54 protein-coding genes, 1 tRNA gene and 1 pseudogene (1 of these 56 only partly in view) are annotated in these 57,671 nt (G+C 33.6%); 22 read left to right on the top strand and 34 right to left on the bottom strand.

Annotation, left to right across the window (positions count from 1 at the left end; genetic code table 11):
- Positions 1-370 (bottom strand): IS3 family transposase gene (locus ACP7AT_RS04560; RefSeq protein ID WP_426063163.1). Its coding sequence is split into 2 segments (ribosomal slippage): positions 1-40 and positions 40-370, totalling 1,260 coding nucleotides; it reaches 889 nt to the left of the window's first position; the frame shifts between segments, so codons are not numbered across the junction.
- A 423-nt stretch (positions 371-793) separates the two neighbouring features.
- Positions 794-867: transfer RNA gene (locus ACP7AT_RS04555), tRNA-Arg, on the bottom strand.
- A 94-nt stretch (positions 868-961) separates the two neighbouring features.
- On the opposite strand from ACP7AT_RS04555, the pseudogene ACP7AT_RS04550 reads away from it, so the two are divergent.
- A pseudogene (locus ACP7AT_RS04550) lies at positions 962-1,471 on the top strand (adenine phosphoribosyltransferase).
- Here ACP7AT_RS04550 and ACP7AT_RS04545 read toward each other — a convergent pair.
- From ACP7AT_RS04545 to ACP7AT_RS04530, 4 genes are all read right to left on the bottom strand, one after another.
- Positions 1,461-1,607: an SsrA-binding protein gene (locus tag ACP7AT_RS04545; RefSeq protein WP_426063162.1), complete on the bottom strand. Its 147-nt coding sequence runs from the start codon at positions 1,605-1,607 to the stop codon at positions 1,461-1,463. The pseudogene ACP7AT_RS04550 and the gene ACP7AT_RS04545 overlap by 11 nt on opposite strands.
- 78 nt (positions 1,608-1,685) lie before the next feature.
- Complete coding sequence (locus ACP7AT_RS04540) at positions 1,686-3,473, bottom strand: M56 family metallopeptidase (protein ID WP_426063161.1); 1,788 nt, start codon at positions 3,471-3,473, stop codon at positions 1,686-1,688.
- Positions 3,474-3,496: 23 nt separating this feature from the next.
- Positions 3,497-3,865 (bottom strand): BlaI/MecI/CopY family transcriptional regulator, encoded by a 369-nt coding sequence (locus ACP7AT_RS04535; protein WP_426063160.1) that lies wholly within the window; start codon positions 3,863-3,865, stop codon positions 3,497-3,499.
- 331 nt (positions 3,866-4,196) lie between these two features.
- The gene (locus ACP7AT_RS04530; RefSeq protein ID WP_426063159.1) at positions 4,197-5,414 is read right to left on the bottom strand and encodes an MDR family MFS transporter; all 1,218 of its coding nucleotides are present in this window, start codon (positions 5,412-5,414) and stop codon (positions 4,197-4,199) included.
- 96 nt (positions 5,415-5,510) lie between these two features.
- Here ACP7AT_RS04530 and ACP7AT_RS04525 point away from each other — a divergent pair, with 96 nt between their 5' ends.
- From ACP7AT_RS04525 to ACP7AT_RS04505, 5 genes are all read left to right on the top strand, one after another.
- On the top strand, positions 5,511-6,113 hold the full coding sequence (locus ACP7AT_RS04525; RefSeq protein WP_426063158.1) for a DUF1684 domain-containing protein: 603 nt from the start codon (positions 5,511-5,513) through the stop codon (positions 6,111-6,113).
- Positions 6,113-6,766, top strand: a complete 654-nt coding sequence (locus ACP7AT_RS04520) for a TatD family hydrolase (RefSeq protein WP_426063157.1) — start codon at positions 6,113-6,115, stop codon at positions 6,764-6,766. Before ACP7AT_RS04525 ends, ACP7AT_RS04520 begins: the two co-directional genes overlap by 1 nt.
- Before the next feature lie 54 nt (positions 6,767-6,820).
- On the top strand, positions 6,821-7,534 hold the full coding sequence (locus ACP7AT_RS04515; RefSeq protein WP_426063156.1) for a tRNA threonylcarbamoyladenosine dehydratase: 714 nt from the start codon (positions 6,821-6,823) through the stop codon (positions 7,532-7,534).
- A gap of 61 nt (positions 7,535-7,595) precedes the next feature.
- Entirely contained in the window at positions 7,596-8,270 is a 675-nt protein-coding gene (locus ACP7AT_RS04510) for an HAD family hydrolase (protein ID WP_426063155.1), read from the top strand.
- A gap of 50 nt (positions 8,271-8,320) precedes the next feature.
- On the top strand, positions 8,321-9,166 hold the full coding sequence (locus tag ACP7AT_RS04505; RefSeq protein ID WP_426063154.1) for a DUF2911 domain-containing protein: 846 nt from the start codon (positions 8,321-8,323) through the stop codon (positions 9,164-9,166).
- Positions 9,167-9,521: 355 nt separating this feature from the next.
- Here ACP7AT_RS04505 and ACP7AT_RS04500 read toward each other — a convergent pair whose 3' ends face one another.
- The 12 genes from ACP7AT_RS04500 to ACP7AT_RS04445 all read right to left on the bottom strand — a co-directional run bounded on the left by ACP7AT_RS04500 (position 9,522) and on the right by ACP7AT_RS04445 (position 22,664).
- Positions 9,522-11,246: a sodium:solute symporter gene (locus ACP7AT_RS04500; protein WP_426063153.1), complete on the bottom strand. Its 1,725-nt coding sequence runs from the start codon at positions 11,244-11,246 to the stop codon at positions 9,522-9,524.
- A gap of 122 nt (positions 11,247-11,368) precedes the next feature.
- Positions 11,369-13,900 carry a PIG-L family deacetylase gene (locus ACP7AT_RS04495; RefSeq protein WP_426063152.1) on the bottom strand — a complete coding sequence of 844 codons (2,532 nt, stop codon included), beginning with the start codon at positions 13,898-13,900 and terminating at the stop codon, positions 11,369-11,371.
- Positions 13,901-14,058: 158 nt separating this feature from the next.
- Positions 14,059-14,622, bottom strand: a complete 564-nt coding sequence (locus ACP7AT_RS04490) for a hypothetical protein (RefSeq protein WP_426063151.1) — start codon at positions 14,620-14,622, stop codon at positions 14,059-14,061.
- 183 nt (positions 14,623-14,805) lie between these two features.
- Positions 14,806-15,312, bottom strand: coding sequence for a hypothetical protein (locus ACP7AT_RS04485; protein WP_426063150.1), 507 nt, complete (start codon positions 15,310-15,312; stop codon positions 14,806-14,808).
- Between the two features lie 174 nt (positions 15,313-15,486).
- Complete coding sequence (locus ACP7AT_RS04480) at positions 15,487-15,804, bottom strand: hypothetical protein (RefSeq protein WP_091206277.1); 318 nt, start codon at positions 15,802-15,804, stop codon at positions 15,487-15,489.
- Positions 15,805-15,993: 189 nt separating this feature from the next.
- Entirely contained in the window at positions 15,994-17,814 is a 1,821-nt protein-coding gene (locus tag ACP7AT_RS04475) for a hypothetical protein (RefSeq protein WP_426063149.1), read from the bottom strand.
- 114 nt (positions 17,815-17,928) lie between these two features.
- On the bottom strand, positions 17,929-19,128 hold the full coding sequence (locus ACP7AT_RS04470; protein ID WP_426063147.1) for an AI-2E family transporter: 1,200 nt from the start codon (positions 19,126-19,128) through the stop codon (positions 17,929-17,931).
- Between the two features lie 165 nt (positions 19,129-19,293).
- Complete coding sequence (locus ACP7AT_RS04465) at positions 19,294-19,830, bottom strand: mechanosensitive ion channel domain-containing protein (RefSeq protein WP_426063146.1); 537 nt, start codon at positions 19,828-19,830, stop codon at positions 19,294-19,296.
- Between the two features lie 7 nt (positions 19,831-19,837).
- Entirely contained in the window at positions 19,838-20,422 is a 585-nt protein-coding gene (locus ACP7AT_RS04460) for a Maf-like protein (RefSeq protein WP_426063145.1), read from the bottom strand.
- A complete protein-coding gene (locus ACP7AT_RS04455; protein WP_426063356.1) occupies positions 20,415-21,284 on the bottom strand; it encodes a geranylgeranylglycerol-phosphate geranylgeranyltransferase in 870 nt (289 codons plus the stop codon). The genes ACP7AT_RS04460 and ACP7AT_RS04455 overlap by 8 nt, the downstream gene beginning before the upstream one ends.
- 95 nt (positions 21,285-21,379) lie before the next feature.
- Positions 21,380-21,907 (bottom strand): KdsC family phosphatase, encoded by a 528-nt coding sequence (locus tag ACP7AT_RS04450; protein ID WP_091206293.1) that lies wholly within the window; start codon positions 21,905-21,907, stop codon positions 21,380-21,382.
- On the bottom strand, positions 21,891-22,664 hold the full coding sequence (locus ACP7AT_RS04445) for a Rossmann-like and DUF2520 domain-containing protein (protein WP_426063143.1): 774 nt from the start codon (positions 22,662-22,664) through the stop codon (positions 21,891-21,893). Before ACP7AT_RS04445 ends, ACP7AT_RS04450 begins: the two co-directional genes overlap by 17 nt.
- 199 nt (positions 22,665-22,863) lie before the next feature.
- On the opposite strand from ACP7AT_RS04445, the gene ccsA reads away from it, so the two are divergent.
- Positions 22,864-26,070 (top strand): cytochrome c biogenesis protein CcsA, encoded by a 3,207-nt coding sequence (gene ccsA, locus ACP7AT_RS04440; RefSeq protein WP_426063141.1) that lies wholly within the window; start codon positions 22,864-22,866, stop codon positions 26,068-26,070.
- A gap of 77 nt (positions 26,071-26,147) precedes the next feature.
- On the opposite strand, the gene ACP7AT_RS04435 is transcribed toward ccsA, so the two are convergent.
- Together ACP7AT_RS04435 and ACP7AT_RS04430 are read right to left on the bottom strand one after the other, a co-directional pair.
- Positions 26,148-26,933, bottom strand: a complete 786-nt coding sequence (locus ACP7AT_RS04435; protein ID WP_426063140.1) for an anti-sigma factor — start codon at positions 26,931-26,933, stop codon at positions 26,148-26,150.
- Positions 26,933-27,463 (bottom strand): RNA polymerase sigma factor, encoded by a 531-nt coding sequence (locus tag ACP7AT_RS04430; RefSeq protein ID WP_426063139.1) that lies wholly within the window; start codon positions 27,461-27,463, stop codon positions 26,933-26,935. The genes ACP7AT_RS04435 and ACP7AT_RS04430 overlap by 1 nt, the downstream gene beginning before the upstream one ends.
- 228 nt (positions 27,464-27,691) lie before the next feature.
- Between ACP7AT_RS04430 and ACP7AT_RS04425 the strand changes: the two genes are divergently transcribed.
- The 5 genes from ACP7AT_RS04425 (at position 27,692) to ACP7AT_RS04405 (ending at position 33,324) form a co-directional block, all read left to right on the top strand.
- Positions 27,692-28,345 (top strand): DUF4331 family protein, encoded by a 654-nt coding sequence (locus ACP7AT_RS04425; RefSeq protein WP_426063138.1) that lies wholly within the window; start codon positions 27,692-27,694, stop codon positions 28,343-28,345.
- Between the two features lie 66 nt (positions 28,346-28,411).
- The gene (locus tag ACP7AT_RS04420; RefSeq protein ID WP_426063137.1) at positions 28,412-28,966 is read left to right on the top strand and encodes a DUF4331 family protein; all 555 of its coding nucleotides are present in this window, start codon (positions 28,412-28,414) and stop codon (positions 28,964-28,966) included.
- Between the two features lie 117 nt (positions 28,967-29,083).
- A complete protein-coding gene (locus tag ACP7AT_RS04415; RefSeq protein ID WP_426063136.1) occupies positions 29,084-30,379 on the top strand; it encodes a tetratricopeptide repeat protein in 1,296 nt (431 codons plus the stop codon).
- A 3-nt stretch (positions 30,380-30,382) separates the two neighbouring features.
- The gene (locus ACP7AT_RS04410) at positions 30,383-32,596 is read left to right on the top strand and encodes a TonB-dependent receptor (RefSeq protein ID WP_426063135.1); all 2,214 of its coding nucleotides are present in this window, start codon (positions 30,383-30,385) and stop codon (positions 32,594-32,596) included.
- A 140-nt stretch (positions 32,597-32,736) separates the two neighbouring features.
- A complete protein-coding gene (locus tag ACP7AT_RS04405; RefSeq protein WP_426063134.1) occupies positions 32,737-33,324 on the top strand; it encodes a glutathione peroxidase in 588 nt (195 codons plus the stop codon).
- A gap of 189 nt (positions 33,325-33,513) precedes the next feature.
- Here ACP7AT_RS04405 and ACP7AT_RS04400 read toward each other — a convergent pair whose 3' ends face one another.
- Entirely contained in the window at positions 33,514-34,464 is a 951-nt protein-coding gene (locus ACP7AT_RS04400) for a tRNA dihydrouridine synthase (RefSeq protein ID WP_426063133.1), read from the bottom strand.
- A 107-nt stretch (positions 34,465-34,571) separates the two neighbouring features.
- Positions 34,572-35,069, bottom strand: coding sequence for a GNAT family N-acetyltransferase (locus tag ACP7AT_RS04395; RefSeq protein ID WP_426063132.1), 498 nt, complete (start codon positions 35,067-35,069; stop codon positions 34,572-34,574).
- A 94-nt stretch (positions 35,070-35,163) separates the two neighbouring features.
- Here ACP7AT_RS04395 and menD point away from each other — a divergent pair, with 94 nt between their 5' ends.
- The gene (menD, locus tag ACP7AT_RS04390) at positions 35,164-36,825 is read left to right on the top strand and encodes a 2-succinyl-5-enolpyruvyl-6-hydroxy-3-cyclohexene-1-carboxylic-acid synthase (RefSeq protein WP_426063131.1); all 1,662 of its coding nucleotides are present in this window, start codon (positions 35,164-35,166) and stop codon (positions 36,823-36,825) included.
- 179 nt (positions 36,826-37,004) lie between these two features.
- On the opposite strand, the gene ACP7AT_RS04385 is transcribed toward menD, so the two are convergent.
- Positions 37,005-38,357: a M28 family metallopeptidase gene (locus ACP7AT_RS04385; protein ID WP_426063130.1), complete on the bottom strand. Its 1,353-nt coding sequence runs from the start codon at positions 38,355-38,357 to the stop codon at positions 37,005-37,007.
- Between the two features lie 333 nt (positions 38,358-38,690).
- Between ACP7AT_RS04385 and ACP7AT_RS04380 the strand changes: the two genes are divergently transcribed.
- The 9 genes from ACP7AT_RS04380 to ACP7AT_RS04340 all read left to right on the top strand — a co-directional run bounded on the left by ACP7AT_RS04380 (position 38,691) and on the right by ACP7AT_RS04340 (position 48,120).
- Positions 38,691-39,545 (top strand): CvfB family protein, encoded by an 855-nt coding sequence (locus ACP7AT_RS04380; RefSeq protein WP_426063129.1) that lies wholly within the window; start codon positions 38,691-38,693, stop codon positions 39,543-39,545.
- A gap of 727 nt (positions 39,546-40,272) precedes the next feature.
- Positions 40,273-41,103 (top strand): 1,4-dihydroxy-2-naphthoyl-CoA synthase, encoded by an 831-nt coding sequence (locus ACP7AT_RS04375; RefSeq protein WP_091170323.1) that lies wholly within the window; start codon positions 40,273-40,275, stop codon positions 41,101-41,103.
- A gap of 137 nt (positions 41,104-41,240) precedes the next feature.
- Positions 41,241-41,762, top strand: coding sequence for a PH domain-containing protein (locus ACP7AT_RS04370; RefSeq protein ID WP_426063128.1), 522 nt, complete (start codon positions 41,241-41,243; stop codon positions 41,760-41,762).
- On the top strand, positions 41,762-43,276 hold the full coding sequence (locus tag ACP7AT_RS04365; protein WP_426063127.1) for a PH domain-containing protein: 1,515 nt from the start codon (positions 41,762-41,764) through the stop codon (positions 43,274-43,276). Before ACP7AT_RS04370 ends, ACP7AT_RS04365 begins: the two co-directional genes overlap by 1 nt.
- An 85-nt stretch (positions 43,277-43,361) precedes the next feature.
- Complete coding sequence (gene menA, locus ACP7AT_RS04360; RefSeq protein WP_426063126.1) at positions 43,362-44,324, top strand: 1,4-dihydroxy-2-naphthoate octaprenyltransferase; 963 nt, start codon at positions 43,362-43,364, stop codon at positions 44,322-44,324.
- Between the two features lie 45 nt (positions 44,325-44,369).
- The gene (locus tag ACP7AT_RS04355; RefSeq protein WP_426063125.1) at positions 44,370-45,047 is read left to right on the top strand and encodes a metal-dependent hydrolase; all 678 of its coding nucleotides are present in this window, start codon (positions 44,370-44,372) and stop codon (positions 45,045-45,047) included.
- A gap of 171 nt (positions 45,048-45,218) precedes the next feature.
- Entirely contained in the window at positions 45,219-46,427 is a 1,209-nt protein-coding gene (locus tag ACP7AT_RS04350) for a tetratricopeptide repeat protein (protein WP_426063124.1), read from the top strand.
- 45 nt (positions 46,428-46,472) lie between these two features.
- Complete coding sequence (locus ACP7AT_RS04345) at positions 46,473-47,003, top strand: hypothetical protein (protein WP_426063123.1); 531 nt, start codon at positions 46,473-46,475, stop codon at positions 47,001-47,003.
- 70 nt (positions 47,004-47,073) lie between these two features.
- Complete coding sequence (locus tag ACP7AT_RS04340; protein WP_426063122.1) at positions 47,074-48,120, top strand: o-succinylbenzoate synthase; 1,047 nt, start codon at positions 47,074-47,076, stop codon at positions 48,118-48,120.
- A 1-nt stretch (position 48,121) separates the two neighbouring features.
- Here the strand turns inward: ACP7AT_RS04340 and ACP7AT_RS04335 are convergent, their stop codons facing one another.
- The 11 genes from ACP7AT_RS04335 to ACP7AT_RS04285 form a co-directional block, all read right to left on the bottom strand.
- A complete protein-coding gene (locus ACP7AT_RS04335; protein ID WP_426063121.1) occupies positions 48,122-49,210 on the bottom strand; it encodes an AI-2E family transporter in 1,089 nt (362 codons plus the stop codon).
- Positions 49,211-49,322: 112 nt separating this feature from the next.
- Positions 49,323-49,769 (bottom strand): DinB family protein, encoded by a 447-nt coding sequence (locus ACP7AT_RS04330; protein WP_426063120.1) that lies wholly within the window; start codon positions 49,767-49,769, stop codon positions 49,323-49,325.
- A complete protein-coding gene (locus ACP7AT_RS04325) occupies positions 49,759-50,238 on the bottom strand; it encodes a nuclear transport factor 2 family protein (protein WP_426063119.1) in 480 nt (159 codons plus the stop codon). The genes ACP7AT_RS04330 and ACP7AT_RS04325 overlap by 11 nt, the downstream gene beginning before the upstream one ends.
- Before the next feature lie 244 nt (positions 50,239-50,482).
- Entirely contained in the window at positions 50,483-52,516 is a 2,034-nt protein-coding gene (locus ACP7AT_RS04320) for an OmpA family protein (RefSeq protein WP_426063118.1), read from the bottom strand.
- Between the two features lie 78 nt (positions 52,517-52,594).
- Positions 52,595-54,373: an Ig-like domain-containing protein gene (locus ACP7AT_RS04315; protein WP_426063117.1), complete on the bottom strand. Its 1,779-nt coding sequence runs from the start codon at positions 54,371-54,373 to the stop codon at positions 52,595-52,597.
- A gap of 925 nt (positions 54,374-55,298) precedes the next feature.
- Complete coding sequence (locus ACP7AT_RS04310) at positions 55,299-55,655, bottom strand: hypothetical protein (RefSeq protein WP_426063116.1); 357 nt, start codon at positions 55,653-55,655, stop codon at positions 55,299-55,301.
- Between the two features lies 1 nt (position 55,656).
- Positions 55,657-56,004, bottom strand: coding sequence for a hypothetical protein (locus tag ACP7AT_RS04305; RefSeq protein ID WP_426063115.1), 348 nt, complete (start codon positions 56,002-56,004; stop codon positions 55,657-55,659).
- A 52-nt stretch (positions 56,005-56,056) separates the two neighbouring features.
- Complete coding sequence (locus tag ACP7AT_RS04300; RefSeq protein ID WP_426063114.1) at positions 56,057-56,389, bottom strand: YtxH domain-containing protein; 333 nt, start codon at positions 56,387-56,389, stop codon at positions 56,057-56,059.
- Positions 56,390-56,430: 41 nt separating this feature from the next.
- Entirely contained in the window at positions 56,431-56,583 is a 153-nt protein-coding gene (locus tag ACP7AT_RS04295; RefSeq protein WP_113633709.1) for a lmo0937 family membrane protein, read from the bottom strand.
- 54 nt (positions 56,584-56,637) lie between these two features.
- Positions 56,638-56,790 carry a lmo0937 family membrane protein gene (locus ACP7AT_RS04290; protein WP_121365230.1) on the bottom strand — a complete coding sequence of 51 codons (153 nt, stop codon included), beginning with the start codon at positions 56,788-56,790 and terminating at the stop codon, positions 56,638-56,640.
- Between the two features lie 131 nt (positions 56,791-56,921).
- On the bottom strand, positions 56,922-57,551 hold the full coding sequence (locus ACP7AT_RS04285; RefSeq protein WP_426063113.1) for a porin family protein: 630 nt from the start codon (positions 57,549-57,551) through the stop codon (positions 56,922-56,924).
- Between the last annotated feature and the right edge of the window lie 120 nt (positions 57,552-57,671).

The following is a 57,671-nucleotide window of genomic DNA, read 5'->3' as shown; positions in this document are numbered from 1 at the left end:
GATTTTGTTTTTTTGATTGTTTGGGTAAATACTTTTTTTGGATATCTGTTTTCAATAACTCGTCGGCAATGTCTATAGCAACATTTAAGACATATACTTTTTCTTTTTCTTTAGAAAGTAGAGATTCTAGCTCTTTTATTTGTTGTTCTGGAGTATTCTTTTGTGACATAGATGGTAATTCTTTCCAATCTAAGATACTATGTTTTCGCATCCAAACCAAAACAGTGCTTCTACCTTGGATTCCATACTTTTTTTGAGCTTGTTTATAGGTTAACTCGCCTTTTTCTACTTCGGCAACTACTTGTAATTTAAAAGCTAGGCTGTAATCTCGTTGACTACGTTTTTGTCTTTGCGGGGATTGTGATTCCATAAATTAAGTTGTTTGAGTGACAACCTATTTCAGGACGGGACATGGATATAAAATAAGCCGTTTCTGCTGCAGTAACGGTTTTTTTGTGTTTTGTAGTTAAGTTTTGAAAAAGATTTTAAACACAGATTTTAATAAACTCAACAAATAGATTGGTTTTCCACTGTTTAGTAAGTTTTGAACGGGTTGAAATACGATTTATCGATCGTGATTGCTCTTAAAGCTAAATAAGTTGTGTAAAGTCCATTTTCTATGAGCCTTCTTCGTAATATATAGCTTAACGACAATTTAGAAGTTGGGATTGGAGATCAATGATTTGAAAAGGTATTGTTTTTTAATGTTTTTGTACCTTATCTAAAAATTATCGGATTTAGTACACTTTTCGATACAATGCATAAAAAAACCCCAACATCTGTTGGGGTTTTGTGACCTTGACTGGATTCAAACCAGTAACCTCTTGAGCCGTAATCAAGTGCGCTATTCAGTTGCGCCACAAGGCCGTTTCGCAAACCGTTTTATTATCTTGCTTGCGGGTGCAAATATAGGTATAAATGTGTAATTCGCAAGTGTAAAATTGTAAAAAAACAAAAAAAGATGGCGTTGCAAAATTATATCCGTGATATTCAGGGTTTTCCCAAAGAAGGAATTTTTTCTAAGACATTATTACATTGTTAATTGATCCCGAAACAAGGAATAAATGCCTTGAATATTTCGTTCATCCTTAAAAAATAAAAAAATGGACACTGTAATAGAAGTAAAGAGTCGCAGATTTTTCTTTGGGATGTTGATTGCACAGGAATTAAATGCTGGTTTTATTCCGGTTCGAAAGCCTAACAAGTTACCTTATGAAATCATTTCGGCAACGGACGATTTGGTATATGGAATGGATACTTTAGAAATTCATATCGATGCGATTCAAAAAGGAGATAGAATCTTACTTCACGATCACGCATTAGCGACTAGGGAAAGGAGAAAGCAGTTTGCGTATTAGTGGAACGATTGGTTAGCGAAATCGTGCAATGCAATTTCCTTAGGGAGTTAACTTTCCTAAATGGAAGATCAAAAATGAAAGGCAATGAAATTTTTGCTGCAATTACTTCTTAGATAATGCACGGGCGGTAACGTAATATCTAAAACCAATGATTGCCATTTGCCATTTCGTGGCTTTCGCCAAATCTAACCGCTGTTTGGTGAAACTAGGTAAAATGACTTTGTTGATTTGTGCTAGGATTTTATACATACGGTTTTGTTTTAGACAAAGATATAAAAAAAGACGGTCTTGATAAGGACCGTCTTTTTTGGCTATTTAGGGGAGTTATTATTTTTTTCTTTCGCGTTCCAAGTTAGAATAATATTGTTCCATTTGTTGTTCGTACACTTTCATTTTTTTTTCAAAAACTTCCATTTCTTTATTGAATGGTTCCATTTTCTTATCAAATTCTGCCATTTGCTTATCGAAAGCTTCCATTTGAGGCTCTAGTTTTTTCATTTTAGCCTCGAAGTCTTCCATTTTTTTATCGAATTCTTTCCAAGCTTTTTTATCACCTGTCATGGGGTCTCCTTTTGGTGCCTTCGGCGCTTTGGGAAAAAGGGGTGCTTTCGGGGATTTAAATTTAAAAGTTGGAACAATAGGCGGAGTTGGTGGCTCTGGGAACATTTCTTTCCCGTCTAAATAGCTTTTAGTAATTATACGGATTGAATTCTTAGTTGAAGAAGCATCTTTTTGTACATTGACGGAGCTTATGTGATTCGGATTCATGCTTTCTGCCTCTAGCGGGCTTACTTTTTTTCCGTCAATAAAATATTCTGCATTTCCAGGAACACCATTTTTTTCTGTCGTTGTCTTTGTAACCGTGTAAGTACTTTTTGGTTTTTGAAGAATATTTAAACTATTTGGATCCACATTTTCTAATCCCAAATCCGTCATTTGTCTTTCAGAATTAAATATACTTGTACTTTCTGCGGTTTTACCTTTCGTTACAATTCTTACTATAGATTTGTTATTATTCTTAGAGATATTCATTGTGATTATGTCATCTGGGTTGGTTGTGTCTAATTCTTCTTTGCTCACTTTTTTTCCATCAATATAAATTTCTGTATTTTGATCAATACCTTCATTTTTGTAATTATTGACTACCAGAGATTTTATTTTTTTAATACTGTCTTTTTCTTGTTGTACTTCTAAAGCAGTAGTAACCGGATGTTTTGATTCCACTTTGATGGTTTCTTCTTTTACTTTTTCCTGAGCAATTACCTCAATTTGAAATAAAGATACAAAAGCCACTAAAACAGGAAGAATAAGTGTGTATTTCCAGGAATTCGATTTTTTTGATTGATTTTTGTTTAACATAACGATTCGTTTTTTGATTAATGATTGATAAAAATGATTAGTAATGGCAACACAATTTTCGTGTGTTGTTATTTTTAAGAGCGTAAACTGATACGCTTTTTTGTCGGATATCTTTTTTGTGGCTTCGTCGTCAGCAATGTATTCTAAGTTTTGTACAATTGCTTTTTTATAAAACCAAATAAATGGATTAAACCAAAAGACAATACAAAACAATCTTGAAATTAATACATCAACAGTATGATTTTGTTCACTATGCACTTTTTCGTGTTCCAAAATATTTTCTAATTCGGTGGTGCTGTATAAAGAAGAGTTATAAACAATAGTATTAAAAAAAGAGAAAGGAGCTAGGTTGTCTTGTATGTCTATAAATTTAAAATAAGCTTGACGTTTTACGGTTTTTCCTTTTAATACTTTTTGTAAACTGTAAAAATCAAAACCGAATTTAGTTAATAGATACAAAGTGCCAATACAGTAAATTACCGCTAATCCCAAATAAATATACTCTTCAGTATGATCTTCATCAGCAATTGTGTTTATGGGTAATGATGACCAATCATAATTTACAGGAGTTGGTTCTACCCATATTATTTTTGTTAAAACCACTAACGGCAAAAGAACGGCAGTAAACAAACCCAATAACAGAAACCAGCGATTGCTCGTAAAAAAGGTTTCTTTTCGCAACATAAAATAATAAGCCAAATAGAACAGTGTGATTAATCCACTGGATTTGAGAAGATAAAGATAGAATGATTCCATAATTATTGTTGTTACTGTAAAGTTTATATTTTCCCTTTTTGACTTTCAATCATTGCTAAAATCTCTCGTAATTCAGCTGCAGAAATTTTCTCTTCTTTGGCAAAATGCGATACCATATTTTTATAAGAACTGTTGAAATAATTATCGATGGCCGTATTCATAAAACGTTTTCTGTAGTCTTCTAAACTCACGATAGGGTAGTACTGATGCGTGTTTCCAAAAGCATTGTGCGACACAAAACCTTTTTCTTCCAGATTGCGAACAATAGTAGAAAGTGTGTTATAGTGGGGCTGATCTTCGGTGATTTCGGCCATGACTTCTTTTACAAATGCTTTTTTGAGCTTCCATAAAATATGCATTATTTCCTCTTCTTTATTTGTCAGTTTTTGCATGATTTTTTATTTGAATCAAAGGTACAACTATATTTATAGTTTACAAACTGTTTTTATAGTTATTTAACTAATTTTTTAGTTTTTAACTTATTTAGAATTTTAAATTAAAGATTCATGTTGCTAGTTATATACTTTTAAGAGAGTTAATTTGGAAAGATAGAAGCACTTCATTTCAGATATGTTGTTTTGAAAAAAAGGTCGCGTGAGGGATAGTAGCTAGCTACCAAAGTAGCGCGAATAGCCCGACCGCACTGATAAAAGGGGCAGTTTGAGCAACTAGTTAGTTTGCCCCTTTTAGGAATGCGGTCACGCCCAAAGAGTGATAATGGAATTAATTTTGTTCTTTTTGAACAAGTTTTTGCAACCAAATGCAACCTGCTACAGCAAGTATGCCTAAAGTACCCATGACAAACCAGTTTGCCTGATACCCAAATGCAGCAATGATTTGCAGACCAGTTTTAGAACTCGCAATATGTGCCAAACTGAAACTCATCGTAAATAAGGCCATGTAGCGGCCTTCATGCCCTTTTGGTGCTCGGCTTAACGCAAAAGAATTGGAAAAAGGGAAGATGAACATTTCGCCAAAAGTGATAAAAATAATGCTGAAAATCAGTATTCCAGCCCACATATTGATCATTAAAACATAGAAACTTAGGGACATCAGCAACGAACCCCAAAGTATAATTTTGAGCTTATTGATATCTTTTCTTTGGCTAAAACTGACTATTGGCATTTCCATAAAGAAAATCAACAGTCCATTTAAGGATAATAAAAGTCCGCTTTGAAACTCCGTCAGCCCAAATTTTTCATTGTGATATAAGGGTAAAGTCGTAAAAAGTTGAAAGAAAAGCATCGCTGTTATAAAACAGATAAAGAGAAAAATCCAGAATATTTTGTCTTTGAAAACCGAAGCAGGTATTTCGGTTTCGTTATTTGCTGTGTTTAAATCGGCAGGTTTTTTACGTTCTTTTACCAAGAAGGTGAAAATCAAAATAGATACAATGCAAGAGCTTCCATCTACCCAAAATAATCCGCTGTAGCCTAAATTCATGATAATCAAACCTCCTAAAGCTGGTCCCGCGGTAAATCCTAAATTTACTGCTAATCGAACTAAAGTCAGTGCTCTGGTACGATTTTCAGGTTTAGCGTACGTCGCGAGTGAGACAAACATTGCGGGACGAAACATATCAGCGACGGTCATAATAACAAACATTCCTATGCATAATCCGTAAAAAGTTCGGATGTATTGTACAAAAAACAACAGAATTCCACTGGTGAACAAACTGAAAACCATTATTTTATAAAAACCTATTTTATCAGATAATTTGCCTCCGAGCCAAGAACCCAGCATAGAACCAAAACCAAAAGCAACCATAATCCATCCTACTTGTGCGTAGGAAAAATTCAAATCTTCTTTCAAATATTTGGACAAAAACGGCAAAACCATTGTACCGGCACGATTGATAAAAGTGATGAGTGTAAGAATCCAAATCTCTCTGGTAAAGCCTTTGAAATTATTTATGTAACGTTGAAAAGCAGTTTGGATCATATACTAAGTTATAATTTTGCAAAGGTAGAAAACTTTGTACCGATGCGTCTTTGTGTCCTAGTAACTTTTAAACTATTTTTGCATAAAAATAGAAACATGCGGATACTATTTACTTTACTTCTTTTATTGCAATTGAATTTTGGCTTCGGCCAAGAAAAATTTGATGTTTCGGCTGTAGCCAAATTCCAAAAGGAATTGAACGCAGAATATGCTGATGCAAAGACAAGTCCATTGATTGCGGAAGATTTAGCGGTTTTTAACACGCTGGATTTTTATCCTGCAAACGAAACTTTTTTTGTGGTGGCAAAATTGGTAAGAACCCAAAAAGAGAAACCTTTTGAGATGGAAACTTCAACGGACAGAAAACCTTTGTATGTAAAATATGGCGAACTTTACTTTACAATTAACGGTCTTGATTTTGAACTGAATGTGTACAAAAACATTGAACTTTCAAAAAAGAAAGAATATAAAAATTATTTATTTCTGCCATTTTCTGATTTGACTTCGGGTGCCGATAGTTACATTGGCGGAAAGTACATTGATTTAAGAATTCCGAAAGGAGATACGATTGTGATTGATTTTAACACCTCTTACAATCCGTATTGTGCCTATAATTACAAGTATTCTTGTCCAAAGGTTCCTCTGGAAAATGATTTAGATGTTGAGATAAAAGCTGGAGTCAAAAAGTTTCACGACTAATGGCATTCTTTAATCTGCATACGCACAAATGGACTAATCAACTCAATGTGTTGGAAATAGTGAATCAATATCCGCAGGAATTTGATGCAACAATTCCGCATTATTCCATCGGAATTCATCCGTGGTTTATCGTTGAGGAACGAATAGAGGCTGATTTGGCTGTAATTGAAAGTAAAATACAAGAGAAAAATTGCCTCGCTGTTGGCGAATGCGGATTGGACAAGCGCATCGAAATTTCGATGGAATTGCAACAAGTGGTTTTCGAAAAGCAATTGCTTTTGGCACAAAAACATCAAAAAGCAGTAGTGATACATTGCGTCGCGGCTTTTCAGGAATTAATTGCAATTAAGAAAAAATTGAATATTTCAGTTCCAATGCTGATTCATGGATTTTCAAAAAATGCACAACTTGCCAAACAATTAGTGGACAATGGATTTTATATTTCGTTTGGGAAATATTTATTGCTAAATAAGGAATTAGAAGCTGTTTTTAAAAGCGTTCCCAATAATCGATTTTTTCTGGAGACTGATATGGTGGAGGAAGGAATTGAAGCAGTTTATGAATTGGCAGCAAAATACAAAGAAATTTCCGTCAAAGAAATACAGGAAATGGTGAATAATAATTTTTTGGAAGTATTCAAGATTAGATTTTAAATATAAAAGCGTTAAAGTTTTAGAACTTTAAACATTAAACAATAAATTAAAAAAATGGCAGAGTGGACAGAAAGAGCCGAACTTTTATTTAAAAAAGAAGGTTTAGATAATTTGAAAAACGCAAATATATTGGTTGTAGGATTGGGTGGTGTTGGTTCTTTTGCGGCTGAATTTTTGGCAAGAGCAGGAGTGGGAAATATGACTATTGTTGATGGTGACGTAGTTGACATTACTAATGTAAACCGACAATTACCTGCTTTACATTCTACTGTGGGACAACCCAAAATTACTGTTGTTGGGGATCGATTAATGGACATTAATCCAGAGTTGAAATTGATTCGCGTGCAAGAATTTCTTTCGCCGGAGCGCGCTTTCGAAATTGTTTCAGAGGAGTTTGATTATGTTTTGGATTGCATCGACAGTGTCACTCCTAAGTTAAATTTAATTATTGGCGCCAAGCGAAAAAGAGTAAAAATCATCAGCAGTATGGGCGCGGGCGGTAAAATGGAAGCTTCTAAAGTGAAAGTAACGGATATTACCAATACAGTGAATTGTTTTTTTGCTAAAACCATCCGGAGACGATTGAAAGAATTTAAAATTGATAAATTGAAAGTGGTTTTTTCTTCTGAAATTCAAGATGAGACAAGTTTAAAAATGACAGACGGATCCAATTTTAAAAAGTCATTTTACGGAACAAACAGTTACATGCCGGGATTATTTGGTTTGTACGCTGCAGAAACCGTGATTCGTTATTTGCTAAAGAAATAGTATTCATTTTTAGCCTTCGTATTAAAGATTAAAACTCATAACTCACAATTTATAATTTCAAATGATACAAACCGTAATTTTTGACATGGATGGCGTAATTGTCGACACTGAACCCGTTCATCGTTATGCTTATTTCAAACAATTTAATGAATTAAATATTACTGTTACGGAGGAAATGTACACCTCATTTACTGGTTTTTCGACTCGAAATACGTTTCAGAAATTGAAAGAGATTTTTGTAATTGAACACGAAGTTGAAGATTTGATTCAAAGAAAACGTACTATTTTTAATGATGCTTTTGACAGTAAAGCTGATTTGGAATTACTGGAAGGTGTTGAAAGTTTTATTAAAGAACTGCATCAAAACGGAATGCAGTTGATTCTGGCTTCTTCAGCATCCAAAGTTACTATTGAGCGAGTTTTTAACCGGTTTAAATTGCATGAGTATTTTACGCATGTTGTAAGCGGAGAAGATTTTCCAAATTCGAAACCAGATCCTGCTATTTTTGAACATGCCGCTAGTTTGTCAATTGCCCCAAAAGAGAGCTGTATTGTCATTGAAGACAGTACGAATGGAATAAGAGCGGCGAAAGCTGCAGGGATTTTTTGTGTGGGTTACAACAGTATTCATTCTGAAGCTCAAGATTTATCAGAAGCTGATGTTGTAATTAATCATTTTAATGAATTGGGTTTTGATATCCTTAAGGATATTCAGTCTAAATTAAGAAATAATTAACAATAGAAAGCCACTGAATTTGTAAATTTGGAAACATAAAAATTTGAAACATGAAAAAAATAATCATTGTATTTGCCATTATTATAGCAAATTTCACTATCGAGGCACAAGTTAAAACACCTCAATCGAGTCCGAAATCTACCATCATGCAAGCAGTAGGTTTGACAGATGTAGAAATTAATTATTCAAGACCAAGTGCAAGAGGAAGAGCCGTATTTGGTAATTTAATTCCTTTTGGAAAAGTGTGGAGAACAGGAGCGAATGAAAACACAACCGTATCTTTCAGCGACGATGTAATTATTGATGGAAAAACTTTGAAAAAAGGAAAATATTCGTTGTACACAATTCCAAAAATAGAAAGCTGGGAAATAATTTTTTATAAAACTACTGATAACTGGGGTAATCCAGAAGAGTGGAAAGAGGAAAATGTAGCACTTAGAGCGACTGTTAAGCCAGAAACTTTAAATAAAAGTGTGGAAACATTTACTATGGGAATTAGTGGTTTGGATAACAATTTTGCCTTTTTAGAAATATATTGGGAGAACTCGTATGCAGCGTTAAAATTTGAAGTGCCTACACAACAAAAAGCAACAGCTAATATCGAGAAAGCATTAGCTGGACCAGTTGCTGCAGATTATTTTTCTGCCGCTCAATTTTTATTTCAATCGAACGGGGATAATGCAAAAGCTTTGGTTTATGTTAACAAAGCATTGGATATGAGTAAAGATAAACCATTTTGGTTTAACAGATTAAAGTCATTGATTCAAGCCAAACTTGGAGATAAAAAAGGAGCAATCGAAACTGCTAAATTATCTCTTGCCGCGGCAGAAATTGCTAAAAACCAAGATTACGTAAAAATGAATAAAGACAGTATCGCAGAGTGGAGTAAGAACTAATTATATAAACTCTTTTACAAAAAAAACCCGTTTCAAATAGATGAAACGGGATTTTTTTTGTTTGAAAAATCAGGCATTATCATTTTAAATGTAGCGCCTAATACCATTTTATTTTTGTAATAACCTTGATAAACAACCTTGCAGTTTGTCATTTTGAGGAAATGGAAATCTCCTTACGTTATTCAGATTGTGTGATTCCGTCTTCATCGGAATGACAATATTACTAATAAATATTCCAGTATTTTTGAAAATAAAAGGATACTATCAATATGATTTGCAAATTTTAAGTTAATAGATTTACGAAACTAAAACACAATCATTTAGTTCAGAAATTAAAGAGCTACAGTACTTTTATTTAAGCAGTGATCCCTTTCTGTTTTCTGAAAATCGTCCATTGTAATAGCAACGAAATTACTATCGTTAACATTGCTCCGATGAAATTAAGCCATAAATAACCCAATTTTTCCTCACCGCTTGGAAAGATGTAAATCGCGTAATAGTAAATGATAAAAATAGTAAGTTGACTGACAACAGCACTGTAAAATATAGCTTTAGATTGAACTTTGTGTACGTAAAAACCAACCAGAAAAATTCCCAATACGGTTCCGTAAAATATAGATCCAATGATGTTTACCAATTGGATTAAATTTTCAAACAGCGTCCCGATGCAGGCAAAAAGTATCGCAATAATTCCCCATAATAAGGTAAAGAATTTGGTAGCGTAAAGGTAATGCCTTTCTGATTTTTCCTCTTTGACATTTCGTTTATAAATATCAATTGCAGTAGTGGATGCTAATGCATTCAGTCCGGAAGCGGTTGATGACATTGCTGCTGAAATGATAACAGCCAGCAATAATCCTATAAGTCCTTTGGGTAAATAGTTAAGAATAAAGTGAAAAAACACATAATCTTTGTCATTCGTTTCACTATTGCTATCAGCTTTTATAATTATTTCTTTAGCTCGATCTCTTAAATCTTTTTCTTTATTGGACAAAGCCACTAATTCTTTTCGAAGGATTGGATTATCATAATCTTGATTGAGTTGATCGATGTACAAAAGATTAATCACTTTTTTATCCTCCGATAAATCGTCTAGTTTTTTCTCCAAAGCATTGTATTCGCCTTTGAAAGCCGATTTTTCAATCATTGCTTTGTTGTTTGGATTAAAATTTAACGGTACAGGATTGAATTGAAAAAAAACAAAAACCATTACTCCAGTAAGTAAAATAAAGAACTGCATCGGTACTTTTAAGAGTCCGTTCATAATCAGGCCCATTTGACTTTCCCGAACAGATCTTCCGGATAAATAACGTCCTACCTGAGATTGATCCGTTCCAAAATAAGCCAGCGCAAGGAAAAAACCGCCTGTAATTCCGCTCCAAAAAGTATATTTTTCTTCCGGGTCAAAAGAGAAATTGACAATGTTCATTTTATCATTCGCGCCGGCAATATGCAAAGCACTGGTAAATGTCATATCATTTGGTAAATAATGCAATATCAGAAAGAATGTGATGAACATTCCGGACATAATTACAAACATTTGCTGTTTTTGAGTTACATTCACCGCTTTTGTGCCGCCCGAAAAAGTATAAATGATTACCAATACACCAATTATAATATTCATGTAAGTAAGATTCCAACCCAATAGTGCCGATAAAATAATCGCTGGCGCATAAATCGTCAATCCAGTTCCTAAACCTCTTTGGAACAGAAAAAGAATTGCTGCAAGAGAACGGGTTTTTAAATCAAATCTTTTTTCAAGGTATTCGTAAGCCGTGTAAACTTTGTATTTGTGATACAGAGGAATAAAGGTGACACAAATTACCACCATGGCAATAGGCAATCCAAAGTAGAATTGTACAAATCCCATTCCGTCATGATATGCTTGTCCCGGAGTGGAAAGAAACGTAATTGCACTAGCTTGGGTCGCCATCACGGAAAGTCCCACAACATGCCACGGTGTTTCATTATTTCCCAGAATAAAGTCTTCTACATTTTTACTTCCTTTGGTTTTCCAAGCACCGTAAATTACTATGAACAGTAAAGTAACTACGAGTATAATCCAATCAAATAATTGCATAATTTAAGAGTATAATTTCATGATGAGACAAAAGATCAAGATGTAAATAGCATTAGCCACAAGCACCCATGTGTAGTTCTTTTTCCAGGTTTTTATTTTTTTTGTTTCCATTTTTGGTAGCGTTAGTGCTTTATATTTTTCGCAGGAATAGTTTTGGATGATTTCAACGAGATGATATTTGAAATTAATTTATAGGCACCGGCAACGCCTTCAGGTAATTCTCTAAAAAAGCTTAAACCTGTATAAATGTAATGGCCTTTTCCGTATTGAGCTATCAGTAAAGCACCATTTTTTGGTGTTTCTCCTTTATCATTTGAAGATAGAATAGGAGTGAAGGCTTTGTCGTATTCATTTGGATAATACAAACCTTGCTCTTGTTTCCATTCTTGAAAATCTTTAGCGGTAATCTTATTTGGGAAATTCAAAACCGGATGGTTTGCTGCCAAAAATCGGACTTCGGCATCTTCCTCCGTTACTCTGTCGCGGGACAGTTTCAACGGATAAGGTGCAATATTATCGGTTACAAGATCACCGGCAGTATTGTATTGAACAAGCATTGTTTTTCCACCTTTTACAAAATCAAAAAGAATGTTTTGCTTATTTGCCAATGCCGCAACGGTGTTGTAAGCACGAACACCAGTTATGACGACATCAAAATTTTCTAATTTTTCAGGTGTTATTTCTTCGGGTTTTAGCAGGGTAACAGTGTAGCCTAGTTGAGTCAGGCTATCTGGAATTTCATCTCCGGCACCCATAATGTATGCGATTTTTTCACCATTTGTTTTTAAATCCGTTTTAATGCATTTGGCTTCAGCCGATTTTAAAACTTGCTGTTTAGTGATGTGATCGTAATTAATGATGATTTGCTCTTTGTCAAATCGTTTATTATCAATAATTGCAACACTTTTTGCTGTTGCCTCTTCGGATTTGTTTGGTGCAATTACTTCAAAATAGACAATTTGCTCGGTTCCCTTTTTTTGGATATTGAATGGAATTGATTTTGGAGAAACATTCCAGTTTTCAGGCAGTTCCAGTTGGAGATTTCCTTTTACTTCATCTTTCCCTGCTTTAATTTTTACGCCTACGTATTTAATCTTGGTGTCTTTAAAAATCAGTACTTTGTCAATTATTGAAGTGGTAACTTCAGGTACAATATCCAGATAATTATACACCTCGCCTTTTACATCATCATTGTATTTATAAACAACAGTTCGTTCAATCGGGATTTCAATTCCGTTGATTTGAACGTTAAATATTACTTTAGTTTCCCTAATAATATCTGGAATTCCTATATTTTGTTGCTGATTTACGGCATACATTCCCTCGGTTCCTTTTGCTGTCAGCCAATACGGTTGTGTGTAATTAATTGATTCGGGTAATTTAACATCCAGGTTTATATTGTTTAGAATATTATTTTTTAAATCCCGATTTTGAGGCGTATTAATTTGATTTGGCAGAGCGGTCACACTCATTAATTGAATAGGAACGGAGCTTCTATTAATGGCTTCGAGCTTCAGTTTAATCGTGCTTCCGGGAGTCGCTTCCTGATTTTGAGCTACGGCTTCAAGATACAAACCCGAACAGGCTGCTATAATTTCTTTTACGGATGAAGATTTTAATGGTGCCCAATGATTTTCATCTAAAGCTTTCATCATAGTGTAGGCTTTCGCCAAATTGGGAATACTTGCCGCAGGATTATTATGATCGAATTCAGCTTTGATGATTGTCAACAATTCTCCGATTGCTTTTCCTCCTTTTACGCGGTTCCAAGAGGTATCGATTCCTTCAAATAATGATTTTTTGTCTGTTAAAGCACTTCCATTTATAAACTCTAAATATTCTGTTTCTTCGCCACGTGCACCAGTGCTGCCAAAACCTTGCGATTGATGACGGCTTCTACTTAATGCTGCTATTTCTTGATTTGATTTCCCTAAACCGGCATAATATACGCCAGTTTCTATTGCAATTAGGTTCTTTTTATCAGCGGCATTAAATTTTTCGAGAGTACCATAAAACCACCAAGAGGTATTGAAAAACTGACGCTTGGTTTGCCAAGGTTTTACAAATTGCAATTGTTCCGGAAAAATGGCTGGATTATTGGCCAGTTCAAAACTTTCTACACTCAACATTGCCGATGAAGTGTGATGACCGTGTGTAGTCCCTGGAGATCGATGATCAAACCGGTTGACAATTACGTCGGGCTGAAATTTCCTTATGGCCCAAACAACGTCAGCCAATACTTTCTCTTTATCCCAAATTTCTAAGGTTTCTGTTGGATTTTTAGAAAACCCAAAATCATTGGCACGGGAAAAAAATTGTTCTCCACCATCAATTTTTCGGGCTTCAATAAGTTCTTGTGTTCGTACTACCCCCAATAATTCCCGTAGTTGCGTTCCTATTAAGTTTTGGCCGCCATCACCACGTGTCAACGATAAATATCCTGTTCTTGCTTTTTGTTCATTGGATAAATAAGAAATTAGTCGGGTATTTTCATCATCTGGGTGCGCTGCGATGTACAGTACTGATCCAAGAAAATTAAGCTTTTCAATTTGATGATAAATTTCAACGGAATTTAATTTTTGTGGTCGTTGCGCAGTTGTAATTTGAAAACAAACCAGAATTGTTACAATGATTAGGCTGAGTTTTTTTTGCATTCTTTTAAATTTAATTTGCAATAGCTTCAAATGTAGGAATTAAATATTTTTTTCTGAAATTTTTTTAGTTTTCTTTAAAGAATAATAGTTCGATTGAACAAAAAAGAGAGAAAACTAATTGTAGTTTTCTCTCTTTTTTTTTGATGGTATTTTAAGGCTTAATCTCTATCTTCTCCATGTCCATGTTTATTCCCACGTCCATGTCTATAATTTTTATTTTCTTTATGATCATCATTTTCTCTATGATTATCATTTTCTCGATGACTGCTGTAACGTATGCGGTTGTCGTATTGTTTACGGTTATCATATTGTCTGTTATTCACATACACTCTGCGGTCATTGTTATATCCTATATTTCTTTGTTCTCTAGGATGGTATCCTCTATAATATTTGGTTTTATGGTTTCTAAAGTTGTTGTAAGGTCTAGAACCATGGTAATCATTTAATACTACTTTGTATCCATTATATAAATCATAGTTTCTGTATTGACTAGGCAACTGTCTGGAACGAATCCACCTTCCACCACCAAAATAAATAAATTGTGTGGCTCTAATATCATAGTAGGATTCAACATCAGGTAAGTAATAGTAGTCTACGTTCGAATATCCTACTGGACCCCAAGATGGAGCGGTTCCTATATTTACATTTACTGAAACTTGCGCTTGTATTGTACTGGAGGCAAAAAGGATAATTCCTACGGCAATTAATTTTAGTGTTCTCATCTTTTTTTAAATTTTTTTGTAATTGTTTATTGGAACTCTTTTTATTTTCTGTTTATCGTTTTCCAACAACTGTGCCAACGTGAAATAATTAACTTTTTTTTAAGATTTCATTAGTATATTATTTTCCCCAAAAAAAAAGAACCTCGCTTGGAGGTTCTTTTTTTTTGACAGGATATTCCGGTATTAATGCTTGTCGTTACCATGTCCTTTATTTCCTTTTCCATGACCATTATTTCCTTTTCCTTTGTTGTAATCATCATTTGCGTTGTTTCCATGGTTATATGAAGCTTTACGAACCACAACTTTTTTGGTGCCTATTGTTTTTTGTGGACTACCTTTATACCCTTTGAAATATTTAACTTTATGATTCTTAAAGTTACTATATGGTTTTGAACCATGATAATCATTCAATACTACTTTATAGCCATTGTATAAATCATAGTTTCTGTATTGGGTAGGTAAATTTCTGGAACGTATCCATCGTCCATCACCTAAATAAATAAATTGCCTGGCTTTTATATCATAATAAGACTGAACATCTGGCAAATAATAATAATCTACTGCGGAGTATCCTGCAGGACCCCATGATGGAGGACTTCCTAAATTTACATTTACTGAAACTTGTGCCTGCATCATATTGGTTGATGCCAAAAGGATTATAGCTACGGCGATTAATTTTAATGTCTTCATCTTTTTTAATTTTAATTAATAATCTTTTTATAAGTACTATTTAAGTCACGATTTTCTTTATCAAAGCCAAGAACTGTGCCAAGCTTAAATAATAGGGTTTGTATTGAATGTAGATTGTATAAAAAAAGGAAACGATTGACCGTTTCCTGATTTTTATTTTTAATTTTTATTGGCTTATAACAAAAGAATCAATAAAAGAATAACGATAATAATAGCTCCAACAGATAAATAAACACCATTTCCTGTAGATTTTAATTCTGCTTTGATAGCACGAACTTCTTTACGTAATTCTTTTTTCTCTGTTGAAGTCAATTCAGACTTGTCCATTGCTTTTATTTCGTTTAGACGATTAAGCAATACTTTAACTTCAGCAGGAACTTCTTTTGGGGTACTTGAAACCGAAGTTGGAGTTTTTTCAGCAGCCAACATTTGCGTAGGAACAATACTCAATGACAATACCATCATCATTAAATAAAAGGTAACTTTTTTCATTTCTTTTGGTTTTAATTAAAAATTTATATTTGATAAAAGTAAAAAATAATACGCTACAAAAACTTACACTATTAACGTAATTAATTATATAATTTACGTAAACTTCATTGAGGTGTAATTTGTATTTTTTTTAAAATTAGCATTTTTAAGATTTTGATTGCTTGTAATTGTACTGCTGATTTAGTTTTTTTACTTGTAAATTACAGTTCTTGGTTTTGCTAATTCAAAATCCTGAAAGCCAAAATCTGTTGTCTCAAATGCATTCGATTTGAAAATGTGTTCGCCATTTCCGGGAATGGTAGGATAATAGGAAAGGGAAACTTGGAAAGAACTAAAGACTAAATAATCATTGTTTATGATGAACCCAATCCCAATTTTAGAATACGCTTTGCTTTCCGTCAAGCTTTTTTTTGAATTCCCAAGTAAAGCAATTGAATAATTAAAAAAAGGATTCAAACGAAATCCCCAAAAATCCCATGGAGCGTAGGCTTGGGTTTGCAAAGTCATTAAAGCTTTTTTGGTCCCATATTCTGCCATAGTGAAACCATCGAGACCATAATTCTCATTAATTGAAAGTTGATCTCCAATTGCATCCATGCGGTTTGATCCAATAACTAATTGTGGTTTAACAAACTGTCGTAATTTCCATTTTCCAAGAGTTAACAGATTGGTGAAATAATTAGCCTGAAAAGAAAAAGCCGTCTGTTTGGTAGTGGCTTTTTCAAAAAAAGTTCCCACTTCCAAATTAACACTTAAAAAACCATATTTGTAAAAATTCCCGAAGGAGGCGCGACCACCCAAATAATATCGTCCAGAACTGTTTTTATATTGGTAACCGGTTGTAATTCCGTAATTTCTTCCAATGGGAACATCCTCAATAATTCCGTTTTTGAAAATAAAGCGGTCTCTTATAAATTTACGTGACGAAATACCAATTCCAACTAAAGCGAGTTTTTCATTCGAATAAAAATCATCGCGATCATATTCAAAAACGGGACTTTCTTGGTATTTAATATGCAAAAACCTTCCTGTTGCAACAAGATTTGTCGTTCTTTCACTTTCAGTATTACCCTTGAAAATTCTAAAAGCGCGTCCAAGCCAAAAATCGTGTGTATTGAATTTGAAATTCTGATAGGCAAAAACTAAATTGGTGTCGGGTAAGGTGTCTTTTCTGAATTGCTGATCGACATAAACTCCACCAGCCCATTTTGTCAAAGGAGAATAAAAAGGGCGATCAACAGCGATGCTTTTTCCATAATAACCGTCTAAATCAATTTGGTAAGTGACTTTGGTATTTATAAAGGTATTTTTTATATTAGGAATAGTGTAAGCAACTGCGTAGGCACTTTTTCCGTCACTGAATCTATTTCTTATTTTATTTTCAAATTGATGTCCTAAACCTAAAAAATTACGGTCGTTCAATCCAAAACTAATTCTTGAACTTGAAAGCGATCCTCGTGGAACCAAACTCCAAGAATCTAAAACTCGGATAGCAATATCTACAGAATCAGGGCTATTTGTAATTAATTTAGGTACAATATCAACCCGATTTATAAATCTTTGCGCTCGTATCAAACGCTCCGATTCTTTCACTAATAAAGAATTAAACGGTTTATTTTTTTTGATTAGCAATAAATTTCTTATTGTAAGTGGATTGGTTTTAATATGGATTTTATTCCCATTTCTTTCCGCCCAATTTTTAGGCTTTTTTAAAGTGTCAATTTCAGAATACCCAAAAGGATCGAGTGTAAGAATAGTAATGTTTCTTATAATTTTGCCTTCAAAACCGCTGTAATTTTTTTGGACTTCTTTTGTTATTTCGTATTTTATCAATGACGATTTAAAAAATAATTTATGTATCAATCGGGTAAACTTATTCTTTTTGGAATAGTTTTTAATAGTAGAATAAACTTTGGTTGAATCTTTTCCAGGCTCTATTTCTTGCCCATAAGAAATATGAGAACAACAAATGAACACAAGAAACAATACCAGTTTTATTTTTTTATACATTGTCAAAGAATCTACTGTAAAAGAGTAAGAAAATCTCAAGAAAACGTCTTAATGATTGCGTAAAGATTTAAAGATATTCAGCATTATAAAGTGATTTGGTTAATGGTTACACATTTATCTATCAGTTTGATTGGAGGCATTTTCAGTAGTCGTTTCGGTAAAAACCGGAACAACAACATCAGCTTTGATTATCATCTTTTCCGATGGTGCTTCAGAATCAAACAACGGTAATTTAATTTTACGCCAAGTGTAGGTTTTAGGTAAATGATCGCCCATTAAATAACCCCAAGGCTCCAATGATTCTACTCGGTCAAAAATCACTTTGAGAACAGCAAGTATCGGAAGTGCTAAAAACATTCCTGAAATTCCGGCAATTGCTCCGCCAATAATGATTCCTACAATTGATATAAATGCATTTATTTCAACTTTAGAACTTACAATCAAAGGAACAATCAAATTATTATCAATTAGCTGAACGACGATCGTAATTACAATTACACCCACAATTATTGATAAATCAGGTGAACCGGTTAATGAAGCTACGATACTTAAAACACCGGCAAAAAGAATTCCTATGTAAGGAATTAGATTTAGAATTCCTGTAATGATTCCCAATAAAATGGCGTATTTCATACCAATAAGCATAAATCCGAGCGTTGTCATTACTGAAATTAAAATCATTTCTATAATCAAACCTACAATGTAACTGTTGATTGCTACTCTTACATTTGTTAAAATGCTTTTTAACTGTTCGTGATTTTCTTTTTTGACTAGTTTAGATAAAAACAGTAAAAAATGAGTTCTGTACAAAAGAATTAAAAAAGTATAAATTGGAATTAAAGTTAAATTTATTAAAGTATCCGTAAATGACATTAGGGTAGTTCCAATAATTTCTTTCCCTTTTTCCATCGAATCTTGAGTAGCAGTATCCATGTACTGCTTTTGTTCTCTTGAACTTAAATGAAAATTATCTCTCACAAAAAACTGAATATTCCTAAGATGAATATTTATATTTCTTTCTATTTTATCAAAATCATCTGCAAAATCACTGATTTGAAAGGATAGAAACACAAAAAGACCGATGAAAATTAAAACAAAGAATATCACGGCAATCATTACTGCCAGCACATGCGGGAAACGAAGTTTTGATTTGAAAAACTGAACAATAGGAAACAACAAAATGGCAAATAAAAACGACATCATTACAGGAATCAATATGTCTTGACCAATGTAAAAAATAAAGATAATAGCAATTAAACCCAACAAAGTCAAGGATAATTTAGCATAAAATGGAAATTTTAAGATGTCATTCATTTCTTTTTTGTTTTGTATTTTAAACTAATTATTATTCAACTGACAAATATGCGGTAATAAAAAAATTAAAGTTTTACATATTTTTTAGCAATAGTTATATAATTGTCACGTCCCAATTGATAGATTTATTATTGAAAATAACATTAGCATTCATAAAGTTATAAATTAATCTACGAATTCCTTATTTTCAAAATGATTTTTTAGAACGGATATTCCCTTCTGCAATAGCAAATTATTTGGATAAATAATTTTTTCGCCTTCAATCGTTTTCAGGAAAACATGAAAGGCACCAATATCTTCAATTTCGGCTTCAATTGGAAAATCTTTATCGTGAATTTTTATAACGTCACCAATTTTAAAAGGAAAAGAAAAAAACAAAATAATACCAGAAGTAATATTACTCAAAATAGACCATTGAGCAAACATGGCAACTCCGACAACGGTTGTAATTGAAGAAAGAGCAATAAAAATATCTTTAGTCTGTACTCCCCAAATTATTATTAAAGAAACAATTACCAGTATATGGATAAATAAATGAATGTATTTGATAACTAAATTGGTTCTGTGTTCCAGCGTTTGGTTTGATTTTGCGTAGCGACGCACCAGTTTTGTTGAAATTATTCGCAAAATAATCAGCAAAATCCCTAAAACTCCGGTGGCAATTAATTCCCTTGTGTATTCGTGCATTAATGAGATTTCCATAAATTAACTAAGCTAAATTATTCAAATATTCGTACACTTTATCCGTTGGCATTCCCATCACATTAGCATAAGAACCTTCAATTTTTGAAACACCTATGAAACCAATCCATTCCTGAATGCCATACGAACCCGCTTTATCATACGGTTTGTAATTTTCTAAATAATAACGAATGGATTCCTCACTTAATTCATTGAAAGTGACTTTTGTTATTTCGTGTAAAATTTCGATTTTTTCATTGGTTTTAAAGCAAACGGAAGTGATGACTTCATGAGTAGCATTCGATAATGATTTCAAGATTTCGAAAGCATCTTGTTCGTCTTTTGGTTTACCCAAAGCTTTGTCATTGTGCCAGACAATGGTGTCGCTGGTAATCAGAATTTCATTTGGATTTAATTCTCCTTCATAAGCGCTGGCTTTTAGTTCAGCCAAATAATTAGTGATTTCATGAGCTTTTAATTCCGGAGGATAAATTTCTTCGATTTCTTTCAATCGAATTTCAAAATCTAAGTCTAAATCTTTAAAAAATTGTTGGCGTCTCGGTGAACCCGAAGCCAGAATTAAAATGTATTTTTTTAATTTATTTCTAAGCATTATATTTCATATTTAAACTGATAACAACAATGGACAGGATTCCAAAAAGCAGAATCCATTTTAAAAGTATACTCAAAATGTGCAACTCTTTTTTCGATGTAGCCGACCACATTTTTACAGTAAAAAAAATCAGCGGACCTACAACAAAAAGCAACAGATATACTGTAACGAATAGTAAATCGAACAAGTATTTATTAATGTAAAATAAAATAAAAAAAAGTGGAATAAAACTCAATCCAAAAACTATTTTTCCAGTTCTGGATTTTCCTATTGCAATGGGTAAGGTGTTCATTCCTTGGTTGTAATCACCATCTGTATCTTCAATATCTTTCACAATTTCCCGAAGCAGATTAATCATAAAAGCAAAAATAGCGTAATCTACTAATATAGAAAAAAACAATCCCATTTGCTGCTGATTGTCTATTCCTGTCGCAGGATATAAATCAAAAATACCAATGATAATTACACTAAAAGAAAGCAACAATGCAACAATAATATTACCAATGAGCATGATTTGTTTCAGACTTGTGGCATACAAATAAAGTGTCGCTGCAATCAGAATAAAAATAGATGCAAAACCCGGTTTGGCTATAACATTTGATAAATAGAAAGCAATCGCCACGCCGGTTGCAGTAAGTCCAATGTATAAATTATAGGCTTGCGTTTCCGAAATGCTTTTGCCTATAACAACGGTATTGGGTTTGTTGATTGCATCCGTGTTTTGATCAAAAATATTATTAATGATATATCCACCACCAGCAATCAAAACGGTTGATAAAACTAATAAGCCATATTGCCAATCCGCTAATGCCAGAGGAATATTTTGAGTTTTAAAAAATCCATACCTAAAAATAAGCTGCATAAAAGCGAGCAATAGCAGGTTTTGGTATCGGATGAGTTTTAGAAATGGAACCACAGATTTTATTTGAAATTTATTATTTAAGATTTAAAATACTACTAATCGTGTTTCCCGTCAAAATAAGCCATCCATTTTCCTTGTGCTTTCATAACTTGCTCTATTACGTCTCTCACAGCGCCTTTTCCACCATTTTTATGTGAAATATAGCTACAAATGGCTTTGATTTCTGGACTTGAGTCTTGAGGACAAGTTGGTAATCCCACTAATTTCATTACATGATAATCAGGAATATCATCGCCCATGTACAAAACATGTTCTGGATTTATTTGGTAAACATCCGTATATTCATCAAAGGTTTCCACTTTATCGGGTGTGCCCAAATAAATATCTGTGATACCAAGATTTCGAAGTCTGACCCGAACACCTTCATTACTTCCGCCCGAAATAATACACACCTTATAACCGCTTTCAACAGCAGCTTTCATCGCATAACCATCGCGAATGTTCATCGTACGCAAAATTTCTCCTTCATTGGTTACAAAAACAGAGCTATCGGTTAATACGCCGTCGACATCAAAAATAAAAGTAGTGATATCGTTCATTATTTCTTTATAACTTTTTGCCATTCTCTAATATTGATTGTGTTAGTGTTTTATAAATATTCAAATGATTCGCCTGTGATAAAAAAGCTTCATGTGCTTCAATAGTTGCAGTGTCATTGCGTTTTGCAGGACCAGTTTGCGCTTCTTCCGGAGAAAGTATCATTATTTTATTTGCGGTTTCAGCGATTAAAGGCTTCAAAATTTCGAAAGGAACCTGATGTTCCTTACAAATTTCCTGACCTATTTGGTACAAATGATTCGTGAAATTATTGACGAAAACCGCCGACACATGCAAGGCTTTTCGTTGTTCTGAATTTATTGCGAAAACTTTTTCAGAAATTGATTTGGCTACTTTATCCAATAATTGATAATCAAAAGCATTTTCACTTTCTAAACAAATTGGGATTATTTTGAAATCTACAGGTTTGTTTTTGGTAAAGGTTTGCAAAGGATAAAAAACCCCTTTACGATTGTTTTCATTCAAAACATTCAACGAAACACTCCCTGAAGTATGCACCACCAAACGATTTTTAAACGGAAGTTGTGAAGAAAGCGCTGCAATCACATCATCCGATACACAAATAATATATAAATCAGCCTCCGCCAAAGTATCTAAATCATTTGTAATCTGTTTCAAATCGATCAGGTAGGAAACACTTTCTGTTTGTCTGGAATAAACTTGAACCAGCTCAATTTCCGACCCCTGAATTTTAGCATTTTGAAAAGCGGCAATCAAATGTTGCGCTACGTTACCGGAACCAATAATTACTACTTTGACCATGGGACAAAATTAGCAAAAAAATATTAAGAGTTTTGTTCGAAATTTACGCGGGTGAAAAATTGAATTTAGCCCTAAAAAGAGCCTTTTCAGGGTTTGTAAATCATTCTTAATTTTGGTTTAAATTAACAAATGTCAGAATATAAAAGTCAACATTTTTAAGTACTTTTGTGACACTTTTACAAAACATAATCCCATAAAAATGGATAAAAAAATATTCTCTTTTTTGTTTTCTACACGATTAATGGCCTTTTTATTTATTTCTTATGCCGTTGCCATGGCTACCGGAACTTTTATCGAAAGTAAATACAACACCGATACCGCAAAAATTTTAATTTACAATGCCTGGTGGTTTGAAGCCATTCACGTATTTTTCGTTATCAATTTCATTGGAAATATCAAGCGTTATCAACTCTTAAAGAAAGAAAAATGGGCTACATTATTGCTTCACTTATCTTTTATCTTTATTATTGCGGGTGCTTTTGTAACGCGTTACATCAGTTATGAAGGGATGATGCCCATCCGAGAAGGCGCTTCGGAAAATCAGATATTTTCAGATAAAACCTTTCTGACTGTTTTTGTAGACGGTGAATTTAAAGGTGAAATGAAACGCAGGGTTTTTGAAAAACAAGTATTGCTTTCTCCGGCAACAAATAATGATTTTAGCATTTCAGGAAAGTTTGCCGATACTCCATTTGAAGTAGAATATGAAAATTTTATCATGGGAGCTAAAGAATACATCAAACCAGATCGTACAGGTACTTTGTTTTTGAAAATTGTAGAAGCTGGAGATGGCGGGCGTCACGAGCATTTCTTGAAAGATGGCGAAGTACAAAACATTCACAACGTATTATTTTCCTTAAATAAATTTACAGATGGTGCGATAAACATCAATACTACCGGAACTGCTTATACAATCCAAACACCTTTTGAAGGTAATTTTATGAGAATGGCGGATAAATTAGAGGGTAAAGTAACTAAGGATAATGCGCAACCATTAATGATGCGTTCATTATATAGCATTGGCGAAATGCGATTTGTATTTCCAGATCCCGCGGTAAAAGGAATTGTTGATTATGAATCGGATAATGATTTTAAAGCTAAAAGCCAAGAGGATGCAATTACTGTAAAAGTTATGGCCGAAGGGAAACAACAAACGGTGACCGTTTTAGGTTCCAAAGGTAAAGTTGGAGAAGCTAAAACAGTTAAAATTGGAAAAATTGATTATACTTTTTTTTATGGAAGTAAAGCGTATGTATTGCCTTTTAAGATAAAGTTGAATGATTTTATCGCACAGAAATATCCGGGAACGGAGAAAAGTTATTCTTCGTTTGAAAGTAAGGTAACTGTTGAGGACAAAGAACCTTTTGATGCCAGAATTTATATGAATAATGTTTTGGATCATGATGGATATCGCTTTTTTCAATCCGGTTTCGATCCTGACGAAAAGGGAACCATATTATCCGTAAACCACGATTTCTGGGGAACTGCAATTACGTACAGCGGTTATTTCATGCTTTATTTTGCAATGATGGCGATTATGTTTACTAAATATTCCCGTTTTGCGGATATTAAACGCAAACTGGAAGTGGTTAAAACCAAGAAAGCTAAATTATTAACTATTTTAATATTGCTGTTCAGTTTCAATAGCTTTGCACAAGAACAGGAACACAATCACGCGGATCACGAAGGACATGCGCATACGGAAGCCGAAGCTGCACCAGCAACTCATGCGAATCACACCAAAAAAGTACTCAGTCAGGATGAACTGAATGCTTTGATCACTAAATATAAAGTTCCTGAAGCGAATGCTGCTAAATTTGGTAGACTGGTAATTCAAGATGGTGGCGGTAGAATGAAACCGATTAATACGTTTTCATCAGAATTATTGCGAAAAGTAAGTCATGATGATTCTTATAACGGAATGAATTCTGACCAAGTGTTTTTGTCCATGACACAATACGCGAGTTATTGGATTGAAATCCCAATTATTTATATCAAAAGCGGGAATGATAGTATTCGAAAAATTATTGGAGTCGACAAGAAAGCAGAATTTGCTCCTTTTGTGGCTTTCTTTGATGCTAAAGGAAATTACAAGCTTTCTAAATATTTAGAAGAAGCATTTAAAGCTGCAAATCCTAATCAGTTTGAAAAAGATTTTATCGAAACAGATAAAAAAGTAAATCTGATGGAATCTGCGTTAAGTGGTAGAATATTGAAGATTTTCCCAATTCCGGATGATAAAAATAACAAATGGGTTTCTTATTTAGAACTCAATGAAGCAGGTTTTAAAGGAATGGAAGCGACCTATACTAAAAATGTACTGCCTTTGTATTTTGGGTCTTTGGCAAACGCTTCAGACTCTAATGATTACAAAACAGCCGATGAGTTGCTGGAAAGTATCAATGGTTTCCAAAAACGATTTGGTAGCAAAGTAAGACCAAGTGATGAAAAAATCACTTCAGAGGTGTTGTATAACAAATATGATGTTTTCAAGAAATTACCGTACTGGTATATTTTTGCGTCTATTTTGATGTTGTTTTTTACGATTTTACAAATCTTTAAAGAAAGAAAAGCCCTGAACTATTTAGTTAATTTTATGCATATTGTCGTGATTGCGTTATTTGCATTGCACACTTTTGGATTAATTGCAAGATGGTATATTTCGGGCCATGCGCCTTGGAGCAACGCATATGAGTCTATCATTTATGTAGCTTGGGCAACGATGTTTTTTGGTTTGGCTTTCGACAGAAAATCAAAACTTACTATAGCTTCATCAGCATTCGTAACCGCCATGATTTTGGCTGCAGCCTACATGAACTGGATTGACCCGGAAATTGCAAATTTACAACCGGTACTGAATTCGTATTGGTTAATGATTCACGTGGCGGTTATTGTGGCAAGTTATGGACCGTTTGCGCTAGGAATGATTTTAGGAGCAGTTTCATTATTATTGATTTTGTTTACCAATGAAAAAAACAAAGCCAAAATGGATTTGAATATTCAGGAAATCACTTATATTAATGAATTAGCGTTAACAGTTGGTTTAATTATGTTAACTATTGGAAACTTTCTTGGAGGACAATGGGCTAATGAAAGTTGGGGACGTTATTGGGGATGGGATCCAAAAGAAACTTGGGCCTTAATCAGTATTATGGTCTATGCTTTTGTAATTCATGCTCGATTTGTTCCTTCTTTACGAGGAAAATGGATTTTTAATTTGATGAGCATGTTTGCTTTTATATCCATTTTGTTTACGTACTATGGTGTAAATTTTCACTTAGTTGGATTACATTCTTACGCAAGTGGCGAAGCACATTCTTTGAATTGGATATGGTATTCATTAGGGGTAATAACTTTATTTGGAGCTATTTCCTATCCAAAATATAAGAAGTATTATAAGAAATAATATTTTTTTGATTGCTATAAAAAAAGGTTCAACTTTGTGGTTGAACCTTTTTTGTTTTAATTAGAAAAATAGGTTATTTATACTTTCCCCAGTGTATATAATTGTTCCATCGTAGGAGTTAAACTTCCACCTTTAGGTTCAAGTGTAATTCCAAAAGCTTCAGCTTCATTAGCATTATTTACCGCAAATAATTTTTGTTCATTTGCATCAAAATCTTCTAATAATCCAATACTGGTAGGAGTCAACGGGCTTAATTTTAATGCCCAAACCTGATAAACCATTCCCTCAGGTGGTTCTGGTAAACCAGCAGCGTCAATATAAACTACTTTAGTATCTTGATTCCAGTACACTTTCGCTGAAGATTCAGGAGCAACTGCCTGTCCTCCAAGAGCTACAACTGTGTTTTTTGTGTCTCTTACAACCGCTAAACTCGTTTCATTAGCCGTATTTTTTAATTTTAAGAAATTAAATTCTTTCTCTAATTTAGCTTTCTCAATTTCAGTAGTAGCTACTTGTGTCGAGGTTTGGTTCAGTTGGTCGTATTGGTAGCCAATACCAACTAATAACAACACAGCCGCTGCCCATCCAATATATTGAGACCTGTTTTTGTTAGGTTCTAATTGTATGATTTCAGCATGTTTGAGTTCTAGTTTAGCTTTAATTTTTTCATAATTCGCAACAGAATGAAACGGTGAAAAGCTTGACGATAAAGCAATAATGGCTTTTTCAATAGCGATAATTTCCGCATGTATTTCCGGACTGTTTTTTGCCATGGTACTCACTTCTGCGTTTTCGGTTTCATTAAGTAAACCGTAAACATAGAGTTCCAGGATTCCTGATTCTATATATTCTTTTGTTTCCATTATACTTTCAAATAATTTCGTAAGTCATTAATACAATTCCTATTTTGTGTTTTTACTGTTCCCAAAGGAATTGCCAATTCATCCGAAGCTTCCTGTTGGGTATAACCTTTAAAAAACAGTAAATCAATTATTTGAATACATTTTGGTTTCAGCCTTTTTACAAAATCCTGCAAACCTATAGTATCCACTTTGTCAACCAGTTTAGAACTGTCTTCAAAATGATTTACGAAATTATCAGTAGAAAGGTTTTTTTGACTGTTATTAAAATTTTTAGAACGCAGTTTGTCGATAGAAGTATTTCGGGCAATATTCAGAATCCAAGTGTAGAATCGTCCCTTGCTTTCATGATAGGAATCAATGTTTTTCCAGATTTTGACAAATACATCCTGAAGTACATCTTCGGCTTCTTCTCTGTTTTTTACAAGAACATTTATAACCGAAAATAAACTTTTAGAATACATATCATATAGATGTGTAAAAGCTCTCTCGTCTTTCTTATAAATTAATACTAATAATTCTTCTTGACTCATATCTTATTATTTAACGAATACAAACTTATACATTCTTATTTACAAATGACATATTTAATGATTACCAACATTAAAATAAATTTTAGGTTAAAAAAAATACTTTTTTTTTAACTTGTAAGGCATTGTTTATCAATATTTTGATAAAAACATTCATTTTTTTTTATGTTTTATAAAACCAAATCGAATACTTACCCGTAAATGATCGTATAAACTTTTAATTTTATCAAAATGAAAAAAACAAAAATGATTTTAGGTCTATCGCTAGTGGCGGTTTCAGGCTTAATTTTAGTAGCTGCGGATCACATTGATGCTCCATTAACTGCATCAGGGAGTGCAATTGATATTACTGATGTCTATGCTTTTCAAGGTCAAAACACTAGTAATTTAGTATTTGCTGTCAACACACAAGGGTTGTTAAGTCCCGGTGCAACTGCTGCGGCAAAATTCGATGAAAATGTAATGATTGAAATCAATATTGACAATAATGGTGACAACATTGAAGATCTGGTAATTCAAGCCATCAAAAGAGATGACAAAATGTACTTCTTTGGACCAGTTGCTCCAGGTACGACAGGAACTACAAGTACCATCAAAACGGCTGCAGCTTCTGGAAGTGTAGCAATAACATCTTACGGTACTACAGCATTAACTGCTGAAAAAAATGGAATGAAATTTTTTGCTGGACCAAGAGACGATCCATTTTTCTTTGATTTAGGTCAATTTAAGGCAATTCTTGCAGGGACTGCAACAGGATTTAAAAGTTCAGGTGTTGATACTTTCGCAGGAACTAATGTTATGTCATTAATCGTAGAAGTTCCAAAAGCAATGTTAGGGACATCAAGCAAATTAAATGTTTGGGCTGAAACTAAGAAAAAACAATAACATTTTAAATTTAAATTATGAAATCGCATAGTAGCGATTTCTCAAAAAAACTTAAATACAAACATCATGTATAAAACAAATAAATTCAAAATTATAGCAATCGCATTAGTAGCAGCGGTTGTTTCCGTAAATTGTGATAATGACGATTCAAACAGTAATCCTGAGGCGAATCTTAATTTCTCAGGAACATTTGTACAGCAAGATCAAATGGCTAGACCAGCAATTAATACTGTATTCATTGCTTCAGGACAGCCTAAAGATGATTTTAATGCTGCAATTCCTTCAGCAATGGGAGCTAAATATCAATCTATTTTCCAATCTAGATTATTAGCTTTAAATTCAGGCTTTACCACTAATGCTTTAGGACAAACTGCAGCTCAGTTAACGGGTCTTTTGTCTACAGACGTATTAAACGTATCAAAAACTGCTAAAACAACGTTTTTTGATGGAACAAATGTTTTAACAGGAAGAGCATTGGCAGATGATGTAATTGACGTTGAATTGTTATTGATTTTTGGAGGTTCTACTGGCGCATCTAATCCTAATCTAACAAAAGACAACGTAAATGCAAATGACAAAGCATTTGGAACAACTTTTCCTTACTTAGCTACTGCTTGGTAGTATTATTTTAAAAAAAAACAGAGCGTTTACATGGTAATCTTCGCTCTGTTTTTTTTTTTAAACAAACAAACAAACAAACAAACAAACAAACAAACAAACAAACAAAAGACTTAGAGTATGAAAACTTTAAAAATAATCCCATTTTTGGTTTTCACAATCCTATTTATATTCGGTTGCGAGACTAAATCAAAACAAATTACGCATACAGAAGATTATAATAAATATTTGACAATAAAAGATAATAAATCATTGAGTTTTGCACGAAATGAAATTGATTTTTGGCAAAAAAAATTCGATGCTGCTCCCAACCAAATCAGTTATTTAAGTCAATTATCATCTAATTATAGTACTCTTTTTGAATATACAGGGAATATCAGTCACTTGTATAAATCAGAAGAATTATTAACAAAATCGAATGAAGCATATGATTACTCAAGAGTTTCCACCATTCGATCTTTGGCAAGAAATTACATTTCCCAACATCGTTTTAAAGAAGCGCTTGTACTTGCTAATAAATCTTTAGCTATAGGCGAAGGAAGAAAAGAAACCCAAAAATTACTTTTTGACGTTCAAATGGAGTTAGGAAACTATCCTGAAGCTATCAAAAACTTGAATGCTATTCGAGACATGACTGATTTTGATTATTTAATTCGTCTGGCAAAGTGGAATGATCATAAAGGCGACTTGGATACTGCTATAACTTTTATGGAAAAAGCCAGAGATATTGCTGAAAAATATGATAATAAGACCTTAAAAATATGGTCTTATTCTAATTTAGGTGATTTTTATGGTCATGCGGGAAGAATTGAGGATTCGTACAATAGCTTTTTACAGACGTTAGCGATCGATCCTAATTATTCTTACGCTTTAAAAGGAATTGCCTGGATTGTTTTTTCAAAAGAAAGAAATACAAAGGAAGCTAACCGAATTATTGATGCAATTGCAGCAACTCACAATACGCCGGATTTTTACTTATTAAAATCTCAAATTGCTCAATTTGATGGAAATAAAATCGCGGAAATAAAAAACAAAAACGCTTATTTCTCGATGATGGACAATAATAATTATGGAGCAATGTATAACAAGTACAATGTTTTGATATACGCTGATGACAAACAAATGGCTAAAAAAGCATTAGAAATTGCAAAAATTGAGGTCAATCATAGACCTACAGCTGATTCTTATGATTTGTTGGCATGGTCGTATTTAAATTTAGGTCAGCATAAAAAAGCATTACAAATTGCACAAAAACATGTGGTTGGAAAATCATTTGAACCAAAGGTGCAATACCATTTAGCTATGATTTACAAGTCTAATAATTTAACGCTCAAAACCAAACCTATTAAAGAAGAATTGCTTTCCAGTTTGTATGAGTTAGGTCCTAATTTTGATCAAAAAGTGAATCAGTTATAGCAAATGAAAAATATTGTTTTAATGATGATTTTCCTTTCTGGTTTGTCTTCTTATTGCCAAATCCAAAAAGGAAAAGTGCTGGATAGTGATGGGAATCCTGTAGAAAACGCTTATTTGGTGAATACAAATTCTGAAGGTCATGCCCATACAAATGAATTTGGATTGTTTAGCTTAGACAAAACGGTTTTGGGTGATGTTATAAAAATAACGGCATTAGGTTATAAAAAGTCAAATTTCACCATTGTTTCTTCGGAAGACATAATTATTTTGGAAGATGATATTTTTAGATTGAATGAAATTGTAATCCAACCGAAACTTTCGGCGATGAATGTCATTTCAAAAATTGATTTGCAAACGACTCCAGTAAATTCTTCTCAGGAAATTTTGCGAAAAGTACCGGGATTATTCATTGGGCAGCATGCCGGTGGTGGCAAAGCAGAGCAAATATTTCTTAGAGGATTTGATATCGATCATGGTACTGATATTGCCATTTCGGTAGACGGGATGCCAGTAAATATGGTTTCTCATGCACACGGTCAGGGCTATGCTGATTTACATTTTGTAATTCCGGAAACAGTAGAAAAAATAGATTTTGGAAAAGGAACGTATTATGCTAACAAAGGGGATTTTGCTACAGCAGGGTACGTTGCCTTCCAAACGAAAGATAAAATAGGAAAGAGTAGTGTAGGATTAGAAGTAGGACAATTCAATACAACTAGAATCGTTGGATTGTTTAACCTTTTTGGCAACCAAAAAACGCAAAGTGCCTACATTGCAACCGAATATATACTAACAGATGGACCATTTGATTCACCCCAGAATTTTAACCGCATTAATTTATTGGGGAAATATTCTGCTATTTTAAATGATAACAGTAAGTTTTCCATCTCGGCTTCTCGCTTTTCCAGCAAATGGGATGCTTCTGGACAAATACCACAAAGGTTGATAGATAATGGAACGATTTCTAGATTTGGTGCTGTTGATGACACTGAAGGTGGAATTACCTCAAGAACGAATTTCAATGTGAGTTTGAGCAAACCCATAGATGAAAATACATTTTTGAAAGCGAATGCTTTTTATTCGAATTATCAATTTGAACTGTATTCTAATTTTACGTTCTTTCTGGAAGATCCTGTTAATGGAGACCAAATTAAGCAGAAAGAAAACCGAAATATTTATGGAATGAATACGGAGTTGAATAAAAAAATGAAATTAAATGATGTGGATGTTTTGTTACAATTTGGCGGAGGTTTTCGTGCTGATGCCACAAAAGATACAGAGCTTTCGCATACTTTAAACAGAAGAACGGTTTTAGAAAATTTAAAGTTAGGGGATATTGATGAATCTAATTTATTTTTGTATTTAAATTCAGAATTTAATTTTGGAAAATTAATGATTAATCCGGCATTACGATTGGATTATTTTAAATTCAATTATCAAGACAAGTTGACTGCGAATTACAAAACTCAATCTGAATCTAAATTTAAATTTTCTCCAAAACTGAATTTCATTTATTCGCAAAACAACAATTTACAGTTTTTTATAAAATCTGGTGTGGGATTTCATTCGAATGACACCCGAGTTGTCGTTGAAAGCAGTGGAAAACAAATTTTACCAACGGCTATAGGAACTGATGTTGGTACTATTTGGAAACCATTTCCAAAGTTGATTCTTAATGCCACACTATGGCATTTGTATTTAGAGCAGGAATTTGTTTTCGTAGGTGATGCAGGAATAGTTGAACCAAGTGGACAATCAAGACGTATGGGAGCAGAGCTAGGATTGCGTTACCAACTGAATGATTGGTTGTATTTTGATACGGATGCCAATTATACGTATGCCAGAAGTATTGATGAATCGAAAGGTCAGGATTACATTCCGTTAGCACCTGATTTTACCACAACAGGAGGTTTAAGCTTTCAAAAAATAAATGGCTTTTCTGGAGGAATTCGGTCTCGTTATTTAAAAAGCCGTCCAGCAAATGAGGATAATTCTATTGTTGCCAAAGGCTATTTTGTTTCGGATGTAAATGTTAATTATCAATATAAGAATCTGAATTTTGGGGTAGCTGTTGAGAATATTTTTAATACGGAATGGAACGAAACACAATTTGCAACTGAATCAAGACTTCAGGATGAAACAAAAAGTGTTGAAGAAATTCACTTAACACCGGGAACACCTTTTTTTATAAAAGGAAAAATTACGTACACGATCTAAATATAACATAAAGATTTGTTGTTTATTTGTTTGGAAGCCTGGCATTTTCTTAATGTCAGGTTTCTTTTTTTAACGTGTGTTTATCAAAAAAAAAATTTAATGAGACAAAAAAATGTCTATTTTTATAAAAAATTAGAAATATGAAAAATATATTATTGCTAGCCAGCTGTGCTTTATTATTGTTCAGTTGTAAAAATCAAGCACAACCTCAAAAATCTGAAACAAATATGAGCACACCATTAGTAGCTAAAGAAACCATTTATCAATTTAAAGTAGAAGATTTATCAGGAAACAGTTTTGACTTTGCTTCTTTGAAAGGTAAAAAAATTATGATTGTGAATACTGCTTCTAAATGTGGATTGACTCCACAGTACAAAGATCTTGAAGCAGTTTATAAAGAATACAAAGACAAAGGATTAGTAATTGTTGGTTTTCCTGCAAATAATTTTGCTTCACAAGAGCCAGGAACGAATGAAGAAATTGCCACTTTCTGCCAAATGAATTACGGCGTGACTTTCCCTATGATGGACAAAGTTTCTGTAAAAGGGGATGATATGGCAGCAATTTATCAGTTTTTAACGCAAAAAGCTAAAAATGGATTACAAGATTCAAGTGTGGAATGGAATTTTCAAAAATACCTAATCAACAAAAAAGGAGAATTAGAAAAAGTGATTTCTCCAAAAACATTAGTAACAGATCCAGAAGTATTGAATTGGATCAAAGCATAAATAATACAGTTAATTCGATAATTTTTCGAAAGTAAATACATTAAAGGAGATTTTCAGTGAAATGAGAATCTCATTTTTTTTGTGATTTGAATAACTATATAATATATTCAAAAATTTTAACCATCAAGAATTTAAGTTACATTAAGAATCAGAGCTTAATTTTTCTTAATTTCTTAATGGTTTTTTTCTTTAAAACTTTTCATTTTTGAAAATTTCCGCAACAGCTGCTTCGTAATTCCGAATGCTTTGCGCTTTTTTTATTTTTTTCAAAACTTTATGTGGATTCGAAAACGTAGCCGAAAAGTATTCCCATAAATGATACATTTTTAGTAAAATATGCGTTGAACCAGAAAGCGATTCACTATAAATAGCATACAAAGTATCGTGAAACGTACAGAATAATTCCATTTTGTTCGCAGGATATTCTGAAGTATTGTTTTTTATCATGCTTGGTAAAAAAGGATCCGAAATTAATCCTCTGCCAATCATCCAGTGGTCAATGCTTGGGAATCGTTCTTGCATTTCATGAAATTTAGTCACAGATGTAATATCACCATTATAGTATAGTTTGTGCTTGCTGTTATCAACACAATGTTGAAACGCATCCAAATTTACACCACCTTTGTACAATTGTTTTCCAATGCGCGCATGAATCGCAATATTTTTAATAGGATAAGTATCTAAAATAGGCAAAACATCCAGAATTTCTTCGCTGTTGTCGTAGCCCAAACGCATCTTCATAGACACGATAATATCTGATTCGGAGTGCGCTCTGTGAAGTATGTTGTTGATTTTTTCAGGATTAGCGATAAGACCAGAACCCATTCCAGATTTGGTCACCATTGGATATGGACATCCTAAATTCCAGTTTAATTCTTTATAACCCAATTCCTGAACATACTTGGCCACAAATAAAAATTCATCGGCATCATTTGTTATCACTTGCGGAATGACCTCTAAGTCAAGATTGTTTTCAGGAAGCAGGTCTCGTTCATACGATGGTTTGATCATCATCTTTCCGTTCAATCGAATATAAGGCGAGTAAAATGTATCAATTCCTCCAAAAAGCTTGTTTTGGGCATTTCTAAAACGAAAATCAGTAAATCCCTGTAAAGGCGATGAAAGTAAGGTGTAGTCCATGAAATTTTTAGTTGTGCAAATATACTATAAAGTCTCAAGCCTTAAAGTCATAAATTTTTTAAAGTCAAACATAGTAAAAAACGAACAAAATTTTAGTACAAATTGATTTACTCTAAAATCAACTGCATAAAAACGGAACTCAGCCAGCGATCAAATTTATAACCGGATTCTTTAATAACGCCAACGGTTTCAAAACCATATTTTTTATGAAAAGCAATACTGCCAATATTTTCGGAGTCAATAACGCCAATCATAGTGTGGTATTTTTGTTTTTTTGCCAATTGGATAAGTTCTGCCAATAATAATTTTCCAACCCCTTTTCCTAAAAACTCTTCGGCTACATAAACAGAATGTTCGACCGTAAAACGATAACCTATTTTATGACGAAAAGTTCCATAAGTAGCATATCCAATAACGCCATTTTCAGTTTCTGCTACAATTACAGGTAGATCATGGGCCAGTTTGTCTTCAAACCACAATTTATGGGTTTCAAAATCGCGTGGCTCATAATCATAAATTGAAGTACTGTTTAATATTTGGTGATTGATGATTTCCAATATTGTATCTAAATCAGTAAAAACAGCCGGTCTTATTTTGATTTCCATAAAGAATTTATTTTTCCTCAAATTTAAGAAAACTATTTAAGAATAGAGAAAAACCTTTGCATCTTTGTATCTTTGTTTCTTTGAAACTAAAACAATGATTTACCCCAAAATACCTTTAGCACAAAGCATTATTGAAATTTGTTTGGCCAAAGGAATCACCACAATAATTATTTCTCCGGGTTCTCGAAATGCACCGCTAACCATAGGTTTTGTAAATAATCCCGCTTTTCAATGTTACAGTATTGCCGATGAACGTGCAGCTGGTTTTTTTGCACTTGGAATTGCACAACAAACCAAACAACCAGTTGCTTTGGTTTGTACTTCCGGTTCCGCTTTATTGAATTATTATCCGGCTTTTGCAGAAGCATTCTACAGTCAGATTCCTTTAATAGTGATTTCAGCGGATCGACCGCAAAGCAAAATCGATATTGGTGATGGCCAAACCATTCGGCAGGAAAATGTGTTCGAAAACCATTCATTATTCAACGCTAATTTGCATGAGGATGTTTCGACCGAAAATGATTTAATAATCAATGAGGCGATTAATACGGCTATCACTGATAAAGGTCCTGTTCACATCAATGCGCCATTTGAAGAGCCTTTGTATGAGACCATCTCGGAGCTTTCGGTTACTGTAAATATTGTCGCTGCCGCAAATGTGACGCAGCTAATTTCCATCGAAGACGTTTCGGAATTTGCAACGATTTGGAACAATTCTACTAAAAAAATGATTTTGGTTGGCGTGAATGAACCAAATGCCATCAATTTAAATATAATTGACACTTTTGCAAAAGACGAATCGGTTGTAGTTTTGACTGAAACAACTTCGAACTTGCATCATCCTACTTTTATCAACAATATAGATACGATAATTACACCTTTTACGAATGCCGATTTTGAAAATTTTCGTCCGGAAATTTTAGTCACTTTTGGAGGAATGGTCGTATCTAAACGAATTAAAGCATTTTTAAGAAAATACAAACCCAAACATCATTGGCATATTGATTCTTTAAGAGCATATGACACTTTTGGTGCTTTGACCAAACATTTTAAAGTAGATATAAATGCGTTTTTTGATACTTTCTTGCCACTTACAAAGGTAATAGAAAGCGATTATTTTCAAAAATTCGACGTAGTAAAAGTGTTGCGAAAGCTGAAAAGCGATATTTATTTAAACAAAATTCCTTTTTCGGATTTTAAAGTTTTTGAAAAAGTGATGCAGTATTTGCCAAAAAACAGTCAATTACAAATCAGTAATAGTTCGGCAATTCGGTATGCGCAATTAATAGCTGTTGATCCTTCAATTGAAGTGTATTGCAATCGCGGGACCAGCGGAATCGATGGAAGTACTTCAACCGCTATTGGTGCGGCTGTAGCCAATGATAAACAAACCGTTTTCATAACTGGAGACATTGGATTTTTGTATGATAGCAATGCGTTATGGAACAATTATATTCCAAAAAACTTCAAAATTATTCTAATCAATAACGGTGGCGGCGGAATTTTTAGAATTTTACCCGGACATGAAGAAACACCTGTTTTCAATACATTTTTCGAAACTTCCCATTGCTTAACCGCAGAACATTTGGCTAAAATGTATGGATTTGAATATAGCATTGCCAGTAATGAAAGTAGTTTAGCAACAAGTTTAACTGCTTTGTATGCTCAAAATGAAAAACCAAGTATTTTGGAAATTTTCACACCAACCTTGAAAAACGACAGCATTTTACTGCAATATTTTAAAGAATTGATTTAATTATTTTCGAATCATTCACATTTATCATTTATGCTTAATTTATAAATGGTATCCATAAAAAAAGCGTTTGCAAAGGCAAACGCTTTTCTGTTTATTGTTATATTGAACCATCAAGTAAGATTCATTAGCAAAACCATGACTATAAAAATTACTTTAATGGTTAAAAACCTTTTAGTATTTTAACGAATTGGCAAAGGGAAAACTGGCAAACTGGAATGTCCTAAAGCATCAACGGCTTGAACAGCGAAGAAAAAGTTATCTTTAGAATACGGAATTTCAGCTTTTGTATCTTTTACAAAAATTGTTTTTTCCCAATGTTGTGATGAAGTTTCTCTGATCACAATGTTGTATCCATAAACTGATTTCCCTTCAGGAGCGGTCCAAACTAAAGTAGAAAAATTAGTCAAATCCTTTACTTCAATTCCTACGTTTGTTGGTGCTTTTGGAGACCAAGCCAAATTGCTGAAAGTAGCCAAGTTAGAACACGTTACTTTCTTCATGTATTCAAAGTCCATAAATTCAGCAAGATCGCCGTACTGGATGTTGTTTTCTTTTCGAACGTTTTGATGTTGGTGATCGTAGTTTTCATTCATTTCACAAAAACGAATGGCGGTAAATCCATTTTGACTAAAAGGAGTATGATCGCCACCACGCAAAAAACGATCGTTGCGATACACTAAATTGATATCCAGTTGCTCCACATATTGATTGGTAACCGTTTTGATGTATCGAGCTAATTGTCTCGATGGACTGTCATTATCACGATTGGTCGATTTACGCATTTTTGATTCGGCTTCCGTTTCTAAGAACGGAATTGTTTCACTGAAAACACGAACTTTAGTATTGTCTCTGAGTAAAGTACCACTGGATAAACTGTTTCCAATCATATCATTATTAATCATGGCTATTACATTCCATTTTCCTTCTTTGGCAACATCAGCTAAATGCTTGGCTCCGTACAATCCTTGCTCTTCACCAACTACTGCCACAAAAATCAGTGTAAAAGGGAATTCTCTCTGACTCATTATTCGGGCAAGTTCCATCATTGCGGCTACTCCAGAAGCATCGTCATTAGCGCCAGGCGCATCTGATTTAGAATCCATAACATCGGAAGCACGAGAATCTAAATGGCCGCTTATTATTAAGACACGATCATCTGTAGGATCCGTTCCTTTTAAGGTTGCCATTACATTACCCAACTGGCTGTCGGTGGCGATGCGTCTACCATCAGCTTTTATGGTGAAAAAATCAATTACAGAAGTCAGTCTTCCGCCTGATGTTAAAGCATATTTATCAAATTCTGATTTGACCCAGCGTTGCGCCGCGCCAATGCCGCGCGTGTTACTTTTGGTGTCACTTAAGGTATGTCGGGTTCCAAAAGACACGAGTTTGCGAACTGTAGCTTCCATATTTTCCGATTTTACCTCGGCTACCATTTTTTTTATTTCGGGATCATCAACTGTTGTTTGTGCGTGATTGGTATGAGAAATGAATAGTAGTAGGAATAAACAAAGAATTGAGGTTGGTTTCATTAATAGGATTTTTTTAGTTTTTTCAAAGTTAGTAAAAAAGAAAGTATAAGTGAAATTGAGTTTTAGGAATTGTTAATTCTTAGTACTTTCAAAATTTTATTATTAATCATTCTGAATAACAAAAAGTCCTTATCTAGCCCCGATGGAAGCAAGTATCCCACGCTTTTGGGCGTGGATACTGCGGACAGCGGGACAACTCGTGATGAAACAACGGAAAATTATGCTCCTAAAAAAGAAAATATCCATTGAATTTGAGCTTTATGTTTTTGTGGACCGTTTCTTAATTTACTATTTTCAAACTTCGTACATTTGCGCTTTAGAAATTGAAAGAAAATGATTGAAATAGGAAAATACAATACGCTTACCATTTTACGCGACACCAAAGTGGGTTTGTTTCTGGGAAATCCAGAAGAAGATCCTGAAGGAATTCATGATATTCTGCTGCCTAACAAATACGTACCCAACGAATTTGAAATAGGCGAGGAGTTAATTGTTTTTGTATATTTAGACCACGAGGAAAGACCCGTTTCCACGACATTAGAGCCGTATATATTATTGAATGAATTTGCGCTTTTACGTGTGAATTATACCAATCAGATTGGTGCTTTTATGGATTGGGGAATGGAAAAAGATATTTTGGTTCCGTTTAAAGAGCAGGCGCGTCCTATGGAAAAAGGGAAACGCTACTTGGTGTACCTTTATATGGACGAAAAAACCAATCGTTTAGTCGCTTCCAGTAAATTAAATCAATTTTTAAAAAATGACCACCTAACGGTTGAAAAGGGTGAAGAGGTAGATTTAATCGTTTCACATATCACTGAATTAGGAATAAACGTAATCATTAACGAAAAGTACAAAGGTTTGATGTACAAAGATGAAGTCTATGATGACGCGATTCGAACGGGAGACCGCATGCGTGGATACATTAAGATGATTCGTCCTGATAATAAAATTGATGTGGCTTTGCAGGTACAGGGATATCAGAGTATAGAACCGAATGCGGAAAAAATTCTCGACGAGCTAAGAGCTAGTAGAGGTTTCTTGCGATTGACTGATAATTCGCATCCGGAAGACATTAAAACGGTTTTAAAGATGAGTAAGAAAACCTTCAAGAAAGCCATTGGTGCTTTGTACCGGGAGAAATTAATTGAAATTAAGGAAGACGGAATTTACTTGGTTAAGGAATAAAAAAAGAAAGACTAATCGTAACGGTTAGTCTTTCTCTTTTTAACGCTGTTTCAGAATATTAAATTCTGGCAACATTAAAATTAATTTGAAGTTTAAAGTAGCTTTATCCGCTTCTAAGAGTAATAGTATTTTCTATACTATTTTAAAAATATTAACTTAAGCGTAAATACTTTAAAGGGTAGTTTTGTCTTTAAATGAACAATCACCTGCTTGTGAGTTAAGAAATAATTTCACGATAAGGCCGTTGGTTTTCTATATATTGGAAGATAATTTTTTAAACAATTGTTTATTAATGTCTCACTTTTGCAAGAACAAAAAAATAAATCTTTATTTAACCGTAGGTGTTACTTTTTATTTTTTACTGCTGGGGCAAATGCTAGTATCATTAGCTCGTTTATCGGGGCTTTCTATATATTTTTATAAGTTATTACCGTAGAAAAAGGAGCGACAACATTTTTAATTGCATTCAATACATTCTTTTTTTAGGTTAATAAATCAGTGAAGAATCAATAATTAATCAAGATAAAGAATTTATATTCATCTGATTAGCTTGTTCTAAAATTAAAAATAATTTGAATTGGCAACTGCTAAAATGCTGATTTTTTCTTGTTTTTTAACATTTTGAAGCCTTTAATCAGAGAAGGATTACCATAAGCTTATTGAAATAGAATAGATAAAATGTAAAAAATGATTTATTTTTACACTAAAATAATTTAAATCAATTGTAATGGATTGGATCACTGCTAAAGAATACGAAGATATTACTTATAAGAAATGCAATGGCGTTGCCAGAATTGCTTTCAACAGGCCGGATGTGCGCAATGCGTTCCGTCCAAAAACAACTGCCGAATTGTATAATGCATTTTATGACGCGCAGGAAGATACGTCAATAGGAGTAGTTTTACTTTCTGCTGAAGGGCCTTCATCTAAAGATGGCGTGTATTCTTTTTGCAGCGGCGGCGATCAAAACGCACGAGGGCATCAAGGATACGTGGGCGATGACGGACAGCATCGGCTAAACATCTTAGAAGTGCAGCGTTTAATCCGATTTATGCCAAAAGTAGTCATCGCTGTGGTTCCCGGTTGGGCTGTAGGCGGAGGACACAGTTTGCATGTGGTTTGCGATTTGACTTTAGCGAGTAAAGAACACGCTATTTTCAAACAAACGGATGCCGATGTAACCAGTTTTGACGGTGGATACGGTTCTGCTTACTTAGCTAAAATGGTAGGGCAGAAAAAAGCGCGCGAGATATTCTTCTTGGGACGCAATTATTCGGCTCAGGATGCGATGGATATGGGAATGGTAAATGCGGTGATTCCCCATGCTGAATTAGAAGATACGGCTTATGAATGGGCACAGGAAATTTTGCAAAAATCGCCAATGGCTATCAAAATGCTGAAATTTGCCATGAATCTAACCGATGATGGAATGGTAGGGCAACAGGTTTTTGCCGGTGAAGCTACGAGACTTGCTTATATGACCGAAGAAGCTAAGGAAGGCCGAAACGCTTTTCTTGAGAAAAGAAAACCGAATTTTGAGAAAAAGTGGTTGCCGTAATGCAGTAATCAGTGTTCAGTGTTCAGTTTTTAGTGTTCAGTCGCAAAACAGGAAAAAAAGTTTAATGTTTCAAGTTTATAGTTGTTTTAAAAAAAACTTTAAACCTAAGACCTTTCGATTTAAACTAAATTTTATAAATGGAAAATTTCACAAACGAAACAATTGATACCAGCCAGCTTCCTAAGTTTGAGGAAGTCGCTTTTACGAATTTGCATCCTAAATACATTACAGTGGTATTGATTAGTTTGGTAAGAATTATTGCAATAGTGGTTCTGATTCCAATACTACTTTCGATGCTTAAACCCGAATTGTTTTCAGGAAGAGTCTGGTTGATTTTAGGAATTGTAATTCCTGTATTTTCGATTTTGTTAGTCGTATTTTCTGTTATTGGATTCAAGAAAAAAGGATTTGCATTCCGGGAACACGATGTGCTTTTTAGACATGGAATTATTGACACCAATACTATCGTAATTCCTTATAACAGAGTGCAGCATGTGGCGTTGCATGAAGGGTTTATTTCGCGTTATTTTGGACTTGCCAAAATAGAAATTTTTACTGCCGGCGGAAGTTCCAGTGATATTGAAATCCCCGGAATCGAAAAAGAACAAGCCGAGAATATTAAACAATTGTTGATGGGTAAAATACAAAAGCAATTGTAATGGGGGCCGATTTTAGTCAGCCACAGCGGCAATCTTCAATAGGGATTTTGGTAATGTTTTTTTACACGCTTCAGCAGTATGCCAGAGCGTTGTGGCCCATGATTGTGATTTGGATTTTTAAGTTTGACGAGGTTAATAAATTATATTTTTTCGTTGGAATGGTTGCCATCTTCGTGAGTATTGGAGTTGTTTCTTATTTGAAATATCTGAATTTTACTTTCTTTTTGGATGCTGAAAATGAAGAATTCGTTATTACAGATGGCGTTTTGAATAAAACCAAAACTGCTATTCAGCTTCGTAAAATTCAACAAGTAAATATAAATCAGTCTTTTCTTCAAAAGTTAATTGGGGTTTATGAATTGGATGTAGATACAGCCGGAAGCAATAAAAAAGAAGGCGCCATCAAAGCCATTTCACATGAATTGGCTTTAGAGTTGAAATTTCGTTTGTTGGAAAATGAAGAATTAAAGAGTGCAATTGGAACTGAAGAAACTTCATTGGAGGAAACCGAGCAAAAACTATTTGAAGCTGCGCATCCTTTTATAAAAATCAGTTTTTTGAGTTTGCTAAAAGTTGGAGTTACCTCTAATTATGGAAGAAGTATCGCTTTATTGGTAATTTTCTTTAGTACGATTTACGAGAATTTTCAAAATTTTGGAGATGAAAGCAATGTTTATAAAGAAAAAGTAGGCTCGTATATCGATAAAAACTTAGTGTTACAAACTATTCTAATATCGATCGCGTTTTTGTTTGGGATCGTATTAGTTATTAATGTAATACGAATCGTTTTTAAATATTATAATTATAAAATAACCCGACAAAGAGGGTCTTTGCTATTATCTTTTGGCTTATTGAACACAAAAAGTACAATCATAAAACCTGAAAAAGTTCAGATTACAACTATAAGAAGGAATTATTTTCAAAAGAAACTGGGAATTCTGGAACTGAAAATCAGACAAGCGACCAGTGGAGAAAAAGAAGAACGCAAGTCGGTAATAGAAATTCCAGGATGTAATGAGAATGATAGAGATTCAATTTTAAAATTATTGTTTCACCAAATTCCTGAAAAAGGATTAATGCTTCAGCCTAATTTTCGCAAACTTATTTTTTCTATTTTTCTGGCAATTGCATTACCTTTGTTGGGATTTATGGCGATAGGTTATTGGCTTGAACCCGTATTTTTCGAATACTGTTACGTCCTACCTGTTTATGTTGTTATTATTGGATTAATCCAATATTTTAAATTTAAAAATAACCGATTATTCATCCACGATAATTTTATAATAAAACAAAGTGGCTCTTGGGATATTAGCAATGATATTATTGAGCCCAGTAAAATACAAGCAATTACAACTTCGCAGCTCTTCTGGCATAAAAAGTTGAATATCGGTTCGATAACATTGCATACAGCAGGAGGAAATATAGCTTTTCAGTTGGGGAATTATTCAATACTAAAACAACAAGTCAACCTTTGGTTGTACGAAATTGAAACTTCCGATAGTAATTGGATGTAAAATAAATTGGTTTAGAGTTTAAGGTTTAAAGTTGTATGCGCAACAAATCTTAAGTTTTATACTTTAAATTTTTAAATAAAAAAACATGAAACATTGGATTGAAGCCGCACGTTTACGAACATTACCTCTATCGGTTTCCGGAATAATAGTTGGTAGTATGTACGCTTTGGCACACCCAACAGATAACATATTAACCCCGACAGAAGTTTTTAACTGGCGATTGTTTGGTTTTGCTATATTGACAACATTAGGATTGCAAATACTGTCCAATTTTGCCAATGATTACGGCGATGGAATGAAAGGAACGGATAATGAAGACAGAGTAGGTCCTAAACGCACCATACAAAGCGGCGTCATTACTCCGCAAGCCATGAAACGCGCCATTATTATTACATCTGCGTTGACATTACTTTCCGCGATGTTGTTGATTTATTATGCCTTTTCCGATACTAATTTATGGTATTCCTTATTTTATTTGATATTGGGAATTTTAGCAATCATATCAGCCATCCGTTACACAGTGGGAAATACAGCTTACGGTTATAAGGGATTTGGCGACATATTCGTCTTTGTGTTTTTCGGTTTGGTGAGTACATTAGGAGTAAATTTTTTATATTCGAAACAGTTGGATTTTGAATTGGTTTTGCCTGCAATTGCCATTGGATTATTGAGCGTTGGCGTTTTAAATCTGAATAATATGCGGGACGAAGCATCGGATAGTAAGTCAAATAAAAATACAATTGTCGTAAAAATTGGCGGAGCCAAAGCTAAAATATACCATTACTTTCTAATTGTAACGGCGATGGTTTTGGTATTGATTTTTGCAATTGTAGACGATTTTCACTTTGATCAATATTTGTTTTTATTGGCGTATATTCCATTAAGCAAACATTTAATTACCGTTTATAAAAACCAAATCCCTAAGGAATTAGATCCTGAATTAAAAAAACTGGCACTGAGTACTTTTGCACTTTCTGTATTGTTGTCGTTAGGTATGATTTACTTTTTTTCGGATATAATCGTAAATACTTTTTTAGGAGGGAGATAAAATAGTAATCAATCACTGAGTCATATAATTTTTAAATTAAAAAAGATGAAAATAACATTTTACGGCCACGCGTCATTAGGAATCGAAGTTGGAGGCAAACACATCATTGTAGATCCTTATATTTCTGCAAATCCAAATGCAGCGCACATTAATATGGATGCTTTAAAAGCGGATTATATTTTGCTTACGCATGCACACGAAGATCATATTCTGGATGTGGAGGCAATTGCCAAAAGAAACAATGCGGTAATTGTTTCCAATGCTGAAATTGCAGGTTTTTATGGCGCAAAAGGGCTTCAATCGCACCCGATGAATCATGGCGGAAGCTGGAATTTCGATTTTGGGAAACTAAAATATGTAAATGCCATTCATTCCAGTTCGTTTCCTGATGGGAGTTACGGAGGAAATCCGGGTGGTTTTGTCATTGAAGGTGAACATAAAAACGTATATATTGCGGGCGATACGGCACTTTCTATGGATATGAAACTCATTCCGATGCGTACTAAACTTGACTTGGCGATTCTGCCGATAGGCGATAATTTCACCATGGACGTTGAGGATGCAATTATAGCTTCTGATTTCTTGGATTGCGATAAAATCTTGGGTTACCATTATGACACTTTCGGTTTTATCGAAATTGACCATGAAGAATCCATTCGTAAATTCTTTGATAAAGGAAAAGATTTAATGTTACTGGAAATAGGAAGTTCTATCGAATTGTAATGTCATTGCGAATTTTTTGAAGCAATCTCCTGCTATCCGCTTGTATCTTTACTTGCTTAAAAACGCAAGTAAAGGATATCGCTTTTATCAGGGCTAGGGTTATCGTTGCTTCAACACTTTATCAACTTTGCGAAAACTTTGTTCGCTTTGTGTTTAAATTTTATATCAATCATGTATAAAAAGAATTTCATAGTTCTATTTCTGTTTTTAATTTCTGCAAATATCGTTTTCGCACAAAAAGACGGTTATTGGGATAAAACTCGCGCTACAACCGAAGAGATAACGGTTTCCGCCAGAGGTAGAATCATTATTAAAACCCAAGATTTCCCTGAAGGAACGACCGAAGTAGTCTATAGAATAACGCTTTTGGATAAAAATCAGCAATTGGCTGGAAGTTTGGTTTCAGTTTTGAAAGCTATTCCGGATCCAACGGGAATTAGTCAAGGTGCGGCAGGAGCGGTTTTTATCCTATCTAAAATCTCTGCTGATGATAAATGCAAGTACGCCGTCTTCTCGAGTGCTGACTTAGCCTCAAAATACAAAGAAAACGGCAAAACGGATGACGCGTGTTTGGTTCAGGATACACCGGTCAGTAAAGATGCAAAGCGACTTTCGACAGAGAAATCAACTTGTATGCAATCAACCTCTGAAAATTTATGGTTTGGTTTTGAAAGTAAAAACTGGATTATGAATCAAAAAATCATCCTTGAAGTTGTGCCTTGGGTCGATAATAAACTCAGTCGTGGCTGGAAGCTTGAAAACAGAAAAGCAATCATCGATCAATGCAAGACTTCTAATTTGGCTCAAAAAATGACCAATTCCGATGATTTTTGCGTTTGTATTCTTGATAAAATTCAATCCAAGTACAAGTATAAAGAATTCCAAAAATTATTGGCTGTAGAGCGCGCTAAAGCGTTTAAGGATTTTGGTACTAGCTGTTTTGGTGAAAGCAGTCTTTCTAAAAGTGTGTATAATGATTTGCGCAAGCAAGCTGCAGGATTAGCAAAACAAGGAAAGCAAGGCGAGGCGATTCAGAAACTTACAACAATAATCAACGACGGAAAAGCAACTGCTTTAGATTATAATTCTATTGGGAATAGCTATCTTTTGACCAAGCAATACGGGAAAGCGATTAAATTTCTGAAAGAAGGCGAGAAGCTCGACGGCACAGAACTATTAATACAACTCAATTTGGCGCATGCCTATTTATTGAATGATAACTATGCTTCGGCAAAAGCAATTTACAAAAAGTATCAGTCACAAAACGTAACAGATAGTTTAAGTTGGACTCAAAAAGTAGAACAAGATATTGTGACTTTCAAAAAAGTGGGAATAGCTTCCAATGATTTTGATAGAGTTTTGAAGTTGATGAGTAAATAGCTTGAAATGTGATATTTGAAATTAATATTGAAGTTACCTCGTAAAATGGATATAACAGAACATCATTGGCTTAGGGGAGATTATCGCGCTGAGAGTTTGTCTCAGATTATTTCAGGACTTGAAAATTCAATTAATTCTCTTAAACTTCGAACGGAAGCTAATGACTCGTATGATGCATTGTGGTTTTTAGAAGATAGTGAGCCGATTTATGGCTTGGCTTTCATCGCATTTCAAAATTACATAAATGGCACGATAAAGGATTTTTATGAAACTACCGATGAAAAAATAACATATTATAAATTACAACCAAATTTAGGGGATTTTCAAAAGTCAAACATTGAATTAATTATTGGGCTTGCTAATTATATAAAGCATAAAGAAGATGAAAAATTACACAATGGAACAAAAGTTATTCTTGGATGTTTTGGCTTAAATAATTTTGATGAAATTGATAGGTCGCCAATTTTTAAGGGTTTGGATCTTTTGAATAATGAATGGAAGTTATTTGAAGTTTTAAAAATTGTAATGGAATGGAGGGAATTATTATTTAAAAATTATATAGAACAATTTTCGTAAAATTAGTTTTATAAAAGATTCTTTACAATAAGAATCACTTACGGTAAACTGTCAAAAAAAAATATTTTTCTTGAAAGCAACATATCACAAATACATTCTGGATTTCAAGCGACCATCAGGAACTTCCCGTGGCGTTATGACCGAAAAAGAAACTTGGTTTATTGTTTTGGAACAGGACGGTAAAAAAGGAATAGGAGAATGCGGAATCCTTCGCGGATTGAGTATTGATGATCGACCAGATTATGAAGAAAAATTACAATGGACTTGCGACAATATCCACTTAGGAAAACACCAGCTTTGGGAAGCTTTATTGGAGTTTCCTTCGATACAATTTGGAATGGAAATGGCGTTCCAATCTTTGGAGAGTGAAAACCCTTTTTTGTTGTTTCCTTCGGACTTCACAAACGGTATAAAATCCATATTGATCAATGGTTTAGTTTGGATGGGCGAGGAGTCGTTTATGAAGCAGCAAATAGAGGAAAAACTAGCGCAGGGTTTCACATGTATCAAACTTAAAATTGGAGCAATAGATTTTGATAAAGAATTACAATTATTACGGTTTATTCGGGAACATTTCACTCCGGAACAAGTCGAAATTCGGGTGGATGCTAACGGGGCTTTTGATATAGATTTAGCTTTAAATAAACTATTACAACTATCTGAATTTAAATTGCATAGTATAGAGCAGCCAATTCAAAAAAATAATACTGACAGGATGGCAGAGCTATGTAAAACCACTCCTTTTCCTATTGCTTTGGATGAAGAGCTGATTGGTGTGTTTACATTAGCAGAAAAAGAACAATTACTGGAGAAAATCAAGCCACAATACATCATTTTGAAGCCTAGTTTTGTAGGCGGTTTTCGAGGTACACAAGAGTGGATTTCATTGGCTGAAAAGCATAAAATTGGGTGGTGGATTACCTCCGCGTTGGAGAGTAATATTGGACTGAACGCGATTGCGCAGTGGACCTTTTTACAACATAATTTAATGCCTCAAGGATTAGGAACCGGAGCACTTTACACCAATAATTTTGACTGTCCGCTCGAAGTTTCAGTAGGGCAGTTGTGGTATAAGAAAGAATCGGATTGGGCTTTTGATTTTGGCCTTTTAAAATAGATTATTTTGATGTTTGCTTTTGATCGCTATCTCCCAATAACACGGATAACGTCTTTAAACTTGGTGTGCGATCCGCTATCAACTTGATGATGCTTATGAATGGAATAAAAAGAATCATTCCTGCTGCTCCCCAAATAATGCCTCCAACGATTACTACAATAATAATGATAAGTGTATTTATTTTTAAACGGCTTCCTACTGCAAAAGGAAATATAATATAGGCTTCAAGTGCTTGAACAATCGAAAAAACAGCAATAACGGCTAATGGATACCAGATAGAATTGTACGTTATCCAGGAAACCGCAATAGGCAAGAGCGAAGATATCATGATTCCCACATATGGAATAAAAGTGAGGATTGAGGCTATAAAACCAAACAGAAAAGGATTTGGCACCCCAATTATCCAAAGTCCAATGCTGTTTAATAATCCAACTATTAAATAAACTATTAACATTCCTTTGATGAAATTGTAATATTCATGAATGGTTTCAATGAGAATTTCGTGAATGGTATTTTTACGCTCTGGAGGAAAAAGTTCATATAAAGCATTTGATAATAACTGCCGATGGAAAAGTATTAATGCCGAAAAAACAGGAATCATTATTAAAAAAAATAATGATGTAGATAACGAGTATGCGGTATTTCGTAACATTGAAAAAGCTAGTGAACCAGAATCGTTGACCGTATTATTAATGAATTCCGTTTGTTTTTCCAGACTAATATTAAATCTTTCTACGATAAAAACACTTAATTGATGTATCGATTGGTTCAGTTTGACTCTCAAAGATTCCCATTCGTGAAGAAATTCAGAGAACTGTATGAACAATAAATAAATAATAGAACCCGCTAAAAGTGTTACACCTAAAATAGAGATAAAAATTGCTATACCTTTTTTAATGCCTTTTGTTTCCATCCATTTGCAAACAGGGTATAGTATAAATCCAATGAGTAATGAAAAACTCAACGGAATAAATAGTGTTTTTCCAAAATAGAGTATCAGAGAAACTACTACTAAAAACTGGAGTATCTCTAAAATGGAATATTTCCTACTGGATTGAAACGAAACGGGTTTTTTAGAAGATTCTGACATATAATTGTTGTATTGTAAGCGTTATTTCTTACTCTTCCTAACTTTATAAACGATTTAAGTATGAACCTAAAACGTGTAGCAATTTACTAAATTGCCGATCATTGCTAATGTTTTAAGATTCCAATAATCCTCTGTGGTAATTAATTTGTCCCAGATGATAGGCTAGGTGCGTGGTCAAATGGACAAGAATAAACTCAGTAGAAGTATTGTTTTGGAAAACTAAAAGAGGGTATTCCTTTTTTAATTCTTCTTCTGATATTGTATTTAATGCATTGTCAACAACGGCAATGGTTTCTTCGATTTTTTGTATTAATTCTGCTCTTGGAATATCTTTTAGTGAAAATTCGAGTGCTCGGTTTCTGATATATCCGGTTTTTCCAAATTCGGCGCCAATGTATGTATTAAGATTTCCTACCAAATGCAAACAAAGATTCCCGGCTGAATTGGCTATTCCTTTTTGGATTTTCCAAATATCACTTTCATTTTGGTACGACTCAATTTCGGTTTTTAGCTGATTTAAATCTCGGTTGAATAGTGTCTTTAAACTTTCAATTAGCATTTTTAGTTTCTTTGTATTTTTTCAATGATGAAAGTGCTTGTTGTTGTATTTTTTTTTGAAAAAAACCAGTCCAACCTAATAAATATCCGGTAGTTCCGAAAGCTTGTTTGGACCATTTCCAGATGTCAAACTCATCAGTTTGCTTTATAATTAATCCGTCTTTAAATTGAAATTGAGACTGTATAATATTTACTAATTTTCTATTGGTTTTGCTAAAGTTGTATCTAGCGATCCATTGTGCGGAACCCAAGTAGTCATCCGCTTTAAGGTTTGAGAATTCAATCTTGATGTTTCCTTTACTTTTTTCAATCAACATTTTCCACATTTGGCAAACATCATCTCCTTTTAATAAACCGAACGCAGGATCTCGAAACTGAATGATGGGAGAATAACATTCACACATTGTTGCCGCGTCAGCATTTGCAAAAGCAGTATAAAATTTGACAAGTATTTGTTCGTTTGAAGTCATGTTTTACATAAAGTGAATAGTAAAAATACTATTTTTTTTTGCTTTAATCTACTGTTTGAAAATGAAATTGGAAAATACAAAATCTGATCAGATGCTTTTTTATGACAATTATTTAAAAGAATTAATTCTTGTTCATGCTGTTACCATAGATTCATGAGTTAAATTTTGGCACAAAAAAAAGGATAGACTTTTAAGTTTCTATCCTTTTTTGTTAAATATAAAATGTATTCTCTGCTAATTTGAATTATTTAGCGGCAGGAATAATATCAATAATTACGGTACGATTGTAAAAACGTTCTTCAGGAGTTTTGTTTTCAAAAGGAGCATTATTTTCATTTTCACCGTAACCAGATACTTCGAATTTAACATCGTTTCTGCCGGTTTTAGTTAAAGAACTTTCAATGATACGTTTTACATCATTTGCACGTGAAAGAGATAATCCTTGATTGTAGATTTCTTCACCAATAATATCAGTATGACCTTTGATAACTACCGTTGCTCCAGAAGGAATTTTTGGTGCTACCACTTCAGTAAGGTATTTTTCATACATTGTGATTGCTGTAGAGCTATTAAATTCATAGATGATACTGTATCTCATGCCTTCGTCCATTTTTGCAGGAGTCCAAAGCACCATGTGAACCGGAGTTTCTTTCTCTACAATTTTACCACTTTTAGTTTGACCAATCATCTTTACTTTATAATCTCCTTCTGGACGACTACCCAAAATTAAATTTCCAGGAATTTTAACTTCTTCCTCAGTATAAGGTCCAAAAGATTGTACTTTTCCTTGTTCGTCAGCGATTTGTAATGACCAAGAAGATAAAGCTTCTCCAGCTCCTTTATTATTAAAGGTCACATAACTTTCAACAGGTGCCACTTGTGATGGAACAATTTGTACTGGTTTCAATGGAGCATTAGGGCCACTTTGAAATTCCATCAATAAATCTGGAGAGTTACTTTCGATAGAAACTCTACGATCTCCTTCACGTAGCAACACTAATTCTTGTGTTCCTCCTGGTTGTTCAGATGGAATATTTGGTTTGTTTTGACCTTTGGTTGTAATTCTAGCTTCATTTATAGCAAATACATTTATCAAATATGTTTTAACAGATTCTGCCATAGTGAGACCATCTGTATTGCCATTATTTGATGAACCCACCAAAGTAATTGTCGCTGAAGGATTTTTTTGCATACGGTCTCCTAGAATATTCAAAACGTTATAATAAACAGTCATTTGACGTTTAGAACGATCTGATAAGTTTGTTGGAGCAAATGTTTCCAATTGATCTTCTTTAAAGTCTTTTACTTGAGCTTTCGTTAACAAAACATAACGATTTGGAATTTCACTTGATCCTTCATTAAAGAAAACGTAATTTCTAAGTGGGAAAATTTCAGTCATTCTGCTTTCTCCGGGAACATTGCTTGGAGAATTTACAGTGAAATTAACCTCACGGTCTTGAACCATATCTGTAGCCTGCTGGATATTTTGTCCTTGTCCAAATTTAAGCGCAACACCAGCTCTGATCGTAGTTATGTTCCATGTTTCTGTTGCACGTGGATTTTGACCAAAATAAGGTTGGAAAGAAACAAAAGGCGACAATACAAATTGTGTTTTATTACTATCCGAAGAAAGTGGAATATCATAACCAGCACCAATTTGCATTGACAAAATAGTTTTTTCAATTTCACTAAATTCACCTGTTACAGCAGCAGAAGGTGCTTGATCAGGGAAAGCTGGATTAATACCTAATTGATACGTAAATGATTTATCCATATTGAAAGCCAAACGTGGACCTCCATAGAGGTAAAAATTAGATTTAAACGGTGCAAAACGTACGCTTGGTTCTACGGTGATGTAACTAAGGTCAGTTGATAAATCTGCAGGACAATCGCATGCTGTAAGTACTTGATCAAAAGAACCCTTACGGCTATCATAACCCGCTTGTAGCATTACTCCCCATCTTGAAGTAGCAGGACGGTATTCTAAAAGTGGCGCAACAAAAAGACCAATACCATCTCCATCGTGAAATGTAGCGGGAGGTGTAAAAGCAGCATTCAACTGGTTTGTAGAACCACGATAAAAATTAGCATTAGCACCACCAGCAACTCCAAAGTACCACGAAGGTTTTGCATATTTTATTACTTGAGCTTCTTGAGCTTGAACCGTTGTTTGCAAACTTAACCATGATAAAGCAATAATTGCAGCTCCTTTAACGGTTAGTTTATTGGGAGACAATGAAATACATAATGTCTCTTTATAAATATTTTTTGATATCATTTTTATATATTTTAATATTAGATTTTATTTAAATGAATCCCGCCCAAAGACGGGATATTTAAACTATATATTAACTGCTTAGTTTGCAGGAACATTAATGATGGTATTAACCATAGTTACCGAGGCGATTAATGAAATTGCTCTTCCGTTTAATATCGTTTCCTGCCCTGGTAAAGTCGTGCTACTACCTGGAGAAGATAATGTAACACCGTCTTCTGCAATTATGTTTCCTGTCATAACACCACCACCGGCGTAGTTAATAACTGCTGCGCTACCTACATACCAATATACATTTTTAGCCAACGCACCACCTGTTAATTTAACATTTCTGGTAGCTGCTGGAGAACCTACTGTTAATGAAGCTTCAGCTTGAAAAATCCAAACATCAGTTGCGCTTCCAGATAAAGTCAAATCTCCATTTGTGATTTTATATGTACCACTGGCTGATTTATAAACTCCTGCGGCTAAAGTTAGTCCACCAAGCTCACCTGATCCTTGGTCACTTCCACCTGGTTTTGAAGCGGGAGAAATACTGTTCCATAATGCTCTTGCTTCATTTAATCCTTCTAGTGCTTTTTGTGCTTTTAAAGCATTTCCTGGAGGTGGTGCAGCGGTATAAATTCCACCAAATACTAGTCCATTATTAAGTGGTGTAACTGTATAAACCTCATTAGGCGTAGCTAATTTATCAGTGAAACCTGTTACTAATGTGGAAGCAGCTGTTGTTCCTATACCTCCATTGTTAATCCTTGTATTCAGACCTTGATTTGTAATTCCTGCATTTCCACCAAATACTCCGAAAAATAGACCTGCAGTAGGAGCGGGAGCATTAGCAACCAATGTGGTAAAGTTCCATACATAGTCATTCGCTAAAGGTACTCCGGCAGCACTTTTTGCACCAGTTGTAATTGTAGCAGTATAAATTTTACCTTCTAATAAAGGATTAGTAGGTTTAAAAGAGGCAGTAGAACCTGTGTAAGTTACTGCTCCAGGAATGATTGTTGTACCTTGTTTTAAAGTAAAAGTAGTGGCATTAATAGTCAAAGGATCCATCACTGTACTAAAGGTTGCGGTAACCGTTTTGTTTAAATTTATTCCTGTAGCATTATTAAGAGGGTCAGTTGCAGTTACTGTTGGAGCAGCTACGGTAGTGAATTTCCAAACGTAATTACTAGCCAAAGGTGTTCCGTCTAAATTTTTAGCACCAGTAGTAATAGTAACAGTATAAATTGTGTTGGGAGTAAATGGAGCAGTCGGAGTAAAAGATACAACTGAACCAGCGTAAGTAATCGTTCCAGCAACTGGATTAGTTCCTTGATTTACGATAAAAGTAAAATTGTTTAATGTCAATGGATCCATTGGCATACTAAATGTCGCAGTAATTGTTTTATTTAAGGGAACACTTGTAGCATTATTTGTAGGATCTGTTGTAATCACAGTAGGAACAATAAGCATTCCGGTACTAAATGTCCAAACATAATCCGTTTGAAGTGCATTACCCATCACATCTTTTACACCAGTTTTAATTCTTCCAACGTAAGTAGTGTTTGGCTTCAAAAAACTTGAAGGAGTAAACGTAGCAGTTGTTCCGCTGTAAGTAACCGCACCTGCAACAGCAGTGCCGTTAGCTTCTGTTACAATAAAAGTAGCTGCATTAATCGTTGTTGGGTTCATTTCTTCATTAAATGTTGCAGAAATAACTTGTCTTAAGGGAACTCCTAAAGCTCCATTAAGCGGGATAGTAGAGGATACTACCGGACAAACGCCCTCGGTCTCGATAAAATTGTCTTCTGCACAACCAGAAATTAATGCAATAATCAAAATTGCAAAGGTTAGTAGTAGTTTTTTGATATTCATTTTTTAGAATTTAGGGGATTAATAATTTAACAGTCAAAGTACGCACTTTTAACGACGAAATGCATTATAAAATTATTTTAATAAGTTATAAAATTCACTTATTTTATTTGTTAAAAAAATAATTAGGTTGTTTAAAATCAATCTTTTACGGTATTATCTATGTTAACATTGTGTTATATCATTTAATTGTTCTAGAGAAATAGGATACTAATAAATACAACCATAGAAAAAGAAAGATAGGGGAGTGTTCATCATTTTTAAACTTTATTTTAAAATAATGGTAACGAAAAATACTACTTGTATCGCATGAAACAACAGCATTACAAATAATTGATTAAGATTATTAAGATAAATCGTGGTGGAAGTAAAACTAAAAGTTATGTTTAGATAATTTTGAATTAAAATTTTTTAAAATCATCAACATTCAACTTTTTTTCTTTTTGTATTAAATTGGATGTAAAAATTGTTAATTCTTTAATAAAAGAATCAAGCGTTAGGGCAAATTGTTTAATAAGATCTAAACATTCTCCACTCTCCCATAAAGAATTTGAAGACTCATGCAGTTGAAAAGGTATGCCTAAAATATGCAGGACCAGCTATCTGAATCTGCGAGAGATAATGAACATAATTACTTTTAGCCAATAATGAATTTTTATGATGTTTTTCAGCGATATTTAGTTCAGCATTAACTTTTGTTAATTCTGCGGCTCGCTTTTATTTTTTTTGATTTTGAAAAGCCAGTAGATTGTTTTTAGGTATTAAATCTTCTTTTTTATTCTTTTAATCATAATATTCCACATTAAAATTTTAAAAGTAAAAAATTTTGGAGTTGATTACTATGGGTTTTTAACCACTTATAAGAAAACAAAGATTAGAATTAAGTTAAGTAAGAATTTCAAAAATTTTAAAAGTAATTAGCACACACTTAAACGTTTTGTAGGTCGTTGTCTATTTGTTTTCCAGACTGTTTTGTAACAATATTAGTTATTGCAAATTGCAAAACTGTACCCAATATTCTTTTAATTGGATTGTGAGTTCCTCCTAACAAAACTTTTTTAGTCAAATATCCTGTTGTCATGCCTATAACATTGCTTAGAATATTCCCTTTTATTTCAGGTGAAGTGGCTACTAATCCAAAAGCCTTTTTTATTAGATTCAAAGGTTTTAAACTTTCAAGAGTGTGATGATACTGATCTTTAAGTTGTACTAATTCATCAGCTTGTTTCATTTTCATTAATAAGATAGTTTCCTTAAGAATTTCTGTCTGGTTTATCTTTTTCATATTAATTTTTTTTAAGCATTTTAACAATCATAAAATTGCTGATAGGCGTTTTGATCCATTGATCTTTAAATATGTAAAGAATAATTGCAACTAATAAATAAAAACTTGATACTATAAAAAAGCCATAATAAACTTTGCCTACTAATTCCCCAATCCATAATGAAAGGCCAATATTTACCAAAAAGGCAAACATTGCAAAAACAATAGAAATAGCCAATTGAGAAATAAGAGAAGATATAAAATCAGCAGTTTTATCCACTGCATATAACTTCGCCAATTCTACTGTTGTTTTTGTGTAATCCTCTGCTCTTTCAAAAAGCATTTCTATTGTTGTTGCGTTGTTTTCCATGATATAGTTTGTAAACGGACTTAGAATGAAATTTTAAAAATTAAATATCTAATTAAATATTTGTATTTTTAATTTCGTTTTTTGCATCGTAAAATTTAGATTTTCCTTCAGCAAGTAAAGTTTCACCTTCACTTTTTGTATCGTAAAATTTTGATTTTCCTTCAGATACCAAAGATTCTCCTTCTTTCCAGATTTTTTCGTATTTTTGAGTAATTGAACCCAATAGAGTATCTAACTTACCTTTTAATTCGTCAGCATAGTCATTACTTTTATCCATTATTTTTGTTCTTGTTTTGTCTCCTTTTTCAGGGGCAAACAATACTCCCAATAATGCTCCTACAGCCACTCCACCCAAAATTCCTAATATTATTTTATCTGCTTTCATAATTATTTATTTTAATTATTATTTATTATTTTAAAATTGAATTAAATACCTCTTCCTTGAATAAGTCTAAAAAGTATCGCAATAACTGCAATTACAAGAAGTACGTGAATTATTGATCCTAAACTGAATGCAAAAAATCCTATTGCCCAAAAGATAACCAGTATCACTGCGATTGTATAAAGAAGATTGCCCATTTTTTAATTTTTTACGATTTTATTATTGATATAATTTTTTTAATAACGATTGAATTAGATTTTTCTACCCGAGATAAGTCTAAATAAGATTGCTATAACAGCAATAACAAGAAGGATATGAATAATTGATCCGGCACTGTATGCAAAGAATCCAATTGCCCAAAAGATAACTAAGATTACTGCGATGGTGTAAAGAAGGTTGCTCATGATTTTTAGTTTTAGTGATTAGTTTATTTGTTCATTTGTTTGTTTTTTTAAACACTTTCTAAACCTTTACAGGTTTCTTAAATGGTTATTCTCAAAAAAATTGCGATATATTTATTTGTATTATTGCTTGATTAAAATCCAAATGCAGCATAAACACTCAATACACTGTTTTTAGCATCTGAAGAAGCAAAGTCTGAATTGTCTTTTCCAATTTTAGTCAGTCCGTAATTGTAACGCACGCCAAAACTGACAGACTCTAAATCTAAACCTACACCTCCAGCAAGACCTGCATCAAATCTGTTGAAATCATCAACATCAATTTTGTCTTCAAAGTTGTAGCTGCCGTTATTAGATTTATTCGTCGTTTTACCACTTATCATATAAGCAGCGTAAGGACCAGCATGAATATTAAAATTTTTCGTCACATTTACTACTAATAAAAGAGGCACTTCGATATAATTTAATTTGAATTGTGCAGTACCACTAACTAACGGATTGTTGTAAACTAATTCAGAACCTTTTCCAGTATAAGAAATCTCTGGTTGTAAAAAGATATTATTTGAAATAGGTAATTTAGCAAAAAAGCCAAAATTAAATCCTGTTAACACATTATTGTCATCAACATCATCGATATAAAAATTAGAGAAATTTACGCCCCCTTTTACACCAAATTTAGTTTCATTTTCTTGAGCCTTAACACTTGTGAAAGTCATTAAACTTAATACTAATGAAGCAAAAATTAGTTTCTTTGAATTTTTCATTTTGTTTGTTTTTTATCGAATAATTACACAACAAATATCTGCAGATTGTACTAATAAGTTGTTACAATACTTTAATTTAAAGTTACATTATTCACACCTTGGCGCTATAAAATCAGTATT

Origin of the sequence: Flavobacterium sp. DSP2-3-1, assembly GCF_049896865.1 — a bacterium.
GTDB lineage: Bacteria > Bacteroidota > Bacteroidia > Flavobacteriales > Flavobacteriaceae > Flavobacterium.
This window is presented reverse-complemented; position numbering and strand designations above follow the sequence as displayed.

Excerpts from the sequence above, each read along its gene's own strand:
- ACP7AT_RS04365 (WP_426063127.1), top strand. The coding sequence starts at position 41,762 with ATGGGGGCCGATTTTAGTCAGCCACAGCGGCAATCTTCAATAGGGATT.
- ACP7AT_RS04490 (WP_426063151.1), bottom strand. The coding sequence starts at position 14,622 with ATGAGAACACTAAAATTAATTGCCGTAGGAATTATCCTTTTTGCCTCC.
- ACP7AT_RS04535 (WP_426063160.1), bottom strand. The coding sequence starts at position 3,865 with ATGCAAAAACTGACAAATAAAGAAGAGGAAATAATGCATATTTTATGG.
- ACP7AT_RS04415 (WP_426063136.1), top strand. The coding sequence starts at position 29,084 with ATGAAAACTTTAAAAATAATCCCATTTTTGGTTTTCACAATCCTATTT.
- menA (WP_426063126.1), top strand. The coding sequence starts at position 43,362 with ATGAAACATTGGATTGAAGCCGCACGTTTACGAACATTACCTCTATCG.
- ACP7AT_RS04455 (WP_426063356.1), bottom strand. The coding sequence starts at position 21,284 with ATGCAGCTTATTTTTAGGTATGGATTTTTTAAAACTCAAAATATTCCT.
- ACP7AT_RS04465 (WP_426063146.1), bottom strand. The coding sequence starts at position 19,830 with ATGGAAATCTCATTAATGCACGAATACACAAGGGAATTAATTGCCACC.
- ACP7AT_RS04300 (WP_426063114.1), bottom strand. The coding sequence starts at position 56,389 with ATGAAAGCAGATAAAATAATATTAGGAATTTTGGGTGGAGTGGCTGTA.
- ACP7AT_RS04370 (WP_426063128.1), top strand. The coding sequence starts at position 41,241 with ATGGAAAATTTCACAAACGAAACAATTGATACCAGCCAGCTTCCTAAG.
- ACP7AT_RS04325 (WP_426063119.1), bottom strand. The coding sequence starts at position 50,238 with ATGACTTCAAACGAACAAATACTTGTCAAATTTTATACTGCTTTTGCA.
- ACP7AT_RS04520 (WP_426063157.1), top strand. The coding sequence starts at position 6,113 with ATGGCATTCTTTAATCTGCATACGCACAAATGGACTAATCAACTCAAT.
- ACP7AT_RS04475 (WP_426063149.1), bottom strand. The coding sequence starts at position 17,814 with ATGTATAAAAAAATAAAACTGGTATTGTTTCTTGTGTTCATTTGTTGT.
- ACP7AT_RS04305 (WP_426063115.1), bottom strand. The coding sequence starts at position 56,004 with ATGGAAAACAACGCAACAACAATAGAAATGCTTTTTGAAAGAGCAGAG.
- ACP7AT_RS04385 (WP_426063130.1), bottom strand. The coding sequence starts at position 38,357 with ATGAAACCAACCTCAATTCTTTGTTTATTCCTACTACTATTCATTTCT.
- ACP7AT_RS04515 (WP_426063156.1), top strand. The coding sequence starts at position 6,821 with ATGGCAGAGTGGACAGAAAGAGCCGAACTTTTATTTAAAAAAGAAGGT.
- ACP7AT_RS04430 (WP_426063139.1), bottom strand. The coding sequence starts at position 27,463 with ATGAGTCAAGAAGAATTATTAGTATTAATTTATAAGAAAGACGAGAGA.
- ACP7AT_RS04405 (WP_426063134.1), top strand. The coding sequence starts at position 32,737 with ATGAAAAATATATTATTGCTAGCCAGCTGTGCTTTATTATTGTTCAGT.
- menD (WP_426063131.1), top strand. The coding sequence starts at position 35,164 with ATGATTTACCCCAAAATACCTTTAGCACAAAGCATTATTGAAATTTGT.
- ACP7AT_RS04315 (WP_426063117.1), bottom strand. The coding sequence starts at position 54,373 with ATGAATATCAAAAAACTACTACTAACCTTTGCAATTTTGATTATTGCA.
- ACP7AT_RS04345 (WP_426063123.1), top strand. The coding sequence starts at position 46,473 with ATGGATATAACAGAACATCATTGGCTTAGGGGAGATTATCGCGCTGAG.
- ACP7AT_RS04450 (WP_091206293.1), bottom strand. The coding sequence starts at position 21,907 with ATGGCAAAAAGTTATAAAGAAATAATGAACGATATCACTACTTTTATT.
- ccsA (WP_426063141.1), top strand. The coding sequence starts at position 22,864 with ATGGATAAAAAAATATTCTCTTTTTTGTTTTCTACACGATTAATGGCC.
- ACP7AT_RS04500 (WP_426063153.1), bottom strand. The coding sequence starts at position 11,246 with ATGCAATTATTTGATTGGATTATACTCGTAGTTACTTTACTGTTCATA.
- ACP7AT_RS04420 (WP_426063137.1), top strand. The coding sequence starts at position 28,412 with ATGTATAAAACAAATAAATTCAAAATTATAGCAATCGCATTAGTAGCA.
- ACP7AT_RS04330 (WP_426063120.1), bottom strand. The coding sequence starts at position 49,769 with ATGCTAATTGAAAGTTTAAAGACACTATTCAACCGAGATTTAAATCAG.
- ACP7AT_RS04505 (WP_426063154.1), top strand. The coding sequence starts at position 8,321 with ATGAAAAAAATAATCATTGTATTTGCCATTATTATAGCAAATTTCACT.
- ACP7AT_RS04460 (WP_426063145.1), bottom strand. The coding sequence starts at position 20,422 with ATGCTTAGAAATAAATTAAAAAAATACATTTTAATTCTGGCTTCGGGT.
- ACP7AT_RS04410 (WP_426063135.1), top strand. The coding sequence starts at position 30,383 with ATGAAAAATATTGTTTTAATGATGATTTTCCTTTCTGGTTTGTCTTCT.
- ACP7AT_RS04470 (WP_426063147.1), bottom strand. The coding sequence starts at position 19,128 with ATGAATGACATCTTAAAATTTCCATTTTATGCTAAATTATCCTTGACT.
- ACP7AT_RS04295 (WP_113633709.1), bottom strand. The coding sequence starts at position 56,583 with ATGGGCAATCTTCTTTATACAATCGCAGTGATACTGGTTATCTTTTGG.
- ACP7AT_RS04290 (WP_121365230.1), bottom strand. The coding sequence starts at position 56,790 with ATGAGCAACCTTCTTTACACCATCGCAGTAATCTTAGTTATCTTTTGG.
- ACP7AT_RS04510 (WP_426063155.1), top strand. The coding sequence starts at position 7,596 with ATGATACAAACCGTAATTTTTGACATGGATGGCGTAATTGTCGACACT.
- ACP7AT_RS04545 (WP_426063162.1), bottom strand. The coding sequence starts at position 1,607 with ATGTATAAAATCCTAGCACAAATCAACAAAGTCATTTTACCTAGTTTC.
- ACP7AT_RS04375 (WP_091170323.1), top strand. The coding sequence starts at position 40,273 with ATGGATTGGATCACTGCTAAAGAATACGAAGATATTACTTATAAGAAA.
- ACP7AT_RS04480 (WP_091206277.1), bottom strand. The coding sequence starts at position 15,804 with ATGAAAAAAGTTACCTTTTATTTAATGATGATGGTATTGTCATTGAGT.
- ACP7AT_RS04380 (WP_426063129.1), top strand. The coding sequence starts at position 38,691 with ATGATTGAAATAGGAAAATACAATACGCTTACCATTTTACGCGACACC.
- ACP7AT_RS04540 (WP_426063161.1), bottom strand. The coding sequence starts at position 3,473 with ATGGAATCATTCTATCTTTATCTTCTCAAATCCAGTGGATTAATCACA.
- ACP7AT_RS04335 (WP_426063121.1), bottom strand. The coding sequence starts at position 49,210 with ATGTCAGAATCTTCTAAAAAACCCGTTTCGTTTCAATCCAGTAGGAAA.
- ACP7AT_RS04530 (WP_426063159.1), bottom strand. The coding sequence starts at position 5,414 with ATGATCCAAACTGCTTTTCAACGTTACATAAATAATTTCAAAGGCTTT.
- ACP7AT_RS04435 (WP_426063140.1), bottom strand. The coding sequence starts at position 26,933 with ATGGAAACAAAAGAATATATAGAATCAGGAATCCTGGAACTCTATGTT.
- ACP7AT_RS04525 (WP_426063158.1), top strand. The coding sequence starts at position 5,511 with ATGCGGATACTATTTACTTTACTTCTTTTATTGCAATTGAATTTTGGC.
- ACP7AT_RS04445 (WP_426063143.1), bottom strand. The coding sequence starts at position 22,664 with ATGGTCAAAGTAGTAATTATTGGTTCCGGTAACGTAGCGCAACATTTG.
- ACP7AT_RS04400 (WP_426063133.1), bottom strand. The coding sequence starts at position 34,464 with ATGGACTACACCTTACTTTCATCGCCTTTACAGGGATTTACTGATTTT.
- ACP7AT_RS04285 (WP_426063113.1), bottom strand. The coding sequence starts at position 57,551 with ATGAAAAATTCAAAGAAACTAATTTTTGCTTCATTAGTATTAAGTTTA.
- ACP7AT_RS04355 (WP_426063125.1), top strand. The coding sequence starts at position 44,370 with ATGAAAATAACATTTTACGGCCACGCGTCATTAGGAATCGAAGTTGGA.
- ACP7AT_RS04395 (WP_426063132.1), bottom strand. The coding sequence starts at position 35,069 with ATGGAAATCAAAATAAGACCGGCTGTTTTTACTGATTTAGATACAATA.
- ACP7AT_RS04425 (WP_426063138.1), top strand. The coding sequence starts at position 27,692 with ATGAAAAAAACAAAAATGATTTTAGGTCTATCGCTAGTGGCGGTTTCA.
- ACP7AT_RS04350 (WP_426063124.1), top strand. The coding sequence starts at position 45,219 with ATGTATAAAAAGAATTTCATAGTTCTATTTCTGTTTTTAATTTCTGCA.
- ACP7AT_RS04495 (WP_426063152.1), bottom strand. The coding sequence starts at position 13,900 with ATGCAAAAAAAACTCAGCCTAATCATTGTAACAATTCTGGTTTGTTTT.
- ACP7AT_RS04485 (WP_426063150.1), bottom strand. The coding sequence starts at position 15,312 with ATGAAGACATTAAAATTAATCGCCGTAGCTATAATCCTTTTGGCATCA.
- ACP7AT_RS04320 (WP_426063118.1), bottom strand. The coding sequence starts at position 52,516 with ATGATATCAAAAAATATTTATAAAGAGACATTATGTATTTCATTGTCT.
- ACP7AT_RS04310 (WP_426063116.1), bottom strand. The coding sequence starts at position 55,655 with ATGAAAAAGATAAACCAGACAGAAATTCTTAAGGAAACTATCTTATTA.